This window comes from Paenibacillus sp. FSL K6-0276, from assembly GCF_037977235.1.
GTDB lineage: Bacteria > Bacillota > Bacilli > Paenibacillales > Paenibacillaceae > Paenibacillus_AQ.
Genome location: NZ_CP150276.1, coordinates 2,651,664 through 2,709,334, shown reverse-complemented (window position 1 = coordinate 2,709,334; position 57,671 = coordinate 2,651,664). Strand labels below are relative to the sequence as shown.

Here is a 57,671-nt window from a genome sequence, read left to right as displayed (position 1 = left end):
TCAAAGCTCGCATAGTTACATTCGGCAATTTGCTCTTCAAGAAAAAATCGTTTAGCACCCTGTCCATTATCTTCGATCTGTGGACTTCCAATCCTAAATTCTTCGTTCCATTTGACCTCGAAATGATCTGTGGGACGCTGCATCCAGCGGCATCTGAACTCATCAGGCCAAAACCCTGCCCGTGCAAATAATTGAACTTGATCCGGTAAAACCTCGAAGGTTTTTATAGGTTTAGTTCGATCAGACCAATATATCAAAAGCTTTTTTAGTAATTTCAACAGCACATATGTATCGTTAAACGGTGGAATAACAAATAAATGATATATCCGATTAGGTGACATCCTTACTCCACCTATTTTAGACTCACCTTTATAGATCCAGAAAGCATTTTTTTGGGCAGAATTAAACCCATCTTCTCTAAAAAAGCCAATATATTGGATATTATAATAGATGGAACAGTAAATTCCCCATTTATCAGATTCTGCCTTACGAATAGAATAATCATTACTTAACTCGTATGATATCTCATCCTCAGACCATTCTTTTAATTGCATGCACAATTCCTCCTCGCTAGTTCTATCACCTGCTATCTTCCATAGTATCACGCCTTAAAGTAAATGATTGGTAATAAACACTTATAATGATTATTTACTAAACTACACTTGGTCCGAGGAATTACACATGACAAGCGCTTTGTCCACTTGGATTCTTGCATCATCAAGATGGTTCCATTCATAGAATAGATCCGACAAAAATATAAAACCATGTCCCTGCAACGCAAAATGAAGCATGGCTCGCACGTAAACTTAACCAGAACCGAACGAGCTGATTATCTGCAATATCCAGCGATAGCCAAGCAACTTCATCAGCATGGATACGCGCCCATTCAGCCGCAAGCGTTGTTTTGCCAAAACCTGCCGAAGCCGCAATAAGCGTCACCTTAGCACGATTCTCATCCATAAGTCTGGACATTAATCTTGTGCGCTGAACATAATAAGGAGCTTGTTTCGGGATGGTGATACGTGAGGCAATGATCGATTGTTGAGAATAAGTTAACGCAATTGGGTTCTGAGAGGGAGAATTCATGGGATCCTTCTCTTGTAAGTTGTCTTTGTTATTCCCAAATAAGAGGCAGTTTTAAATTTTAACCATTGGTAAGTAATAACATGACATTCTAGGATGATGTATAGTGTGAACCTTATCCGTTCTTATATTTTAAAAATAGACTGCCCTTTGGTAGCCTTCTCATTAATATGTTCTCAAGCACAGCCAAAAGGCAGCCCCAACAGCTATAAAAGCTGCCAAAGTTACAAAGAGAACATACCCCCGCTTTGTTGTAGTAACCGTGTGATTATCATAGAAACCAGGTTTTCGTACTAGTCCAAACCATAGATCAGCAATTAAACTTACAACCACCAGAGAGAAATTCTTAATGATTCCCACTTCATCATCTCCTTCTGCATTTACATACCCTGTCTATTATTGTTCTTAATCTCACGCAATGTCTCATTCAATTCATCCATTTTCTTGATCATAGTATACTGATTGCTAATCATCATGATTAAACCAATGAAGAAGAAAATCACAAGAAGTAAACCCATACCTGCACCCTTCCTTCAACAGCTGAAATCATTCTTTTTAAAATTCCAAGCTTCGAACAACATGGCAACCTAGATTACGATAGCAAGAGAATTTATATTTATGATCCTTATGCTAATAATCCTGCCGCTATTCATTAGTGCCACAGGATACGGAATTCCACTATATTGTGAAAAAAGTATCAAAAAAATCACTTGCTCAAACTCGAATATTGTATATAATACATATATACAATATTAAAACGTGCGATCAAGGCGGTGAACGATGAATATCATAATAAGCAACTCCAGTGGACAGCCAATATATGAACAGATTGTTTCACAGATCAAATCTCTGATCATCACTGGAGAGTTGAACGAAGGCGACGCACTGCCGTCCATGCGACTTCTAGCCAAAGAGCTGCGCATCAGTGTTATTACGACAAAACGAGCCTATGAGGAACTGGAGCGTGAAGGTTTTATCTATTCCGTTACAGGTAAAGGCAGCTTCGTCGCAGCCAAGAATATGGACTTTATTCGCGAGGAACAGCTTCGGGTTATCGAGGATCATATGCAACATATCATTCAGGCAGCCACTTTATGTAAGCTGGATCTCCCAGAATTAATTCAGATGATGACCATCCTATATGAGGAGGAATAAGACATGGAATATGCCCTAACACTTCAGAACGTATCCAAGACGTACGACGACTTTACTTTAAAAGATATCTCACTTCAATTACCCACAGGTTGTATCATGGGCTTCATCGGCGAGAACGGCGCTGGCAAGAGCACCACAATTAGACTGATATTAGATCTGATCGCAAGAGATCATGGGAAGATAAACATTCTAGGCAAGGATAATAAAGAGGATCTCGACGCTGTGAAGGAACACATTGGCGTTGTGCTCGACGAAAGCAACTTTCCAGAGAATCTTTCAGCCAAAGATATTAACACCATTCTCAAGAGAATCTACCGAACATGGGACGAAGCTAAATACTCTGAACTCATTAATCGATTCTCCTTACCAAACAACAAGCCCGTGAAGGATTATTCCAAGGGGATGAAGATGAAGCTATCCATCGCCACTGCGCTCTCGCATGACAGCAAGCTCCTCATACTAGATGAGGCTACAAGTGGGCTTGATCCGATCGTTCGAGAGGAAATATTGGATATATTCCTAGAGTTCATTCAGGACGAACAGCACTCCGTGTTCATATCCTCCCACATCACTAGTGACCTTGAGAAGGTCTGCGACTATATCACATTCATACATAAGGGCAGAATTGTGTTTAGCGAGCCTAAAGATGAGCTATTGGAAACATACGGTGTGTTGAAATGCTCGGAGGATGAGTTAGCGAAGATCAACCCTTCGATCGTAAAGGGTGTTCGGAAACATCAATTTGGCGTAGAAGCATTAGTCATCAAGGATCACATTCAAAGCAATCACACCATTGACACCGCTAACTTAGAAACCATCATGTTATTCACTGTTAAGGAGGGAGTAAAATGAAAGGGCTACTATTAAAGGATCTACTCAACTTGAAGAAGCAAGGCAAGATGTATCTCATTTTGGTTGGGTTCTATCTCGTATTTAGTATCGCTATGAACAATACATCCTTCTTTGGTGGAATGGTCTGTATATTGAGTGCTATGCTCCCAGTCACCGCGCTATCTTATGATGAACGAGCCAAGTGGGACAAATTTGCGCTCACCATGCCCGTTTCGAGAAGAGATATGGTTACGAGTAAATATGTACTTGGACTATCGTTCTCCTTGCTTGGCGTCATCATTTTCTTCCTTTGCAATCTCTTAACGAAGGTTGAACTATCATTAAACTTGACAACATCACTAGTCTTTCTCGGACTTGGAATACTAGTCCTGAGCTTGACCCTGCCGATCTTATTTAAGTTTGGTGTGGAAAAAGGACGCATACTTATGATGCTCATCTTCTTCGTCCCCGCTGGAATTATCATGTTACTACCTAACTTGGGCCTGTCATTTACTCGCCCTAGCGAGAATTTGTTGAAGATGCTCACCTATGCAGCTCCTGTAGCACTTATAGCAATCGCTCTAATTTCTATCATGGTATCCATCCGGATCTATCAGAGGAAGGAGATATAGCTTGGCATGTGGGGTCATCGTTTCCATGACAAAACAATAAATCTCCAAACACCCATAGTTTATTAAAAATTGAATTCATATGAGTCCACATACACAAAAAAGACTGCACCTCATAGCGTAATGCTAGAAGGTGCAGTCTTTGAGTTGATTGTTTATAGAAAAAATGTAGTTCGATTAACAATTTAATTTTTATCGCGGTTGTAGACTTCAGCTGTCCGATCGGCTCTGTTAGCCATTGAATCCCCTAGTCTAGTGTCTTCATTATAGGTTCCTTCGTAACGCTGAGCATTCAGCGAACGATTACCACGGAATACATCATGTGCTTGATATCCGCGTCCGTTATCATCCACAAGCACAAGGATCTTACCACTTTCTACGTATCCTTCGTACTCTTTTGCCTCATCCTCAGGAATGCCAAGACCGATCAAGCCGCCAACTAAGCCGCCTGCACCTGCACCAACGGCTGCACCTGTCAGAGTTGCCACAATAGGTCCTGCAGCTAGAATAGGACCAATACCCGGTATGGCGAGCGCTCCGATACCTGCTAGAAGTCCGGTAACACCACCCAATACGCCGCCTGTAGCTGCGCCTGTTGCAACACCTTCTGGTGCCATTGTGCCTGTATTATCCGAAATATGTCTTAGTTCATCGCGATCACGTGTGATTACTGATATTTCATCATTACTAAATCCTTGATTGTGAAGTCCTTCAATTGCTCTGGTTGCTTCTTGTTCTGTGTCGAAGATCCCTACGATTTTTTTAGTCACTTGAAGCCCTCCTTAGTAATTGTCTTCACTAGTTAAATACCCTGTAAGCTGAAGACAAAACATCTAATGAACAATATCAAGTGTATAAGTAACCATAGTTACTTCTTGGGACGTGTTCGATTGGTCGGTATAGCTTGCAATGGGTCGTCTGGCCAATAGTGCTTAGGGTAACGTCCTTTTAGATCTTTTTTGACCTCAAAATAAGTACCGCGCCAAAAGCTTGCAAGATCAGAAGTCACCTGCATCGGTCTTCTTGCCGGTGACAAAAGATGAAGTAATACAGGTACCTTTCCTCCTCCAATTCTAGGCGTGTCTATCTGTCCAAACATCTCTTGCAATCGTACCGCCAGTACAGGAGCAGCTGGATTAGCATAGTCCACGGGCACACGTGAGCCACTAGGAACCGTAATATGTGTCGGCGCTTCCTGCTCAAGAACCTGTCGCTGATTCCAGTCCAGCATCCCCTCAAGCGCACGAGATAACGGAATTCGCTGAAGGTCGCGTAAGTTACGCATACCATGAATGTATGGTAATAGCCATTCATCAAGCTTCACAATTAATGCTGCATTTGAGACATCAGGCCAGTTCGAACGTAAGGCGTGCATGAACATTAACCGCTCACGAAGCTGTGTGGTTCCCTTTTCCCACGGTAAGATTTCAATCCCATTTTCAGCGATAACACTTAACAATACTTTCGCTGTTTCTTCCGCGGAGGGTCTTTCATGTGAAGTTTCTGTTAAGACGAGAGCACCAAGCATTGTTCTGCGGCGCTTCTTCACACTCCCACTTTCTTTATCCCAATATACGTCCGCGTCCTCAGTGATGCGATCCGCATGATACTTAAGCAGTTGTCCTTCTTCTATCTCTGCTGCCAGCATAATTGCTCCTTGTGTCGCTCGATCGTCAACGGAAGCGGCCACAATATAAGCGGAACGGGCCAGCAGCTGTCCTTCCCGCATGGCCGCGCCACGACCGGCGGAGAGCAGAAACGCGTCATCGCCGCGTTTCTGTCCGATACGGTCGGGATAGGCGAACGACAGAAGCAGCCCACAGAGGCTGATGTCGTTCACGGTCGCACCCGGCGCTGCTTGCAGCTGCGCCAGGAAATTGCGGCTCTCGCGCTGCACCGCGCGCAGAGCCGCTGGGTCCGCTCCGCCCGTATCGGCGGAGCGCTCGAACCGGAGTAGCGCCTCTACGCGGAGCGTGAGGTCGCAATCTAGTGCCGCGGGACCCTTGAACAGGTCCCGCTCTTGCAGCAGCGCCGCCAGCCGGCAGGCGAGCGGTGCTGCGCCAAGCTCTGCCGCGCGCAGCAACATATGCGCGGCTCGCGGGTGCGCGCCAAGCGCGGCCATGCTGCGGCCGTGCGGCGTAATGGCGCCGCCGGCGTCCAGCGCGCCGAGCTGGCTCAGCAGCGCGGTGCCCTGCGCATAAGGCGCAGCGGGCGGCGCGTCAAGCCAAGATAGCGCGGCAGGATCGCGCACGCCCCACAGCGCTAGCTCCAAAACGAGCTGCGCTAAATCAGTCTCCATAATCTCCGGCACATTGTCATCCGAAAGGCGATTATGCTCCTCCTGACTCCACAGCCTGTAGCACACGCCAGGCGCTGTCCGACCCGCACGTCCCCGCCGTTGATCGGCGGAGGCTTTCGATACCGGAACCGTCGTAAGACTTGGCATTCCCGTACGCGGCGAGAATACTTGCGTGCGGCGAAGTCCGGTATCAATTACCGTCCGTACACCTTCTATCGTCAAGCTTGTCTCAGCAATGGAGGTCGCAAGCACGACTTTACGTTCACCGTTTATGGATGGAGCCACTGCGGAATCCTGCATAGCCTGTGGTAATTGTCCATACAACGGACGAAGCACGATCCCATCCGGCAGATTTCCATGTTCCAACTCGCTTTGTGTTCTGCGGATCTCCCGTTCACCCGGTAGGAATACAAGTACATCTCCCGGTTGTTCAACAAGGGCACGTTTCACTGCGGCTGCGGCAGTTTTTTCAATCAGAAGATTCCCTGTTGTTGGTACATAGATTGTTTCCACCGGATAGGTTCGTCCCGGACAATCAACTACTGGCGCTTCACCCAACATAGCCGACACACGATCACTATCCAAGGTAGCTGACATAATCAGAATCCGAAGATCATCACGCAGCACAGCCTGTGCTTCCAGTGCAAGAGCAAGACCCAAATCCGCATGAAGACTGCGTTCGTGGAACTCATCAAAAATCACTAGACCCACATCACCCAAAGAAGGATCACTCTGCAGCATCCTTGTTAAGACACCTTCTGTTACTACAACAATACGCGTGTTCTTGCCTACCTTAGTGTCGTTACGCATACGATAACCTACCGTCTGTCCAACACTTTCTCCAAGACAGGACGCCATATAGGTTGCAGCAGATCTAGCAGCAAGTCTTCTGGGCTCTAGCATTAGAATGCTTTTACCGGCCATCCAAGGCTCATCCAAAAATGCCGGAGGCGTTCCTGTTGTTTTACCCGCACCGGGTTCAGCGATAAGAACAGCCGCCCGCGTTGAGCTAAGTATGTTTTTCAGGTCTGGAAGCACCTGTATAATTGGAAGCTGTTTCATTGTATCTCTCCATCGTTTGTAATAATATGTTATTGGTTTCCCTTGATTTCATCTAAACCATATTAATCATGTGCGAAAAGACTATAAAGATCAAGAAATACTATGCACACTATTCTATAATTTTAATGAGGAGACTTCCTACTATGCTCGTAACTAAAGCCAAAGTTTCAGATCTATCTACTCTCAGCAAGATCGACAGCATGGTCATTGGCAGCGAAATTCGCAAACCTATAATCGAACAATATATTCTAAATGAGCAATGCATTGTAGCATCGCTTAACGGTGAGCCTATCGGTTTCGCCTGTTACGACACCACTTTTTTCGAATGCTGTTTTATTCAGCTCGCTATTGTAAACCCTAATTTCAGACGGCTCGGCATTGCCAGCGCACTTATTCGTTACATTGAAGAACATTGTCCGACGTCTAAGCTCTTTACCTCCACCAATGAATCCAACACGGTCATGCAGCAAGTCTGTCTATCACTCGGCTTTGTCAGAAGCGGAATCATAGAGAATTTAGATGATGGTGATCCGGAATGGATATATTTCAAGCGAGTAAGATGAAGATACATTACTTGAGAAGTGCAACATGCAAAAAGGCAACTCTTCCGTCTGAATCGACTAAGAGATGCCTTTTTATATTACACTTTTTATCTTAATGTCCAAATTACTATGAGATTACCAAACAGGACTTTAACTGGCGTTATTCTTCTTCCCTAGTCATCTGTTCGTGTATTTGAACACTGTATTGCATAAAAGCAGGATTACTATCCAGACCGCGTTCACGCACTAGCTCTTGTAGACGCAGTCTCTTCAAAGACAACTTTGACCGGAGTGCCTTGCCCTCACTGGTCTCAGCACCTCCGCTGTTGTGGCACGCCGCAAGTAGTCCTTCGAGCGTAACACATTCAGCTCTTAGAGATATTTCCTCGGGCACCAGCCCGGAATTCTTCATAATTTTGAAAGACATCCGCAATTCTTCTGGCACACTTGATAAATCCTCAAGCTCCAGCGGCTTACCATGCCCAGGTAAATCTTGAAATTCCCCATTACGCATAGACTCCTGAATTCGCTGTTCAGCCAGCCAGGAAATCATCCCCATATACGCAGCCTCCTTCGCTAGTGCCACCCACTATTATCTACCCTGTCTAAGCAAAAATGTGTTTAGCGGAATTGCGTCTATTTTAGCATAAAAGGCATTGTAATTCATCTTAGGTGATCTCCGCCTACCGCTGTTTGTGATAACCTCGCTCACCATATGGCGACAGCTTCTCAAACCATTTACTTTCTAGATCAGGCAGCATTTTACGATATTTCTTAAGATCCGAAACGTTCTCTACAAAATCCTCTTCAGGCTTGATTCGCTCCAACACTTCAAATTGGAAACCCGCTTCTCCATGAGTATTCCAATCCGCTTGCATCTCTTTATTATCATGTAACCCTGTATCCAGCATAAATTTATGCTTATTCCATACCCCTTCAAGATTTAAACTAGTGCCGACAAAAGATTTGTCGTCCTGTACATTCACAATTCTATACGCTCCCATTTCCCTATGTGAATGCGTGTAGTTATACGCTAATTCCTTACGTTTCGCTTTATCCATTGTTCATTTTCTCCTTCAATTTATATTTTCACGCAATAGACGCTGCCGTCATCTTCTCGTTCTAGCAATCCATAATCGATCAAATATCGGCGCAAAGTTACGTAATCTGGATACACTTCGGAAAGGATCGCGTTCACTTCCTTCTCTGTATACTCACGACCGATCTCGAAACGCTTAATGAGTTGACGTAAAATCGCCGCTTTTCGTTTCTGCTTTTTCGGGAACTCAGAAATCGGGCCATCTACACCCTCTTTAAAATAAGCCTTTAGAATTTCAGCATTCTCTTCCTCAGTAATGGCAAAACGCTCATCCACCATCGACGCCGAACGTGGCACACTTACAAAAGGAGAGGAAACCTCCGGTTTCTCTTCCACAAGCTCCATAACAGCCAGAAAAAGCTTAGCCTGTTTCGCCTTTTCCCGTAACGTAAACCGGTGATTTCGCACTGTAGAGGTACTTCCAATCTCAAGCGCCTTAGCTGCTTCCCCATCACTTAAGCTTTGCCTGAACGCACGGAGCAGTCCTTTTTGCAGATCTGTAAGTCCTGTAAGTTTCTTATCTAGTCCCAGTAACCAGTTAAACATCGAACCATGAACATGATCTATATGCAGCGTGGTGAATTTCTCAGCTTCATAATACGTATCATTCTCCTTGTAAATTATGCCCTTCTCAAAAGCCTTTCCACATACCAAGCAAACATAGAATCCGTTACGATCACGCTCTTCATACACATAACCCTGCTTCAATTCATCTATTGACGCATTCCAGAATTTCTCAGAGAGACTTATAGCTTCATTACCTTCTGCCACATCTTTCACCAGCCCATCATCCGATAATTATATAGACATAATATCATTTTGTTTATTAATTTACAATCATATTATGATCCCGTTTGTTTTTCGGTTTGTGCATATAGAAAATTGTTTATATGTCCTCGAAGTTGGCGATGATGCTGGATACTGAAGAAGTTTAACTTTTTATAGACGATTCCCACTCTCTTTCTTATGATAAGAGTTACAGACTATAGACTATCCTCTCAAATAAAAAGGACTACAAAAGTAGTCCAAAGGAGAAATATAACATGTTAGCTAACATCGCAAAATCTGATGAACATTATGTCGCTCGTTTCGAACGTCAATTAAAGCATTCTGCTACAGAGATCTGGTCCTTTTTGACGGAGAATGAGAAGCTTGCTTTATGGTTCGCTGAATTACGAATCGAAGACCTGCGTGAAGGCGGATTAATAAAGTTTGATATGCAAAATGGGACTTTTGAGGAAATGACGATTACTGAACTTCAGCTTCACTCTGTTATTGAATTTACGTGGGCAGAAGATTCTGTTCGCTTTGAGCTATACCCTAATTCAGAAGGCTGCTTACTCGTCTTGAGTGAAACGATCCTAACGCTCACTCCACATACACCCCGGGATTTAGCAGGTTGGCATGTATGTCTGGACGTGATCCAACACCTTCTGGATGGTACGACACTGGAGTCGCGAGATGCCGAATGGAAAATTTGGTACGAGCAATACCGAGAAGCTCTCTCGAAATTAGGATAATAAGGACTCCGCGCCGTCTATCACAATTTGCGCACCTGTAATATGAATGGATTCATCGGATGCCAGAAAAGAGACCAGATCTGCAACGTTGTCCGGTTTGCCCGGTCCATCCGCCAGCGGCTGCGCACCATCGGGAAATTCAATCGGAAGACAATAGCCTCTACGTCCTCGTTCATTTCAGTTGTTTCATCTATATTAGTGGCAATCGCTCCAGGGCATATCACATTCACTCGAATCTTAAACTTAGCTAGCTCAAGTGCAGCCATTTTAGCAAAAGCCACCTGTCCAGCTTTGGTAGTGCTATATGTAGACCACCCAAAGCTGGCAAATCTAGTATTCCCATTGATGGAGCTGGTGATGATAATACTTCCTTTCCCTTTATCCTTCAGGTGAGGGATCGTATATTTCAAGGTCAAAAAGGTCCCCGTCAAGTTCACCGACATCGTGCGCTCCCAATCGCTCAAGCTCAGTTCTTCTATCGGTCCCACCGCACCATTGATTCCCGCGTTAGCGAATACAATATCGACACCTCCGAATTGTTCCACCGTACTGCGAACGGCTTCCTCCATCCCTTTTTCATCCGAAGTATCTACCTCTATGGCCAATGCACAATCCTTGCGAAACTTGTTTAGCTTATCCGCCAAAGATGAGGTACGTTCAAGATTCAAATCAAAAAGCGCTACATTAGCACCTTCCCTCGCCAGCTTAATAGCGGTAGCCCGACCAATTCCTGAGCCCGCTCCGGTAATAATTGCTGTCTTTCCAATAAATCTTTGTTTCTTAGCTATGTTTGGACTCATATGTAACTCTCCTTTAGGATCTCTAAGTGATGTACTATGGATCAAGATTACCCAAATACATGTACACTGGAATCATCTTCACAAAAAAACTCCCCGTTCAAAAGCTTGAACAGAGAGTTTCATCTAGGTCGATCTATTTAATTGTCCAGCCACCGCACATCCACTTTTACAGTCAAAGTACCTGCTCCACCACGATATACACCTTTTACAGGAACGATATCTTTGTAGTCCCGTCCGTGACCTAACTTAATATAACGCCAATTAACCTCAACATTATTCGTCGGATCGAAACCAAGCCAACCTGTACCCGGAATATGAGTCTCCACCCATGCATGTGAGGCTTGCTCAAAATTAGCATTACTACCTTGCAGATCACCTACAAAATGATATCCACTTACGTATCTGGATGGTAGCCCGACACTACGACAGACAGCGATCATTAGATGAGCATAATCCTGACATACACCGCGTTTGAGCTTCAGTGCTTTTATTACCGTTGTATTTACACTTGTGGCCTCAGGGTCATAGGTGAACTGATCATAAATCGTCGCAGATAATTTAAGAATCCATTCATACATATCCTCAGCTTCATTAAAAGGGTACTGTGAGGCAAACTCCACCAGTTCTGGGGTCACCTCGGTATAAAGAGTCGGCAAAATAAACTCAATATAACGATTCTGAAATCCCTCATCATTTAACAGTTTAATTTGTTCTTCAAGAGATGTTCTCGGGAGATCGGCACCTTGCGCTTTATCCAGGGTAACTACAGTAGCCTTGGTGTGGATGACCATTTCCGTGTGCGGCTTATTGACCGAATAGGCATGGACCCGGTTCCCGAAGAAATCCTCATACGTTAATAGATTGGCTGGCGGGTAAATATCCACTTCATGGTGATAACAGGATTGGCGATAATTCGTGCGCGGCGTGAGTCTGATCTCATTGACACTGTCCGTAACCGGCTCTGGATAGCTGTATGTGGTGGTATGATTGATTTGAATCTTCATACAGACACTCCTTCTCGCCGAAAAAAGGCGCCCTCCATTGTTTTTCCGAGTTTTTGACAAGATATCACTAGCGCTTTAAGCACATCTTCCACCAGCTCGCCGGACATTTCCTCTTTTTCCATGTAATCCAGCTCAGCTTTAAGCTTACCTGCTTGACGAATGACCTTCTCATGACCTGAGCCTTTTTCTGAGGAATCCAGTTCAAGCTTCGCTAGATGCTCCTCCAGCTGATGAAAAGAAAATCGTATGGAACGTGGAAATTTGGGGTTCGCAATCAAGAAATCTAAAATGCTCTCCGGAGACATAGCATCTGCATAATAACGGCGAAACGCCTGGTACCCACTAACGGATTTTAGCACAGCCTGCAACTGAGTATAAACCGCGTTAAGCTCCTTAAATCGGCATGAGGCAATGACCGCCTGCAAGATACGAGTTGTATTCTCTGCTCGCTCTAGAAAGCGTCCGCTCTCAATGAAATGCCACTCATTCCCTCTAAGCATTACCGACTGCTCTGCTCCGAGAAACATGGCTGTACGCTCCTTAACCTGCTGATAGAACTGATGTGGCCCGCTCATAATATCTGCAACAGAACGCTCACCAAGCCATAGGTTGAAGCTGTTGACAACATCCCATAATTCACTTGGAAGCTGCTGACGGAGTGTGCGAAGATTATTTCTAGCATGATGTACACAGGAGAATAATGAATTAGAATTGCCTAAATCAAGTGTGATGAAAGATAGCACATCCTGCTCGGAAAAGGTTTCGAACTGCTGCATATATTCACCTCGAACGCCTAGCGCATCGATTAACCTTGACCATTTATGTCCTTCTTCATGAAAATCCTCTTCCTGCTGGATATGATAATGAACATTGATTAGCCGCGCATGATTCTCTGCCCTTTCAATATAACGGCCGATCCAGAACAAAGCCTCAGCATTTCGATTCAGCATCTCCAGCCACTCCCTTATCCTACAAATTGATGCTGCATTTTGTTGTTCATCAATAAGGCTCACTTGGTAGTATCAAGCCATGACCCAAGTATCTTTTACGCCACCGCCTTGCGAGGAATTCACGACCAATGACCCTTCTTTCATAGCCACTCGTGTCAATCCTCCAGGTATGACATGCGGCTTCCGGTCAGCACCCATTAATACAAAAGCTCGAAGGTCGATATGTCTCGGTGCCATAGTTCCCCCTGACAATACCGGTGCTCTTGATAGGGACATAATCGGCTGTGCAATATAACGTTCCGGGTCCGCAATAATCTTCATTCGAAATTCAGCCAGTTCTTCTTTCGTAGCTTCGCTTCCGATCAACATCCCGTATCCCCCGGATAAAGAGGTCTCCTTAACAACCATTTCAGACAGGTTCTCCAGGACATATAAGCGTTCATCGGGCCTGCCTAGCAGATATGTCGGAACATTACCAAGAATCGGTTCTTCATTCAGATAATAACGAATCATATCCGGTACATAGACATATATCGCTTTATCATCTGCAACTCCGGTCCCCGGGGCATTAGCGATAGCAACATTCCCTGCCCGATAAGCATTCATCAAGCCCGCCACCCCGAGTAGTGAATCAGGCTGAAAAGCTAACGGATCGATGAAATCATCATCCAAACGGCGATACAGCACATCCACGCGGCGTAATCCGTTCATTTCTTTTAAATATATTTTGTGATCCTTTGCAACCAAATCTCGTCCTTCAACCAAATGTATACCCATCTGCTGCGCTAGAAAAGCGTGCTCATAATAAGCAGAATTGTATTCCCCTGGAGTGAGGAGTGCTATAACCGGATCTGACTTCCGTGATGGAGAAAGGCTGCGCAGAACAGATAAGAAGCGATTCAAGCTATGATCAACATCTCGTATGGAGCTAGCAAAGGACAATTCTGGAAACAATTGATTCATGAGAGTTCTGCCTTTAAAAAGATATGAAAAACCTGAAGGGGTCCGTAGATTGTCTTCAAGCACATAATATTGCCCATCATGATGGCGGATAAGATCGATTCCCGAAGTAGTAATATAGGCTCCACCAGGTACTCTTAGACCAGCCATTTCTGGTCGGAAATAACAGTTGGAGATGATCATACGCCTTGGGACTATTCCATCCTTAACGATGTACTGCTCATGATAGATATCATGAATGAACAAATTCAAAGCCGTGATACGTTGAATAATTCCAGCCTCTAGCCTCTCCCATTCATTCTTAGGAATAATGCGTGGAATCATATCAAAAGGGATCGTTCGCTCCATGGGATGATCCTGAGCCGGATTGTAAAGCGTAAAGGTAATTCCTTCCTCCATCATCCTGCGCTGCATCAAATTCTGCTTACCCTGAAGCTCTTCGGAGCTCATTCCAGAAAACATGCGATTCACATGTCTGTAGTGCGGCCGGACACTCCTCTTATCAGCATACATTTCATCGAAAAAATGATGCAGCGGATACGGAGACAGACCTGGCAGAGGATCTAATTTGGACATGAGCCCGACTCCTTTCGATAAATGTTATCTTTACTAACAACGTATACTGTAGTTTCAGAAAATATCCATGAAAATATTGGTTTGTATTCCCATAATACGTAAAATATATTACTTATGTCAATATATATAACAGAGAAATGTGATCTCTGAATATTTTCGCGTGTTTGGAATCGCTTCCTTTCTCTCTTATATAAGTTGCCGGAGCTGAAAAGTAGTTTCTTCATTGAATTGTATGCAGGAAGCATGACAAGCATTACTATTATGAATTTTTCATATGTTGTATTTTTTATATAGTTATCTGGAAGGGTGATTTCATTTTTATGGTATAATTTGGAGCGTTAGGAGAGTGAACAAATGGAACACAAATATACTATGTCAATGGAGCAAGAAGAGGCTAAGCGGAATCACATTTATCTGTTATTTGGCTTATCAGAAGCTGGTTCGATGAAGGTAGCACTTAGTCGTTTAGGTTGTCGTCATTTAATAAGAGTACTTTCATTTAATGAGACCTTCACCGCTGGACCGCTGCACAAATTACATAGAGAGGAAGGATATTATACCCGAGAGTTATGGTTTCAGGAACGATTTCCGGATCAGGGTTATCAGCTCAATCCCCAGCATAAACTGGAAGCCATGATTCGGACACTGAAAGAAATTCCTGAGGACAAAAAAATCACTATCTGGTGCGGGGACAACTCCCATGATCAGACCGGTTTACGGTTTGCACTTTTTATTCTCAGTGAGAGGAAGCAACCCATTCATGTTATAAATCCAATCGAAGCTTATGGGGAGATTCCCAAGATTGCCGAACAATTTAGTATTGGCTTATCTCCCCAGTCTCTGGGTCAGCTCCCAAACGAAGCTGTGCAAACTATTATCAAAAACACCGAAAATACGCAACCCCTTACTTTCGCGCAAAGAAAACAGTATGAACTGGAGTGGCAAGAAATCAGCAACACTGAGGATATGCTTCGAATCTGGTCCAATGGTCAGTTAACAAATGTTCCCGAAACATACTATGACGAAGAAATTCTATCCTTAATTCTGCAACTGCAAAAGAATGAAAAGGGTGATCATTACGTAAATGCTGGACTTATTGTAGGAGCAATTATAGAGCAGTGGAATTTATTTATCAGTACCTCATTTATAGAATATCGCTTCTGGAGGCTTATTAGTGAAGGAAAACTGTTATTTAAAGGGATACCTTACGCGATGTATTTGTACTTTTTAAGCGTCCCTTAGAGGTTACTACATTAACAACTAACAAGCATTTTATAAAAAAGGAATGCCCTCATAAACTAAATATAGCTTCGAGGACATTCCATGTAAATATGACTTCCTTATAATCATGCGTCGGTATTGATTACACTTGCTCTTCCGATTCTTCTGTCTCTTCCTCGGTAATTAACCCGGCAAAAAGAGCATGTACGAACTGCTGAGAATCAAATGGCTGCAAATCTTCCATCTTCTCCCCTAGACCCACAAGTTTCACAGGTAAATTCATTTCCTGACGAATCGCTACAACAATACCGCCTTTAGCCGTACCGTCCAGCTTCGTCAAGACGAGCCCTGTAACCCCACTCTTTTCACCAAATAGCTTGGCTTGAGTAAGCGCATTTTGACCTGTGGTAGCATCCAGCACCATCAGTACCTCGTGCGGAGCACTAGGGATTTCTCTTTGAATGACGCGGAAGATCTTGTTAAGCTCTTCCATCAGATTGCTCTTATTCTGAAGCCTGCCTGCGGTATCACAGATCAGGATATCCACATTCCGCTGCTTAGCCGCTTGAACAGCATCGAACATAACAGCGGCTGGGTCAGAGCCTGCTTGTTGCTTAATTACATCTACGCCTGCACGTTGGCCCCAAACTTCGAGCTGTTCAATCGCTCCGGCACGGAACGTATCCCCCGCAGCCAAAAGAACTTTTTTACCCTCTTGCTTGTAACGATGTGCTAGCTTACCGATCGTAGTCGTCTTGCCCACTCCATTAACCCCAACGAACAAGATAACTGTAATTCCATCCGGATTTTCCTTCAGGCTGTTATCATCATCTCCGCGCAGCAGTTCCATCAGCTTACGGGACAAAATCGGTTGAAGCTCCGCAGCATCTTCAATTCGCTTTTGCTTCACTTCGGCGCGCAGATCCTCGACAAGTGTCATAACTGTATTAACGCCAACGTCTGCACCAATCAAGATTTCTTCCAGTTCTTCATAGAACTCTTCATCTATTTTTTTACGGCGGATAATAAGGTCTGCTACCTTCTCGACAAAGCCTTTACGGGTTTTCTCTAATCCGTCGCGGAATTGTTTGGTTACACTTTCCGTTTTGCCGGAAATGCTTTCTTTTAACTTCCTGAAAAAGCTCATTTGTTTCCTCCTAAAAGTTTTGTGAGCAAAACTTCATTGATTTAACTTCGTACAAAACTCACTTCGGAAGCCTATGCTTAGTTTTGTATAGGATCACTACATTGATTCAGCTTCGTACAAAACTCACTTCGAAAGCATAAGCTTAAGTTTTGTGAGCATAGTTTCGTACAAAACTCATCATTTCAAGAAGCCGTTAAGCGATCTCTGCTTCCTCATCCTCTAAACGTACAGAGACAAGCTTCGATACTCCGCCTTCTTCCATCGTCACTCCGTAGAGCACGTCTGCCTCTTCCATTGTTCCTTTGCGGTGTGTAACGACGATAAATTGCGTTTGTTCCGAGAACTCACGTAAATACTGAGCAAATCGTACAACATTCGCTTCATCTAGCGCAGCCTCAACCTCATCCAGTACGCAGAACGGAACTGGCTTCACTTGCAGGATGGCAAACAATAGTGCCATCGCGGTTAAGGCGCGTTCGCCGCCGGAAAGGAGCTGCAGGTTTTGAAGCTTTTTACCCGGTGGTTGGGCCACGATATCTATACCTGTTTCCAGCATATGCTCTGGATCTAGCAACATAAGATCGGCTCGTCCGCCTCCGAACAACTTCGAGAACACCGTACCGAATTGTTTCCGGATCGCATCAAAGGTATGCTTGAAGCGTTTGGACATTTCATCTTCCATCTCACGGATGACTTGATACAGGGTAGTCTTGGCTTCGACCAGGTCATCTTTTTGTCCACTGAGGAACGTATAACGCTCATGAACACGCTGATATTCATCAATCGCGCCTAAATTGACCTCGCCCAGCGCAGAAATACTGCGTTTCAGACGCTGTACATCCGCTTGTGCGGCAGGTACATCTTCGGGCACAGGATAACGTTGCTTCGCTAGTTCATAACTTAGCTCGTAGTCATCACTCAGCTTACGAAGAATATTATCAAGTTCAACATCGAGACGACCCACAGAAACTTCAGTGGAACGCAGCTTGTCCTCCACGACTCTAAGTGCCTGTCGTTGATCCTTGGTCTTGCCCTCCTCTAGTTCAAGCTTACGAGTTAACGCTGAACGTTCCGCCCGAGCTAAATCCAAAGTACCGGCTGTCTCTTCCTTCTTCAGACGATAACTATTCAAATCTTCTTTCTGTTTCACGGTTTCCAATGCATTACTAGCCAAATCCTGTTCGATCGTATGTAACAGATTTCGATTCTGGCGTAGCTCTTTATCCTGTGAACCCACATCTTGTCTTAGACGACGTAATTGCTCCTCCAGGGAGAAGATCTCCTGATCGAGCTTGCCTTCCGAAACTTTCATACTGGTCAGCTTACCTTGCAACTCTTCTTTAGCTGATTCATTCGCTTTACGCGCCGATTCTGCATTACGGATACCCTCATGAGCTTCCTTCTCTTCCTTCTCGAGACGTTCAAGCTCAGCAGAGGCTTGTTTCCGAGTCTCCTCAAGCGTGCGGACCTCACTTTCAAAGCCACTACGTTCCGCGCCTGTGCTCTCCACTTGTTCCAGTACATGCCGAAGCTCTTGTTCAAGCTGCTTCAAATCACCAGAAACGCGTTGCTCTTCCAGTCTTTTCTCATCACCATCACGGCGCAGGTCCTCTAGCTTCACGCTAGCGTTCTCCTGCTCTTCACGTAGTTTGGCTATGCCTTGTTTCAGTTTAACGATTTGACGTTCGCTCTCTTCGATCTCACCACTTAGCTGATCAAGCTGACGTTTACGGCTAAGCAAGCTATTGTTCTTCTTATGCTGGCTACCTCCGGTCATCGAGCCCCCGGCATTTACTACATCACCTTCCAGCGTGACCACACGATAACGATACTGGCATCTAGCGGCGATACGATTCGCCTGCTCCAGGCTTTCGGCAATAACTACATTGCCAAGCAAACTGCCAACGATACTAGCATATTTATCATCATATCCTACAAGTTCGGAACCAATTCCAACAAAACCGTCAGCGTCCTCCACCATTCCACGGTCACTGCCAGAAATTTGGCGCGGCCGGATAACATCGAGTGGAAGGAAAGTAGCCCGTCCCAATTGACGTTGCTTCAGAAATGATATCGCTTGGCGTGATACAGTCTCATTATCCATGACCACGTGTTGAAGCGATGCACCCAGCGCAGTCTCGACTGCCATTTCCAGCTTCTCCGGAACTGAGATGAGTTCAGCAACCGCACCATGCACCCCGTTAAGATGTCCTTTGCGAGCACCTTTGAGTACTTCTTTAACTCCAAGCATAAAGCCGTCGAAATCATCCTGCATTTCTTTCATGGTCTCATGACGAGAGACTTGCGCTTCCCGCTTCTGTTCCCACTTCCGCAGGCCTGATTGTGTCTCTTCAATCAGCTTCTGACGTTTGCTAAGTTGTTCACTTTCAGTAATATAAGCACCACGAAGATTGCTTAGTTCCTTCCCAAGCTGGGCGATCTTGTCTTTAAGGCCTTTCTGGCTGGCAGACAATTCTTCGTGCCGAGATGTCCATTTGCCGCTTTCTTCTTCACTGCGGCTCATGCGACGTTCCAGGTTCTCCTTCTGTTGATCCGCGTAACGAATTTCGTTACGTGCATTCGCCATAAGGTTCATTAACTCCAAGAGAGCACTTTTCAGCTTCTCTTCCTGGCTCTGACTAATACCGTCAGCAACACCTTCGAGCCGTGACTCTTCTTCTTCGATCTGTCTTCGAAGTTCAACAAGCTTAAGCCGTGACTCTTCGAGCTTAAATTCCAAATCGCCGAGCTCACGCTGACGATCCGCAGAACGCTCACCTACAGAACCTAGCGTGAGCATTAGCTGTTCACGATTGTTCTCTAGGTTGCGCTTGCGTTCCTTCAGCACTTCTCCATAACCTTCGCTCTTCTCGTAAGATTCGCTATAACGGAGCAATTGTTCTTGCTGCTTCTCAATCTGTTCCTCTAGCGTGCGCAGTTCAGAACGTCCGCTTTCTAGCTTAGCATCATGGGCAGAGACAACCGTCGACAGCTCTAGTTGCTCATCCTTTAAAGTTTCAAGCTTAGCGTTACCTTCCTGCCAAGCGGTATGAATCCCTTCAATCTGGTGCACATAGACTGAAATTTCCTGATGTTTCAGTTGTTCCCGAAGTTCTTTAAAGCGAATTGCCTTCTCCGACTGATCCTTAAGGGGCCCAATCTGATCCTCAAGCTCACTAATCAAATCGTGAATACGAAGCAAGTTTTGCTCAGTATCGTCGAGCTTTCGACTTGCATCTTTTTTGCGCGATTTATATTTCACAATACCCGATGCCTCTTCAAAGATGCCTCGCCGATCCTCGGAACGAGTACTCAGAATCTCTTCAATCCGACCCTGCCCGATAATCGAATAAGCCTCACGCCCGATACCGGTATCCATGAACAGCTCTGTGATATCCTTCAGACGGCAGGATTGCTTATTAATTAAATATTCACTCTCTCCGCTACGGTGAACACGCCGAGTCACTGTTACTTCGCTGAAATCCAGTGGTAGCGTATGATCCTCATTATCGAGCGTAAGTGATACTTCACCATAATTCACAGCTTTACGCGCGTCACTACCGGCAAAAATAATATCTTCCATCTTGCCGCCACGTAGTGATTTAGCACTCTGTTCGCCGAGTACCCAGCGTATGCCGTCAGAAATATTACTCTTGCCGCTTCCGTTCGGGCCCACTACGGCCGTTATTCCGCGCACAAATTCCATTTCTGTTTTGTCGGCAAATGATTTAAAACCAGCTAATTCTATCCGTTTCAAAAACATACTTGCCTATCACCTCTGACCCATTATACCATAGCGTTTATTAGCCTAAAATAGCTCCCAAAATATCCCCACAAAGTGGCGCTTTGCTTCGATGCGTACTCAGGTACTTTGTGGGGACCCCGAGTAAAACGAGAAATATAAGACATAAGTATAGTGTGAAACTTATACTTTCTTATATTTAAAAATGAAGCATGGCCTATCCTTTCGAAAAAGAGCAGCAACGGTCTGAGCTCCGCCTAAACGCCGGTATTCAGACCTTTGCTGCTCTCCTCCGCTTGTCCTCATGATGCAAAATTCAAGCACCGTCTTCTTTCAGATGTAACAGTGCAGCTGCTGCAGCCTGCTGCTCTGCTTCCTTCTTGGAGCGGCCGCTCCCTTTACCAAGTGAACGGTTAGTCATTAACACTTCAGAGACGAATTCACGCTCATGCGCGGGTCCCCGTTCTTCAATGATCCGATATTCCAACGTACCCATATTGTGCTGCTGAATTAGCTCTTGCAGTTCCGTCTTATAATCGGTCATCTGCATTTGCAGTTTCCCATCCGTCTCCACAAGTGGAAATACGTGATTATCAAGAAAAGACCGCACAGTTTCCAGTCCTTGGTCAAGATAAAGCGCTCCCACGAAGGATTCGAATACATCAGCCAGCAGGGCCGGGCGAGTACGACCGCCCGTAAGTTCTTCCCCTTTGCCCAACAGTACAAAACGGCCAAAACCTAAACTCTCCGCAAATTTGACCAGTGAAGGCTCGCATACAATAGCGGCCCGCAGCTTGGTCAACTCTCCCTCAGGTCGGTCTGGCAACAGATTGTACAAATATTCAGAAACCGTTAACTCCAGAACTGCATCCCCAAGAAATTCGAGACGTTCATTGTCCTGATGCTGATTGAAACGGTGTTCATTCACATAGGATGCATGGGTAAAGGCCTGCTTCAGAAGCACAGAATCGTGAAATTGGATTTGAAGTTGCTGTTGTAACTGCTTCAGTTCTCCTTTCACCGCGCTGTCCCCTTACTGATTATATTTTTTTAGAATAACTGTTGCGTTATGTCCCCCGAATCCAAACGAATTCGACATTACAATATCAAGATCGGCTTTACGTGACACATTTGGTACATAATCCAAATCACATTCTGGGTCCTGATTGTCCAAATTAATGGTTGGCGCAATCATACCCGTTTGCAAGGAGAGTCCACAGATAATAGCTTCTACTCCGCCAGCGGCACCCAGAAGATGACCCGTCATGGATTTCGTTGAGCTAATAGCTACTTTATAGGCGTGATCACCCAATGCTTTCTTAACAGCAGCCGTTTCTGATCTATCTCCTACAGGCGTTGAAGTACCATGTGCATTGATGTAATCAATATCTTCAGGAGAGATACCAGCATCACGGATTGCCATCTTCATGCAGCGAGCTGCACCATCTGGATCAGGCTCAGTCATATGATGAGCATCAGCGCTCAGACCATAGCCGATAACCTCTGCATAAATCTTCGCTCCACGTTTCTGTGCATGTTCAAGAGATTCCAGAATAAGAATTCCGGCGCCCTCTCCCATAACAAAACCGTCGCGATCTACATCAAACGGTCGACTAGCCTTCTCAGGCTCATCATTACGAGTGGACATCGCTCTCATTGCACAAAAACCTGCCATTCCTGTTGGACGAATGGTCGCTTCCGAACCACCGCAGATCATTGCATCCGCGTCTCCACGTTGAATCAAGCGGAAGGATTCCCCAATGGAATGAGTTCCTGTAGCACAAGCTGTCACTGTAGTCGTATTCGGTCCCTTTGCACCGAGGTTAATGGACAGCTGTCCAGAACCCATGTTAGCGATCATCATCGGGATAAAGAACGGGCTAACCCGTTTTGGCCCTTTTTCAAGCAACAGATTATGATTGTCTTCCCAAGTACCAAGACCTCCGATACCCGAACCAACAGATACACCGATCCGTTCAGCATCGATATCTTCACCGATCTTAAGTCCACTGTCTCTCAACGCATCTTCACCGGCAGCCACTGCAAATTGTACAAAACGGTCCATTTTTCGGGCTTCCTTGCGGCCAAAAAGCGCCTCAGGATCAAAGTCTTTAACTGACGAAGCAATTTGCGTAGTATATTCACTGACATCAAAGGCTTCAACCATCGATATACCTGATTTACCGCTCATCAGATTATCCCAGAACGTCTCCAAGTCTTTACCCAGTGACGTAATTACGCCCATCCCGGTTACAACCACTCTATGACTCAAACACAATCACCCCATCTATAGGCTGTATACATTATATTCAGTACTTATATACTGCGAATTATTACTATATGAACAGCGATCACCGCATTTAAAGCTTCTGCGGTTCTGTTATAATCCCTATAAAGCTGCGTAATGCAACCCTTGATTCATCTTTAGTGCTGTATAAATGAGGAGAAGTCCCGCCCAAGTAGGAACGGGACTCTCAATCATATGACTCTAGGTATGAGATTGTATGTACTTCACAACTTCACCCACAGTCGTAATCGTCTCTGCATCTTCATCAGAGATTTCCATGTCGAATTCATCTTCCAATTCCATAACCAATTCTACTACATCAAGAGAATCAGCACCTAAATCATCTTTGAAAGACGCTTCTAATGTTACCTCAGCTTCATCGGCACCTAAGCGGTCGATGACAATGCGTTTTACACGCTCTAATACATCGGACATCCGGTTCACCTCCTCTTTTGGTATTATACGAGATATGAGGTCAAAATACCATAGACCGCAAAAAACGCTTTCCTGATCCCTCACATTTCTTCTTTAAAACAGTGTAATTTCTCCCAAGCATAAACGCCTTCGGCGTCCCTATAAGGACGGTAAGTGTTTAAGCGAGAAATATAAGGATAAAGTATAGTGTGAAACTTATACTTTCTTATATTTTTGACGGAGAGTTACATATACATCCCGCCATCCACGTGTAGTGTCTGGCCGGTCATATAAGCGGCGCCTTCAGAAGCCAGGAAAACAACTGCCATAGCTATCTCTTCCGGACGCCCAAGACGAGCTAGTGGAATGCCCTTCTCTAGCTCACTGCGAACTTCTTCAGAGAGTTCACGCGTCATATCTGTATCGATAAAACCAGGAGCGATACAGTTAACGGTGATGCCCCGCGAGGAAAGCTCACGAGCTGCTGCCTTCGTTAGACCGATGACACCAGCCTTAGCTGCAGAATAATTAGCCTGACCAGGATTACCTGTCACACCCACAACCGAAGAAATATTAATAATTCGACCGTAACGCTGTTTCATCATCGGACGTGTAGCTGCCTTAAGGCAATTAAACACACCTTTCAGATTCGTCTCAATGACTTGATCGAACTCTTCCTCTTTCATGCGCATAATCAGGTTATCCCTGGTAATGCCGGCATTATTGACAACAATGTCAATACGTCCCCAGGTGTTAAGAACCTCTTTCACAAGGCTCTCAGCCTGTTCACTATTGCCGACATCTCCACGGAGAGCAATGCCCTCCGAGCCAAGCTCGGCAATACGAGCCACAGTCTCGTGTGCCGCCGCTTCACTCCCTGCATAGTTCACGGCTACCTTTACGCCGTGTTCTGCAAGAGCAAGCGCGATACTACGACCAATGCCACGTGAGCCGCCAGTTACAAGGGCTGTCTGGCCCCGCAATGCTGAGAACATAGTTTACTCCCCTTTCAATCATTACGCTGTTGTCTAAATGTTAAACCATTTCTCACAAAACATTTTGGACACTTTCAAGTGTATTAATGTTGATTACCTTGACTGTTTTGTCTATTTTGCGAATTAGACCTGCCAGAACACTGCCAGAACCAATCTCAACAAAAGTATCCACACCATCCGCAATCAACCATTCAATACTGTCCTGCCAAAGCACAGGGGAATACACCTGACGAACAAGCAGTTCGCGAATTTCTTCGGGATCCGTTACCGGTGATGCTGTGACATTAACAATGACAGGTACATTTGGAGCGTTGAAGGTTACCTTCTTCAACTCTTCTGCCAAACGGTCCGCAGCAGCTTTCATCATAGAAGAGTGAAAAGGTCCACTTACTTCTAATGGAATCGCCCGCTTACCACCAGCTTCTTTAACGCGTTGCACAACACCGTTAACGCCTTCCTGAGATCCAGAAACAACGATCTGGCCCGGGCAATTGACGTTAGCCAGTTCCACAACACCACTCTCTTCAGTTACATTTTGGCATAATACTGCCAGTGCTTCACGTTCAGCACCAAGCACTGCCGCCATTGCACCTTGTCCACCTGGAACAGCTTCTTCCATGAAACGGCCTCGTAAGCGTACAAGCGTTACAGCATCTTCATATGACAATACACCCGCAGCTACTAGTGCGCTGTATTCTCCAAGGCTATGTCCAGCGACATAATCCGGCTTCAAACCTTGTTCACGGAGGGCTTCAAGAAAAGCTACGCTTGCTGTAAGAAGCGCTGGCTGGGTGTTTACGGTCTGCTTCAACTCACTGTCCGGTCCTTCAAAAATCAGCTTACTCAGTGAAAATCCGAGAACTTCATCACCTTTTTCAAACACTGCACGGCTTTTTGGAAGAGCATCATACACATCCTTGCCCATACCAACTGCTTGTGCTCCCTGACCGGGAAAGACAAATGCGATTTTACTCATAAGTATGAACTCCTTCCCGTATAACGGTCTCATATTACCAGATCAATACAGATGCGCCCCAAGTCAAGCCACCGCCGAAACCAACCATTAGGACGGTGTCGCCCTCTTTCATACGTCCTTCTTCCGCAGCTTCAACAAGAGCAAGTGGAATAGAAGCCGCTGAAGTATTGGCATATTTATCAACATTGATTACACATTTCTCCGGTGGCAGATCAAGACGCTGCATAGCGGATTGAATGATACGAATATTTGCTTGGTGTGGCACAAACAAATCAATATCTTCCTTACCCAGACCAGCTTTGGTAAGCACACGTTCTGTAGCTGAACCCATCACACGAACTGCAAATTTAAATACTTCACGGCCATTCATATAGATGAAATGCTTCTTATCTTCTATAGTTTGCTGAGATGCAGGCAATCGTGAACCGCCGGCTTCCAGCTTAAGCAAGTTCCCTCCAGAGCCTTCAGCACCCAGATCAAAGGATTGGAAACCACGACCTTCTGGAACCTCACCAATGATTACCGCACCTGCTCCATCACCGAACAAGACACAAGTATTTCGATCCGTATAATCTGTGATGCGGGATAAAGTATCCGCACCTATAATAAGTGCATTGTTGTACATTCCGTTCTGAATGAATCCAACTGCTGTAGCTAAGCTATATACAAAACCAGAGCAGGCTGCTGACAAGTCAAACGCCGCAGCACCTTTAGCACCCAGTTTATCCTGCAAAATGCAGGCTGTAGAAGGAAAAGAACTATCAGGTGTTACTGTTGCAATAATAATAAGATCCAAATCTTCGGCTTTCATTCCTGCGGAATCAAGTGCCTTGAGTGCTGCTTCATACGCTAGATCAGAAGTCGCCTCATGAGGCGCAGCAATATGTCTTTCACGGATGCCTGTCCGACTGACGATCCACTCATCGTTAGTCTCCACTATTTTTTCCAGATCGCTATTTGTCATTATTTTCTCAGGTACATATTTCCCTGTTCCTATAATCCCAACCGGTCGCAACTGTCTCATGTCGTCACTCACTTCCCGCTAATTTCCTTGGATATACTTGGCACAAGATCGGCTTGCAGAGCAATCCGCGCTTGTCTTACCGCATTCTTAACCGCATTTCCGTCAGAAGATCCGTGCCCCTTTACTACCAATCCGCTAAGACCGAGCAGTGGCGCACCACCGTGCTCTTTGTAATCCATCTTACCCTTTAGAGCTCTAAGCTCCGGCATCAGCATAGCCGCTCCAAGCTTAGTCTTCAAAGAACGACTAAATTGCTCTTTCAGCAAAGAAAACATTGCACCCGCCGTACCTTCTAGTGACTTCAGCAAAATATTACCGGCAAATCCATCGCAGACAAGCACATCGCAGTTCCCTGTCAGCACGTCACGTGCCTCAACATTACCGATAAAATGGATACCTGGCAAGTTCTCGAGCAGCGGATATGCTTCTTTTGTCAATTCGTTGCCCTTCCCAGGCTCCGTCCCTACATTTAGAAGTCCAACACGCGGCTTAGCTATGCCATGCACTTTGTTCCGGTAAATGCTGCCCATCAGCGCATATTGCACCAGATGTTCAGGCTTCGCATCCATGTTAGCACCAAGATCAAGAGCCAGCACACCAACATCGTCAAGCGTTGGAATCATAGGCGCCAGTGCAGGACGTTCAATCCCCTGCATACGACCAACTACGAGGAGCCCCGTAGTCATAAGCGCACCTGTGTTACCTGACGAAATCATAGCATCTGCTTCGCCTTCGCGCACCATTCGTCCAGCTACAACCATGGATGAATCTTTTTTACGACGAACTGCCTTAACTGGCTCGTCATCAGAACCAATGACATCTCCTGCATGACGTATCGTCAGGTTGGACGGCTTGTCCTTCAGCAGTGGCTCTAATCTGGCTTCGTCACCTACGAGCACAATCTGCGTATCTTTCCATTCCGCGGCCGCGGACAACGCCCCCTCGACATTACATTCAGGAGCGTTGTCCCCGCCCATGGCATCAATGGCGATCAGCACTATGGTTACCCCCTTCACTGTGTTCATCATTTGCGGACCGATACACTATAAAATGGCCCTGAAACACTAGTTCTTCTCCGACATAGGTGAATACGTCCACCTCCGCTTTGCCACCTCTACCGGCTAGCGACCGTACTTGTGCTTTGGCGATACATTTCTCACCTAACTGAACCGTGCGCACAAAACGAATATCGGCTGAAGCGGTCAGAGCAATTTCATCGTTGATTACGGCAACCGCAAGTGAGTTGGCTTGAGCAAACACATAATGACCACGGGCGATCCCATTTCTAGAGAAGACGTGGTCCTCGCGAATCTCAAATATCGATATACCACTCTTGTCCAGCTGCAAATCCACAATGTCTCCGATGACTTCATCCGCAGGCAAAGAGCGCACCTGATCATAAGAGTGCTCAGCCATTTGCTTCATTCGCTCACGCAGTTCCGGTATTCCCAGCTCCATCCGGTCTAACCGAATCGTCTGAATGCTAACTTTCAGCTGACGAGTCAACTCCCGATCCGTTACAAAAGGATTGCCTGCGATTATATGTAGCAGCTGTTGCTGACGTTCTTTCTTGGACATCCGCTCGATTGCGGCTCACCTCCTGGCACGTGCCAAGCATAAACGCCTTCGGCGTCCTTATGGACGATAAGCGTTTATGCCAGAAATATAAGATGAAAAGTATAGGTGCATAACTTATACTTTCTTATATTTTAAAGAAAGCATTCGGCCGCTTGAATGGCCGCTGTTATATTAGGTCAAATAACCACAATCATTATTTAGAACCAGGTACTAATATGTAGTATAAAGCATGCCGCACCAAAAATAAAGCATTGACTTCTGGGCGGCTTATGTTGGATAAGCATAAACGCCTTCGGCGTCCCTAATAGACGGTAAGCGTTTGTGCGAAAAATATAAGGATAATGTATAGCGTGAAACTTTTACATTCTTATATTTCAAAAAAAATAGTACCTCACCGATAGTGAAGTACTACTTATTCTGAAACTATTGTTTGATGATTTCTCTTGCTTTGTAAGTTCCGCAAACTTTACATACGTGGTGAGCCAATTTCAACTCTCCGCATTGTTCGCATTTCACCATGCCCGGCACAACCAACTTAAAGTGGGTGCGACGTTTGTCACGGCGTGTCTTAGACGTTCTACGTTGTGGTACTGCCATGTGTTCCACCTCCTTGTGATATTTCTGTCAGCCTGCTCCTCTAGAAGCAGGATGTGTTTTGTTGTAATGTTTCATTTGAAAAAGTCTTTCAACCCAGCGAGTCGAGGATCGATCACTGTGTTGTCGCAACTGCAGGTGCCTTCGTTCAAGTTCTGTCCGCATTTCTGACAAAGACCAAGACAGTCTGCCTTGCACAATACCGAATCCGGTATGTGCAGTACGAAATTTTCTTCCACATACGGGATAAGATCCACAACCTCATCCTTGACGTAAATGAGATCCTCATCTTCGTCATCTGGAAGAACTGGCTGCTTAAGCCACTTGAAAGTCTCAGCAAAAGGAATGTTCAAATCACTTTTGACCTCCGTGAGACAACGTGAACATAACATGTCCACATCTCCACTCAGTTTTCCCACCACGTTCACACAATCGGTTCCCGCGGGCAGCGCTTTAAGGTCCACTGAGAGCGGAGCAACAGTTAGAATATCCTTGCGCCCTTTGACTACCTCGCTGACATCCACAACATCGTGAATATGTAACGGTTCATCGGCATTCGCTAATTTGCGAAAGTGAATCTGCATACTTATCACTCCCAAACAAACAAAATTTATTATACCTAGTATTATATACCTTTGTCAACCATTTTCCCTTTATATTGTTTCAGAAATTGGGGAGAATTATGATATAACTATTAGTGTAAATCAAAATGACAGCTTGTGCGAACAGATTTTCTAGATATTAATCCTACTAATTCTCTACAAGCATAAACGCCTTCGGCGTCCTCAAAAGGACGATAAGCGTTTAAGCGTGAAATATAAGACATAAAGGATAGGTACATAACTTATACCTTCTTATATTTTAAATAATTGTTACATACGGAGGGAAGCAGCAGTGACAACGGTTGGAATAGTAGCAGAATACAATCCATTACATAACGGTCATGTACACCACTTCACCGAATCCAAAAGACTATCAGGCGCAGAGAGTGCCATCGTCGTCATGAGCGGACCCTTTACCCAGCGCGGTGAGCCGGCGGCGGTGAGCAAGCAGGCCCGGACAGAGATGGCGCTACGAATGGGCGCCGACCTCGTCATTGAGCTGCCGGTGGCCTATGCCGTCCAGCCGGCCGAATGGTTTGCGTTCGGAGCAGTTGCACTGCTGGAAGCGACCGGGGTCGTGGACAGCTTGTGCTTCGGCTCCGAAGCCGGCACTTTGGGTTCGCTGCTTCCTCTGGCCAGGTATCTGGCAGAGGAAAGCAGCGAACTTCAGAGCGAGATCCGCCGCCGCATGGCGCTCGGAGCGAGCTTCCCCGCCGCGTATAGCGCAGCGGCGGCTGTGGCTTGGGAAGGGACTCTCAATAGTGAGGAGAGTCCCGGCGACGCTGGCGAGTTGCTGCGCCAGCCGAATAACAGCCTTGGCTTGCATTACCTTATCGCTTTACAGAGGATGCATAGCAAGATACAGCCTCTGACCGTTCCGCGAACGGCAGCCGGCTTCCATGATCCTTTGCAGGCTAACTCTTCTATTGCAAGCGCAACTGCCATTCGCAAGCTGCTGCAAGATGGCGGATCTCCAGCAGCTTACATGCCGGATTATAGCGTGTCCATATTAGAAAGAGAGCATGCAGCCGGTAGAGGTCCTCTGGAACTAGAGAATTTCCGCGGGCCCCTCCGTCACCTGCTCTATACACGTACTGCTTCCGAGCTACGAACAATCCAAGATATGAACGAAGGCTTGGAGAATAGAATTCTTCGTCTTATGCCCGAGCTGGAGCAATTCTCTATTTCAGGCTTGCTTCAAGCCCTTAAGAGCAAGCGCTACACACATACACGGCTGCAACGTCTGCTACTACACGTGCTGTTAAACCACACAAAGGAAGAAATGACCCCTTCTGTGCTAGCAGAGGGGCCCGGTTATATTCGAATCCTTGGTTTTAGAGAACGCGGACGCGTGCTTCTAAAACAAATGAAACAAAAAGCAACCTTACCCATCGTCATACGACCGTCACTATGCTCTCATCCACAGTTAGAGCGGGATCTACAGGCAGCATCCGCTTTCGCTGGAGCCTTCCAGGAACCTCTCAGAAACGATATGTATCGCGATTTTTTGGAACCTCCGGTCATGGTTTGACCGGGAGTTCTTCCATATACTTCAGCGCCTCATCCAGCGTAGACACTGGCACCAGCTTCATAGATGTGCCAATTTTATCAGCCTTTGTTTTAGCTTCTTCGTAATTCTTGATCGGTACGAAGAAAATCTCCGCCCCTTCTCGATCCGCAGCAACAATCTTATGCTTCACCCCACCGATAGCGCCTACCACGCCCTCAGCATTTATGGTGCCCGTGCCAGCAACTCGATGACCTTTTGTCAAATCCCCAGGCGTAAGACGGTTGTAAATCTCCATAGTGAACATCAGTCCTGCCGAAGGTCCGCCAACATTCGTATCCACAAAGCTGACAGTTTTCCCTTCTTCTTTAGGCTTTACTTTTTGAACTGCGGCTATAGTGACTCCGAAGCCAGGTCGAACCGCAGTACCGTCTTTATCTTTGATCTCGACCAGTGTCACTTGCTCCTTAACTTCCTTACCATTTCTTTGCAAAACAACAGCGACCTGATCACCGATTTTTTTAGTTGAAAGTAAAGCGGAAAGTGCTTCTGGATCAGGTACTTTTTGTCCTTCTACACTTATGATTCTGTCACCCGGATGCAATTGGCCTTTATTACTTGCAACTGGAACCGAAAAAACATACAAATAATCCACTACATCTTCATATGGAATTCCCGCTGCATGATAAGCTGCCTGAACCGAGTAGGACTGCGAGCTATTCATATAAAAAACCTGTTCAGCAGCATATTCGTCCTCGGACTTATCTCCTAACCGGGTTTCTTTCCGCACAACCTCTGAATTGGAATTAAATACTGAGGTGACCAGCAAAGCCACATTAGCGTAACTAGCGGATACCGTAGTCATCATGAAGGTTCCTTCTTCAGCTGGATCAGCATTCTCCACTTTAATCATAGGAGCTACCTCAGATGCACTACCCGGCTGATATACAATGTACGGGGTGTTCATAAAGACAAATACATACACGATAACTACAAACGTAAAGAGGTAAGCTATGGCGCGGAATCCCGGCCGATGCTTCAACTGCTTCACTACTCTTCCCTTCTTTCCCACGGCACATTTAGGATATGAATGTTTGAACTTCATTACCGCTTCGACTAGTGGTTTGGCATGATGGTTGTCTACTCTGCATAAATTGATAACACATCCGCTATGCCTTAAGTTATGAAGAGGTGATTCTAGAAATGAACAATATTAAAATACGCCGGCTAGCTAGTCGCTCCACACCTTTTCTATCCGGGGCGATCGCAATCCTGTTAGCCATTGCAATCATCATCTCGCCAGAAAGCTCTTTCGAGGCTTCTCTCCAAGGGTTGAAGCTCTGGTGGACACTCGTATTCCCAGCACTTCTTCCCTTCCTGATGCTGTCTGAGATGCTAACTGCTTCGGGCTTCGTGCATGGTTTCGGAGTGCTCCTGGAACCATTGATGAAAAAGGTCTTTCGACTTCCTGGCGCGAGCGGTTGGACTTTGGCGCTTGGAATCACCGCTGGATTCCCCGGCGGGGCTGGAGGTGTAATGCAGCTTCATAAGCAGGGCAGCATTTCGGACAAGGAAGCCGCTCGTCTTGCTTCCCTTACGCATTTCGCCAGTCCAGTAACCCTACTCATTGTGATTGGTGTAGCGTTCCTACATAGTCCTACAGCAGGCTACTTTCTACTTGCTATCCACTGGATTTCAGGACTTCTGGCCAGTTATACAGATGCTCGGTTAAATGGCCGGCTAGACAATCCGCAACCTTCTATAAAGGAAAACACGAATACCAAAAGGCCTTCTTTATACAGTCGCGTCCAGCTTGCAGCCACTGAAGCCAGATCAAGAGATGGCCGAAGCTTCGGCAAACTCCTTGGAGACTCAGTAGCTACAGCGGTACAAAATTTGATGGTTGTGGGCGGTTACATGATTATATTCGCCGTAATCATCAATATCATTACTACTGTACTCCCTGCATTGCCAGTTGCTCTGCCAGCAGGCTTGTTGGAGGTTCATTTAGGAGCCGACGCCATAAGCAAAGGGCTTACGAGCATCGGCGCCGGATCAACTGGAGTATTAGGCTTAGCCTTACTCTCTGCTGCACTAGGCTGGAGTGGGCTTTGCGCCCAGCTGCAAGTGCTAACTCTGCTTAAACAAGCAGGTGTCCGATTTCTCCCCTATGCTGCGGTTCGCCTGATACATGGAGTTTATGCTTTTTTATTAACACTACTGCTATGGAAACCACTATTGGCTATAAGTGAAGCTGCTTTACCTGCCCTTGCTGATTCACAATCCACACCAAACAGAACCATTAATGTAACTGCCATATGGAGCTCTTTTCCACAGTTGCTTAGTCTGCAATCTCTTCTACTCATCATCCTACTAGCATTATCCGCAGCGATATACCTTGTTAGTGCTTTTCGCCATCGATCCGATTAAATTTAAGCTTCATGGCTTGTTCCACCTCAGGCGTCACGAAGTCGGACACATTCCCACCGAAATGGGCAATTTCTTTTACAACGCTGGAGCTTAAATAGGAATATTTCGGGTTAGTCATCATAAAAATCGTTTCCGCATCTGGATCCAGACTATGGTTGATGGATGCATTTTGCAGTTCATATTCAAAGTCAGTTACGGTACGAATACCACGAACAATGACTTGAGCATCTTTTTGACGAACATAATTGACTAGTAGATCCCGAAAGCTATCGATTTCCACATTGGGAATGTCAGCTGTTGCCTGTCTTAAAAGCTCTGTTCGCTCTTCTACAGTAAACAGCGGGTTTTTGCTCAAATTATTAAGCACCGTTACAATTAAACGGTCGAATTGCTTGGATGCGCGCCGAATAATATCCATATGTCCCATAGTCACGGGATCAAAGGTGCCTGGATAGATTGCGACACGCTCTTTTCTAATTTGCAGACTCATTCTCTACCTCCTCACCAGTCTCGCCTTCCACTGAAGGATTAGCTTCATACTGATAAATAGAAATTGTAGTTTCTCCGTATGCGGCCTGACGCAGCCTATAAAATCCTGGGATGATCTCAGGATAGGCATAACTTGATTCGTGCTCCAGTACTATGATTGCGTCTTCTTGCAGCATTCCTTTCTCTACCATAGAAAGCATCAGTTCATCTCCGTGCTTTAATCGGTACGGAGGGTCCAAAAAAACTAAATCAAAAACACGTCCCCGTTTCTCCAATGCACTGAGCGCTCTGCCAGCTTCATTTCGGTACACTTGCGCACGTTCTTCCAGATGGGTCGCTTTCAAATTGGCGCGAATCGTGTCGATACTTTTAGGTTCCATATCCACAAATACGGCACTGTCCATTCCTCTGCTTAAAGCTTCGATCCCCAGACCACCTGTACCTGCGAACAAGTCCAGCACTGCTCCGCCTTCGAAATATGGGCCTATCATGCTGAATACAGCTTCCTTCACCTTATCGGTTGTAGGTCTTGTCCCACTTCCTGGTACACTTTTTAGTGGCCTTCCTTTTGCACTTCCCGATACCACTCTCACCGTCAATCACCCGCTCTATGTCTCTGTTTGTTATACCCAAAAGGGCATAAGTCCACGCCTATCGTAACACATTTGCGCGATGAAATAAAAAGTTTGTCTAGATATGAAGAAAGGAAAGAACGAAGACTATTCAGATAAATAAGTCGTCATATGTATAAGACTGGGCTTCCAGGGACATCATGTAATTATCGACACCACAAATGTCGTAGACAACCGCGGAGCAGGCTTACGTTTCCCCATAAGCTCTTCGTCCGGTTTCTCCTCTCCCATGAAAGGGGCCCTCGAAAGAGGGCCCCGAATTTATGTTCTGAATACAATAAAAACATAAAAAGACCACCTTTCGGCAGCCTTTTGATAACTCTTGTGTTATAAGCATATTGTCAATGAAAAAAAGCCGCAGGTAGGCACGAATGCGTACCTGCGGCTTTGCAATTTAAACCTCTAGAACATGCATGCGCAGGAAATAATTACTAGCAAGATGAACAAAACTAAGATTGCGCTTGTAGAAGTAAACGCACCTCCAACATGACCACCCATGAGAATACCTCCTCCGTATTATAGAATACACCACAGGATATGTAATCAACCCCGCAAAAGATTGGGCGAACGGATAAAAAAAAAGACCTTACAAGGACGACCTACGAGGTTAAGGATATATGCCTAATCAGAAACTAAAATACCGTCAATGCTTTCTAGACCCACACTCACTGTTCTGAGAAGGCTAGAAGAAACAATAATATTTTAGTCATCTTGATATTGTGTTATAAGCATATTGTCAATGAAAAAAAGCCGCAGGTAGGCACGAATGCGTACCTGCGGCTTTGCAATTTAAACCTCTAGAATATGCATGCGCAGGAAATAATTACTAGCAAGATGAACAAAACTAAGATTGCGCTTGTAGAAGTAAACGCACCTCCAACATGACCACCCATGAGAAGACCTCCTTCGTATTATAGAATACACCACAGGATATGTAATCAACCCCGCAAAAGATTGGGCGAACGGACAAAAAAAAGACCTTACAAGGACGACCTACAAGGTTAAGGATATATGCCTAATCAGAAACTAAAATGCCGTCAATGCTTTCTGGACCCACACTCACTGTTCTGAGAAGGCTGGAAGAAACAATAATATTTTGTCATCTTGACAGTATGCATGGTCACACTACCAATGTAAAACGATTGTTTTATAAAAGTCGTAGGCAGAATCTATTTATCGTCTTTTTTCGTACCCTCTCTATTGTTAAAAGCAAGCTCGAATAACCCCGTCGCCGAAAGTCCCGCAAGCCCTCCTGCCCAGAGTCGCAGGATAAGGTTCATATCGGTAAACGGATAGGCAATTGCTCCAACCAGCAAGCCAATAGCTAATCCAACAACCGGTACAATGTTCCGCGGAAGTTGCACGCTATTCTTCACAAGTTGTACGAGTGCCATTACAAAAACAGCCAGCACGGAAGCAAAGGCAAGCACACTGTTGAGAGCATCATTATACATTGTGTTTAATCCTCCCTATTTCATTTTCCACTACCAGGAGCAAGTAAGCCTGCACGGTTCAGCACTGTTAATATGCGATAGAAGTCATAACTGCCACCTGATGGTGTAGCTAGTAGCCCTGCAGCATTCGATGCCTTTACAGCCGCTTCAGCCCATGGGGGTACATTCATCACAGCACGGCTTTCAATTAAAGTCACCCGATCTGTAAGCTTATTAATTGACTGACCTAGTTCTTGCACACCTGTTTTCAGCGTATCCTTGCTATCCGTAAGACTCGCTAAAAGAGCACGCAGTTCCTTTATTTCCGTTTCCAGACTAACCAGCTTTTGTTTATCCACTGCCGACATTTCGTCATCACCTTCCTTGGCGTCTTCATCATATAGATACAGATTATAGGTATTCATGATTTGGATCAGCTTTGCTGTATAGTTTGGGTCTGTAGCATAGCCAGCGGCGGCAATTTCTTGTGCGGCTACCTTGCCACTCGCACCAAGTACCTTGCTGTAAAGGTTACGATTCCACGAGACACCATTCACAATCAACACGGAATGATCCGCGACAGATTCTCCCCAGTTGTTATAGGCCCGAAAAGGAGCTTCTACTTTAACAGCTTCACCATTAACATATTCAGTAGTTTGCACAGTAATACTTCCGGCTGGTCCGCTGCCTTTAATCCCAAACAAATTGTTCGCTTTTACAGTCAACCCACTGCTTCCCCAACCCGATTCCAGAGCCGCCTGAGCTATCGTTAGCGATGCTGGAACCTTACTGATCTGCATGTCCTTAATAGCAAAATTTGCAATCCTCGCAATAAACTCAGTCTCCGTCATTTCATCACTTCCTCTCCATTTATTAAATGCAGAGCATAATGAAATGATTGTGCTTATCCCCTACTAATAGAGAGTTTTTGCTAGATTCAATTGAATTTTGAAACATCCAATTCAGCATGAAAACTCGAATAGGGCTATTGGTCCTGCTCACAAGGTTATTTCACTTCTGATAGATTCATAATATGTAATTATAAGTAAAATTATCTTGAAGTTTCATTAAAACTAGCGTAACATATAGTATTAATTGACTATATAGGAGGGTCTAATAGACTATGCCTTCATATTATTTTAGAGAACTATGGACACCCTTGCGCTGGGTAGGCATTAAGTTTTTCCGTGATGACGAAGGTTTTCTTTGGATTAAATGGTGGGCAAAACCCAGAAAAAGACTGCGTTAACCATTTAGAAAGTAAATATACATAAAAAAAGTTTCAAACATTGTGCATATGTGTCGCTAGATAACAAACTAAAGGGCATCAACCGCTATTACACTAGCAGCTGATGCCCCTTTTATTCTTAGTTCCCTACCTTAGCCCCAAAAGAGCGTGCCAACAGTACAGCCTGATCTATATCCATGCGAACGCCCTGTAGATCCAAGCTCTTTAAATCAATACCCTCTACAATGGCGTCCCGCACATCTGCCCCCTTAAGCTTGCATTGAGACAACTGTACACGGCTCAGATCAGCCCCTCGAAGATCACTTTTTTGCAAATTACAGCCCATTAAATCCGCTTCTGTAAAGCGAATCCCGCGCAGGTCCTGTCTGCTAAGATTAGTATGTCTTAGGTTCGTGTAGGACCAGTCCCCTCCAATAAGTGAAATCCCGTCCAAATAAGCATTTGAGAAATCAGACCCTACCATTTTACAATCTTCAAATTTCGATACAAACAGATTCGCTCCCGTGAACTTACAGTTAGTAAAAGCCGAGCCTTTATGGTGTGATGCATTGAGCATGGCTCCAGTAAAATCGCAATCAATAAATCGGCAACCGATGGAAGTCATCTCTTCCATAGAGCTTCCCTTGAAGGAACACTGCTCAAATGTACAGTTATTTAGTTCCCCGTCCTGCAGACTTCCTTGGTCAAAATTGTGTTTTTGGAACGTTTCATTAAGGTATTGGTACATGTTGAGTCTCATCACCTTCATTAGAATTAAATAAATTTATTCTTATTAAAAATAGCACTTTAGTAGATTGTTCTCAACAATCCCTTTCGATATAATAGCAAATAAACGATAGGGAGGGAAATTATGGATGTGCTCAGCAGGAAAGAACCATTCCGCTATGTAATGAACCAGCCGCTTGAATGCTGGATTGAAGTTCCAATAAGTAGTAGTGGTCCGGGTGCCGGAAAACTAACAGAAGCTGTGTTGCTTGATCTTAGCCGATCTGGCTGCAAAGTGCGCACCCCTCTAAATCTTCGATTCACAGCGGGCGATACAAAGCTAGTGATTCATCTTCAATTAAATGAAGAAAGGCTTCAACTCGTGGGTAGCGTTCGTTGGGGCTGGATGTTCGGACTCGGCCAGTACCAATATGGAGTTAAACTTAAATTGAACGAGGACGAAGAAGAACGGCTACATAGAGAACTCGATATATGGACAGCCTCTCTAAATGTAGAGGGCTTGTAGAATTCAACATAACAGATGCCCTTCTCATGGAAAGGCGTCTTTTTTTTGCATAAAAACGAAGACAAAGCTAATTAGCTCTGCCTCCGTACTATTTGGAGTTATGTGGTTATAGCTCTACTCTTCTCGTAATAAGTTTGATAATCACAAATAATAGAATTACATCAATGGTTGCTTCAAACAGTATGGGAAGTAAACCAAGAAAATACTGAGAGATTTCAATTTCATTTAAATTAGCCGCACCATCAGTCACTTCAAACCGGAATGCACTTTCCAAAGGGATATTTTTATGATCGAACATCCAAGTCTCTAAAAATGAAATTATATACTGAATTACAAAAAAAGCTGCTAAACCTATCCATACTCTTCCTTTAACCCTCACACTCCGTGCAACGGTTATGGAAAACATCACGAGTAGCATGGTGAAGGCGGATGTCCAAAAGATAATTAGCACTGCATACGTAGAAACCGACCAGAAATTAACCGGTAAAAACGAGGTTGAAAACATCATTATATATACGCCTAACTGAATATAAGCGACTATAAATAATCCGAGCAACAAACCTAGAAATAGCAGCAACGGTGATAGAGCCATATACAGGACTGGTATAGGTACGAGTCTCCGATTGTATAAACTCAAGTTCTGATTAAAGGTACGTAAAGTAAGAAAAAGAAGCACTACTCCTGCTACGACATAGGTAATGATGTTCATCATAAACATGTCCTGATCTGAATTAATTGTAAATCCTATCACAAACTGCAAAATGACGGTAATTACAAAAACAGCAAGAAACTTATCCCTATCTCGTCTAAAATCATACTTCACTAGCTTTAGCATTCCGCGTACACCTCTCTGAACAGTTCATCTATGCTTTTGCCTTGGCGCAGCCGGATATCCTCTACCGCCGTATGCATCACCATTTCTCCCTCTTTTATAAAAATCACATCATCAAAGATCCGCTCAATATCCGATACTAAATGGGTTGATAAGAGAATGGTGCTGTCCTCTTCATAAAACTCTACTAACGCGTTAAGAATTTTAGTTCTAGCTACTGGATCTACACCACCGATTGGCTCATCAAGTAAATAAAGACTCGCTCGGCGTGATAAGGAAAGTGTAAGTTGTAAACGTTCATTCATCCCTTTGGACAGATCCTTTACCTTATCTTGTGCTCTTAGCTTCATAAACTCCAACATTCGCGAAGCCTTAGTCTGATCAAAATCCGGATAGAAATCACTTTGAAATTTTAGAGCATCCGTAACATTCATCCAGGATTCTGTAATCGGCTTATCAGGCATAAATGACACCACTGCTTTACTATCTAGGCCTACGGAACCTCCAATAATAGATACACGACCGGAGGTAGGCTGAGTCAGCCCGGCGATGATTTTCATAAGTGTACTTTTACCACTGCCGTTACTACCTAAAAGTCCTGTGATCTTACCCGCACTCAGATTAAAGGATACCCCACGGAGAGCATGCTTGGATCTATATTTTTTTGTAACGTCATGAACCTCAAGTATATTTTCCAACTTGCTAATCCCCCTATTCTCCATCCTTAGTTCGGATATTCTCCGCCACCGCTGCTAAAATATCTTCATCTTGAAAACCAAGATCCTGCATGCCACGAATGAAACGATCCAGTACATCTTTTGCCATTTCTTTTTTGATGGTCAAAATAGTTCCTTCATTACTAGTGACGTATCTTCCCATTCCACGCCGGGTCTCCACGATTTCTTCACGCTCCAGTTCCTGAAAAGTTCTTTGCACCGTATTCGGATTAATCTGCAGTTCACTAGCAAGCTCACGTACCGAGAGAATTTTATCTCCTGGTTTTAGCTTACCAGTGACGATTTCACCTTTAATGTAATTCATGATCTGGATATAAATCGGCAGGTTGTTATCGAATTCGATTGTCATGATTAAGCAACATCCCTTCGTCTAAAGACGGAGAAGCCTATGAGTAGAAAGACAACTGTGTACAAGGCAAGCATTACGATGGAAAAGGTCAGCGTCATTCCAGGCATAGGTGCTCCTCCACCTTCATAAGCAGCTAAATTTAGGTTCGGGAATAATACATATTTATAGAATTCACGGAAAATGATCAGTTTGTCTATCATTAGCATAAACATAGTGACTCCGATCGTCACCCCCGTCGAAGTCGTCAATATCCCAATCATAAACGCAAGAGTTGCATATACAACGGTACTAACAGAGTTATACATTAAACTGGTTAATATCTCACTTAAACCAGCCTCACCACCATTTAAGCCAAACCATAAAGCTCCTGATGCAAAAACCGCCAACATGCCGATAACTGCCACTGTGAACGCATAAATCAGCACAACGGCATATTTGGACGCAAGTATTGCTGTACGACTTCTTGCACGGATTAGAAGAAATTTGATGGTGCCCTGACTATACTCTTTTGAGACAATACCCGCTGTTCCGATGATTGCAAGAATGGTAATAACTTGCCCAATTCCTTGCGAAAGCAACATTACCGATGAAAACTCATACGCTGATCCAAACATATCAGGTGACACGGAATGCACAATGTAACCTATCAGTAGGGATAATAGAATTAACAATAAATACGGAACGAAAAACGTACGTTTCTTCGAGAGCTTGAGCCATTCATTAACAATTAGATTATTAAAGCTACGCAATGCGGTTCCCTCCTGTCCATTTCAAGAAATCTTCTTCCAAGCTTTGTCTATTCTCTGTAATCCGGAAGATGCCTACCCCTTTATCACTAAAAGCCGACACTAGCTCTGGCACTCTACTATCATGCAGACTGACCGTCACTTCAGAACGAGTACTATCCATAGTCATTAACTCTGCGTATTCTAACCCTTCCAAGATGTTTATTGCTGATTCAACTGAGCCTACACGAATCGTCAGCTTCACTTCTGCAGCTGCTTCCTGCTCCCCACCAATCGCTGTAACGGTCACCAGCTTGCCGTTCTGAATCACAATGGCGCGGTGACAAATTTGTTCGATTTCAGTCAGTAAGTGGCTGGAAATTAGAATAGAAATCCCTTCAACTTCTGCAATCCTACGCATATAATCACGCATTTCTCGTATTCCGGCCGGGTCAAGACCGTTCGTAGGTTCATCTAGAATTAATAACTTGGGTCGGTTCAGTAGCGCCTGAGCAATCCCTAGACGTTGACGCATGCCCAGCGAATAGGCCTTCACTTTCTTATTCATTGCTTCCTGAAGCCCTACCAGTTCCACAACCTCTTCAATTCTACCGGTCTCAATATTATCCGTCATTCTTTGGTATTGCTTTAGATTATCAAGCCCTGTCATATACGGATAGAACTCTGGATTCTCAATAATCGCTCCGATATGTCCAATTGCTTTGTTAAAATCATTCTTTACACTGTGACCTTGAACAATTACATCCCCTTCGCTCATCCGTATTAGACCCGTCATCATCCGAATCGTTGTTGTCTTTCCTGCACCATTTGGTCCTAACAGCCCAACAATTTCTCCCTTACGGATATCAAATGTCAGCTTATCCACAATGGATTTCCCTTTAATGATCTTACTTACCCCGTTCATTTGCAGCACGATTGAATCTTGCATGTGTGCGTTACTCCCCTGCTTCATAATAATCCTCCCTGCTATCTAATTTATTATTAATTAGTTTGTTTTATTGTGTCGGTGTTATAGTTGAATAGTACACTAATATAATATTGATGTAAAGCCCGAAAATGAGAAATCACTTAAATAAGGGTTTTCTATTAAACTATCAACCAAACCAAAAATGTAAATGAACATAGACTAGCTAACAAAGGAGGAATGACAAATGAAAAAAGAAGTTCATGTATCTCAGACTTTCCCACGCTTGACCGTTTACGATGAAGAAAACTTAAGGGGGACATCAGAACCTTTACTGGCAACCTGGGCATTCGCAATACAGACTCCATTCTCGATGGTATTGAAAGTCTTCGTTTCTTCTCCACAAGCAGCAATGCAACACTGATACTGTTCACAAAAACCCGGTTTAGAGGAACTTCCACGTGCTCCGTTGAAACCGCAGCATCCGTGATTTGGACGATTTCATTTCCGGCAATGATGTAGAATCAATTATTTCAAACAACCAGCGCTTAACCCTCGAACAAATTCGCAATATCCGCAGCAGCGGCACCTTACCTTCGGGATATCGTTTGATCTAATAGCTTAGGACGCATTTTAAGCCATAAGCTTAAGGTGCGTCCTCTATTATTTTCCGTTATAATGACTCCATACATATCAATAGAAAGAAGGTATCTTTATGGAACCGATCGTTTCTACCCGATGGCTGCTTGCTCGGTTATACGAGCCTGAACTTGTTATAGTGGATTGCCGTTTTTTACTCTCTGACCCCGAAGCTGGACGTAAAGCATACACGAAAGATCATATTCCCGGCGCAATCTATTTGCATCTGGAAGAACAACTCTCCGCTCCAGTAAGCTCCCACGGGGGTCGCCACCCACTGCCTGAGATCTCGAAGCTAACCACCGTCCTTAGTAAGGTTGGCATTAACAGAGATCGTATTGTCGTTGTTTATGATGATCAAGGTGGAGCCTATGCTTCCCACCTCTGGTGGATGCTCCGCTATCTGGGTCATGAACGTGTTCATGTAATGGATGAAGGCTACTCTGCTTGGAAAAAAGCCTCCTTCCCTGTCAGTGATCATCAAGCCGTGCGGATTCCGAGCCGATACGACGCGAATGTTCAGCATAACCTGCTTGTTAGCGTGGAGGATGTGCAAAACGTGGTTAACGACGGTGGCGCATTGTTGATCGATTCACGGGAAACCCGCCGCTATGAAGGGCTGGAAGAACCGATTGATCCGAAGGCAGGTCATATTCCTGGGGCGATCAATAAGTTCTGGAAAGAAGTGCTGGATGATCAAGGGCGCTGGAAATCAACTGAGGTGCTGAAAGAGCATTATGAGGGGATTGATCCTGAGCAAGAGATTATCGTGTACTGCGGTTCAGGTGTAAGTGCCTGCCCGAATGTGCTCGCGCTCGGAAAAGCTGGGTATAGGAATGTGAAGTTGTATGCGGGTAGTTGGAGTGATTGGATTAGTTATGAGGGGAATGCGGTGACTACGGGGAAAGAGTAAGGACTACAAGACCGCGTGGGACGGGTGTATTGGCGTGTATTCCACTTGGCTCATTGTTCACTTTTTAAGGTTCTCTGGTGGTTCAAAATCAACACAGAGTCAACAAAGAGCGCATGAAGATGGTTACAATGGGGTTCTGACACCCATGCTCTCGCGCAACTATCACCAAGAAATGCAAACGCGCGTTCTAGTCTCTCTCTAGTGGGTGTAAAAGTTCAGTGGCCCCCTGAGATGGGGCATCCAGATTATGGGGGTATGCTGGATCTACTCGTGTATCGTTCACTTGTTTGTTCTTTATAAAGCTACCTAAGCTCAAAAAGTCCAAAGATAAAAAAGGGCGTAAGTGAGTTACACTCTACGCCCATACATAGCAGAAGGGAGCCTCTCGGCCCCCTTCTCACTCTTTTTCGCTTTAAAGTGGCTTAATCAACAACTTCAACCAAGAAGATCAACTTTAAATCAACTCTGCATTCCGGCGAGGTCCAGCAGCGTTGGCAGGCTTTAAACCCGTTTCCCAATAAATTCTTGCCATAAAGAGGTCTTGAACGCGGAACATAACCCTTCTTTTTGGAAAAGAAAGATATCTCCTGTCAGCCGCTGCGGGTTACAATCAATTCCTTTTTCGGTCATTTCATTGATTACGGTCATAGTCTTTTCAACCGCATTGGCTTTGACAAAACAATACAGGGAATCCCAGATCAGCTCTCGTCGCTCTCGTTCTTCCTTTGACGCCTTCTCTAAATGGGTTCCCCATTCATACCAGCCGTCTTCGTCTAAATCGGTCAGGTTTTCAATGGGAGGATAGGATGAAAAGGAAGCATATTTGTTTTCCTGCTTGAATCCGATTCCCTCGGCAATAGCTTTGGATCCGGCATTGGTTGAGACGCACAACCACTCAACCTTGCTATACCCTTTGTCAAAACATTGTTGGACAACCGCAGATGCAACCTTCTTGGCAAACCCCATTTTTCTGTACTCGGGGTCTGTATGAATCCCCACAGCAATCCTGTCACTTGCGTAGCAGTCACTTATTGACCAGCTGACAATTTTATCATCCTTGCGGATATAACAACCGCATCCTGATTCTTCAAACCGCTCCTCGCTTTCCCAAGCCTTTACCCAGTCGTAGACACGGTCAGCATTAATGTAGTTTTTTTGCCTCATCTCCTTAAGGTTAACGAACTCCAAGACATAGCCTTCCGGAAGTGAGAGATCCGCCTTTATGAAATCCCTGCTAGTCAGGGTGTATTTATATCTTGTATACTCCTTAATAAACTGATTGGGATGAATGGCTGGTATCTTCACTCTCCACTCATCCCAATCAGGGGTTACGCTATCCCAAAAATCCAGCATTCCGGAGATTTCCCTGTTAAAATCCTCATGGGTGGCACTTCCGGCAATCAATGTTGTCTCACTGGTCTTAATGAGTACTACAACCGGGTTTTCTGCTGAATTCACCTTTACCTCACCAGGCATTTCCCCGTCCAAAACTGAAAATACAGATAGCTCGTTTTGACTTTTCACAAGATGTCTTACCTTGCCATACTCCTCTTTTTTTAAAACAATCATAGTTCAATCCTCCTGTTTATTTCATAATGCGTTAAAACTGCAATAGCACAGATTATTGTATTCGATGTAAGTACACATATCTTAAAATGAATATCCAATTATTCCAAGGTATAGTTTAGATAAAACTGATTTATCCGATGCATGTCTGCAAACAATAATTGCAGACTTCTTATTTCATCATAATACGAAACTATTTATGAATTTTTCGCAGAAGAAGAACATTTAGTTCATAGGCCGCTTAATAGACCACCCCATACGTATTCAAGCACTTTTCCAGTGTAATTTCCACCGACGAATGCCCTAGTCGCAGATTGAGAGAGACATTCCGCCTACGCCCTTTGTTCTGTACATCCCTTTTACACACAAAAGGGATATATATATATTTATTTATTTATTTATTTATTTTTTTATGAGCTTTCTGGGCGAAACTGGGCGGTTTGGGCAGATGAACTGGTGGTTTTAGTTCATTCAGGTTGTTGGGTTCACTGTTGAACGGGTAGCTTGCTTATCTTGATGCTGTGTATTCCACGTTGATGTAAGTGTTGCTTAGTTCTGTTGGGCGATGTGCTATGGTCTGGCCTCTACTTCGGGAGCTTTATGGTTGTGGTAGCTGATTAATGGTGCTCGTTGGTGTACCGGATGGGTCGGTGATATCGTGTAGTTGGCTCTCTTTCTGGACTGCAGAGGTTGATTAATGAAAACACTTTCCTCTAATAAATGACAGCTGGAGTGACTGGATTTCGTATGAGGGGAATCCGATAGCCATTGGGGAAAAAGCGAGGAGTTTGGATAAGTAGTTTTGTGGACTGAACTGGGTGATTAGTAAGATCCCAGTTCAGTCCTTTTTGGGTTCTTTTGCAAACAATCTGCAAACAAGAACTCGAAGATGATAATACTTGCAGAGTACATAAAATTATCCACCTAATAGCATCCGAAATAAGTTGGCGTTGAATGCTTAGAGTTTTAAGATTTACGTTTTGATAGTCACTTTGATTTGTCCAAATTGCATTTAATAGAATATTTTGGTAGATTGAATCCAAGGACATATTAACCGACTGATCAGCGCAAGTATTGTTCAAAACTAAGCGTATTTCTACCGAGGGGAGATCAAATTTCTATGAATATAGCCGTCAAATTGATGCAAAAATTCAAAGACCGCGATACCCAGAATAAGCTGAAAGTTTATCAGGACAAAGTGGAGCTCATCAGAAAACGGAATTTGGAAGCATGGGATGATGGGCAGCTTCAAGCTGAATCCCTCCGGCTACAAGAAGAAGCAAAATCGGGTACACCTTTGGATGAGCTGCTTGTCGATGCTTATGCGTTAGTTTGCGAGGCAGCGAAGAGAAAGCTCGGATTAAATCCTTACGATGTCCAGATCATGGCTGCCATCGCTCTGCACGAGAGATTTTTGATCGAGCAGCATACCGGTGAAGGAAAAACACTTTCTGCTGTTATGCCTGCATATCTAAATGCACTGACCGGCAAAGGCATTCATGTGCTGACTTTTAACGATTATTTAGCCAAGCGGGATGCGGAGTGGATGGGTCCGATCTATCGTTTCCTCGGGTTAACGGTAAACTCGGTTCAAGCGGGCATGAGCCTGTCCGAGAAACAGGAAGCATACGCCAAGGATATAACCTATGTTACGGCCAAAGAAGCGGGATTCGATTACTTGCGCGACACAATCGCACTAAGCGAAGCCGATACCGTGCATCGTCCTTTCCACTACGTCATCGTCGACGAAGCGGATTCGCTGCTTCTCGACGAAGCACGTGTGCCGCTAGTCATCAGCGGCGATTCGCCCTCTTCCAGGGGCGACGGCTTTCGTTTCGCAGAAGTGGCTCGGCAGCTCAAGCAAGCAGAGCATTACGACTTCGACGAGTTCCAGCGGAACGTTTACTTAAATGAAGCAGGCGCTGCGCAAGCGGAATCGATGCTGGGATGCGGCAATTTGTACGATAGCCATAACAGTCACTTGCTGACGTCATTAAATTGCGCGCTGCATGCGGAATCGTTATTAAAGAAAGACGTCGATTACATCGTCCGGGACGGCAAAATCGAGCTGATCGAAGAATATACCGGCCGAGTGGCGGAGAACCGGTATTTGCCGGACGGGCTACAAGCCGCGCTTACAGCAAAAGAAGGGCTGTACTCCATAGCCGGCGGGAAAATTCTCGGGACGATCACTATTCAACACTTCATCAGCCTGTATCCGCAGATTTGCGGAATGACGGCTACCGCTCATGCTTCCGCAATGGACTTCGAAGATATTTATGCGCTGCAGGTGCTGCAAATTTCGCCGAACCGGCCAAACATCCGGATCGACCATCTGCACCGGATTTTTACCCATAAAGAAGCCAAGCTTAAGGCACTCGTACAAGAAATCTCATCCGTCCATAGGACGGGACGTCCAATTCTCATTGGTACGTCAAGCGTCGAGGAGTCTGCCATGCTGGCAGAGGCGCTAGCGGCTGCCGACGTACCTTGCCATGTTCTAAATGCGAAAAACGATGCGGAAGAAGCCGACATCATCGCCAAAGCGGGAGAAACCGGTGCAGTGACTGTGTCTACAAATATGGCGGGACGCGGGGTCGACATCCGGCTCGGCGGCGTCGACCCCGCGCAAGCAGAAGTAGTCGCCAAGCTGGGCGGGTTGTACGTAATTGCCACCCATGTGAACGAAAGCGTGCGGATCGACGACCAGTTGCGCGGGCGTTCCGGTCGCCAAGGCGACCCGGGAGCTTCCGTTTTTTATGTAAGCTTGGAGGACGAATTGCTGCTTCGCTTCGGCATCCATAAAGCGGTTCGCGCTCCCAGGCAGGATGAGGCTCTTGAAGAGACGGTGCTCAGCAGCAAGATCACAAGTATTCAGCGTATTGTTATGGGCCAAAACTTCGATATCCACAAGGAACTGAACTGTTATTCGGATATGGTGGAGGATCAGAGGCGAATTCTATACACGGAGCGGCTCCGAATTTTGAAAGGCGAGCAGCCGTTGAGCCCAGCGGAGCAGCGGGTACGGCTTTTTTATATCGACGAGTTCTGGGCTGACCATCTTGCATACGTTTCTTACCTTCGCGAAGGCATTCACTTGGAGAGCCTTGCCAGCCGCAATCCGATCGACGAATTTCATGCGCAAATCACCGAAGCCTACGAGCAAATTCCTTCTAAAATAAATAACGCGTCGGAGAATATGCTTGAAAGGCTCGGAGGTTCGAATGATCCGGCAGAGTGGGAAAAGTTCGGTCTGAAAAGCCCTGCTTCCACCCGGACTTATATTATTAACGATCAATACCTACAGAATAAGCGAACCTCATGGACCGGAACGACCGTATTTGCTTATTGGCTTCGCACGGTTGCGAGGCCGATATTCAAGCTGTCAAAATATTGATGCAACGAAGGGGCGGCTAGCCCCTACTCCTCTAGCTCATCCAGCTTCGCTTCCAATTCAGCCAGCTTGCGATTCGCTTGATCCAATATCTCCTGTTGTTCTGCGGTCTTTGCTCGTTTTATTTCTTTTTTGATGGCCACAATCTGCTGTTCCAAATAGAGAATTTCGGCTTCATTTTCTGCGTTGTTCCAGATCTGTGAATAAGTCATAACGGCCTCCTTTTTTCTAATTAAGAAAAGCTTTCCACAAAGTTCAATTGAACTTCAGGAGAGCTTCTTTTTTTCTCTAACAGAGTTTCAAGTCATAGCCCTTACCCCGCATTCGCCTTGTTCTCGCAGGTACAGCGTATCTCTCACTGCTACTCTTGTGATGACTCCTTTATTAACGGCATCCCGGCTTCAACCAAACGTTTATTACGAATGAAGAAAATGGACAGAATTACAATAAACAACCCTGTTCCAACAAGGAGCCATTCAATCTCAATTACATCCGCAAGCGGACCGAATATCAGCATACCAATTGGCATCATGGAAGTCGATATCATACCGAATACTCCAAATATGCGTCCCAAGTAATCCGGATCTACCTTCTCTTGTAGCATTACGGTTGTAGGTGTATTAAAGACGGGCATAGCTATGCCGAATATAGCCATCATAGCCAAGTAGATCCAAAATACAGGTACAATACCCAAAGCTAACGTACATACGCCCATAATTAAACTAGCGAAAGTCATCGTATATACCTTGTTGCGGAAGCCGCCCCATGATGCAATAATTGCTCCGCCAGCCATCATACCGATAGAGAAAGCAATTTCAATGGCTGTCAATCGCCAATAATCATCTCCAAAGCTGCGTGTCACTTGTAGCGGTGTTAAAAATGCCGCCGGCGCCATCAATACAAAGAAAAAAGCGAAAAAAATGAAAAAGGTTTTGAGAAAGCTGTGGTTTTTAATATAGCTTAAACCCAGTTTAAAATCATCCAAATAGCTTGTCGTTTGTTTATCAGTCGCTTTTTTATGCAAAGATATTTTCAAAAAGAAAGATAATGTAAAGATCGCTATCACCGCTGTGACAACATCGATAAAGAAAATAACCTCGATTGTTGCCATTGTAAGCAATGACGCACTCACGATAGGTGCAACAAACATCATAAGCGCTTGAAGACTTCCGTTAATTCCATTTACCTTTGTCAGCTTATCCTCTGGTACGATTTGAGGTAATATTGCTCCAACTGCAGGTGTTTGAATCCCAGCTCCGAGCGCGCGAACTGCAGCAATGGCGAACAACAACCATATCTCGTCATAACCTAACAAAAAAGTAATGGCTAAAATCAGTGTGACAAAGGCAATCATGGCATCTGCTATGATGATAAGATATTTTCGGTTGAAACGGTCAGCCCATACACCTGCAAATGGAGATAATAGAAAGGTAGGAATAAATCCACAAATAATAAATAATGTCATCATCATACCTGATTTTGTTGTGAGTGTTACGTACCACATAATTGCATATTGAACTAATGCAGAGCCGAATAACGAGAATGTTTGACTACTTAGAAAGATAATAATATCCCTTTTCCAATGTTTTTTGTTTGGTGCTTCGGTTGGTATCACTATAACTTACTCCCCCATTTTCCAAAAAATAATATCATTCATTTCCCACTCGCTTATAAAAATTAATTACCAAATCAGGTATTTCTAATTCTATGTACAAAAATTTTGTATAAATCACATTTCTAGAATAGCACAGAAATATTCAAAAAATAGACCTTTTTCTTTTGCCATTCCAAAAAGTATTGTCTCTTCTCTATATACCGTGAATACTCACACGAAGCGTGGAATTAAGGTGCGCTTGTTAATCTGTGCACAAAAAAAGCCGGTATGTCCTCTTTCGAGGAGCTACCGGCGGCTCTTTGTGTAACACTAATTCATTTCTCACCAACAATTCTCCTATTTATGCAGACAAATGGACCATACTCGATTAGAAGTGTTAACGAGCCGATTGCCGGTCTTTTTTTCACGTTTATTTCATCCTCCGTTTATACACCCGCATGGCGGAAGCCCAGAAGAACCCGAGTATTGCCAAACTCCATAATACCGCCGCAAGCGTAGTTTTATCCGCCGTTCCTCCGAGTAAAAGAGAACGAATGCTCTCGATAAGCGGCGTCATGGGCTGATATTCCGCGAATACGCGGATAGCCGCGGGCATGCTGTCAGTCGGGGCAAAGGCTGAGCTAACGAATAAAAGCAACATCAGAATGTAAGAAAACACTCCGGCTCCCTCGAAAGATTTGGCAAGCAAGCCGAAGGTGACGGCAATCCAAGTGAACGCAAGAACGCTAAGCAACAAAATGACAATGGCTAATACCCAACCGAGCACATCCGCTTTCGGCCGAAATCCCATACCGAAGGCAACAAGGAAAATGGCAAGCAAGGAAATGACATTAAAAACTAATGATGCTACCACATGACCGCCTAGAATGGAGGCTTTTGCGATCGGCATGGAGTGAAATCGCTCGAAAATGCCTTTCGTGAGATCGTTATTGATACGTAGAGAAGAATAGGCCACGCCACTAGCAATACAAAAAAGCAATATTCCGGGAACAATATAATTGATATAGCTTACATCGCCGGTGTTCATCGCTCCACCAAAAATGTAGACGAAGAGCAGCATGATCATGATCGGCATGGCAATGACAGTAATAATCGTGTCGATGCTACGAGTGGAGTGACGAATGACGCGCCCACTCATGACGGCAGTATCGCCTAGAAAATGAATGAATTTCATTGGAAGTCCTCCTTTTTACTGGTGACGATTGCGAGAAAAACATCCTCAAGCGTGGGCAGTTTTTGGGCAAACTCGGCAATTTCTATGTCGGATTCCGCTGCTTTCGTTAGCAATCGCATCATCTGTCTTGTACTTCCATCTGTAATGACGGAGAGCGTGAGATTCTTCGAATCTGCGGTCGCGTTGAATTCCTTTAACAAGTCGCGTGCTTGATTTAAGGTTGTTTCATTGTCAAATCGAAGTTCGATATGACCCCGAGGCAACCTATTCTTAAGCTCCGCCGGACTGCCGTTTGCCACGATATGACCTTCGTGTAAGATCGCGATTTGATCGGCTAGATGGTCCGCTTCCTCTAAATACTGCGTGGTTAAAAAGACAGTGACACCCGATCTCGCTAAATCCTTGATCATATCCCACATAGCAATACGGGCTTGTGGGTCAAGGCCGGTGGTTGGCTCATCGAGAAAGATGACCGCCGGGTTGCCTAATAAGCTCATGGCCAAATCCAAGCGCCTACACATACCACCGGAATATGTGGAGATTCGGCGATCAGCGGCATCGAGCAAATCAAAGCGGCGCAACAACTCCTCGGCTTGTTTATCAGGATCGGGCAAATGACGTAGTTTGGCCATCATACGCAGGTTCTCGCGCCCGGTCAGGATATAGTCTGCGGTTACATTTTGTCCTGTCAGGCTAATTTCCTTACGTACTTGCCCCGGTTGCTTGGTTACGTCACCTCCATTAATCTTCGCACTTCCGTTGTCGGGCTGGAGCAGGGTGGCAAGAATTTTGATCATAGTGGTTTTACCCGCACCGTTGGATCCGAGAAGGGCAAAGGTTGAACCCTTCTGCACGGTGAAGTCCACCCCTCGCAACACTTCCACGTTCTTATAGGATTTTTTGAGGCCAATTACCTCAATGGCCCAATTATTCGATGTCATCCTAATCTCCCCCTATCTTCCAAGTTTTTTATGAATGGACTCGTTCATTTTGGTGCGCATTTTCCCAGTCCAAGTCTGAGCTGAAACGCCTTCGAGCAAGCCGTCGCAGAACGCCATAACGTCATTTCCTACGATCTCCAGAACATCTCGACCTTCAGCAGCTCCCATCTCAAACATGTCGAGCATTTCGGGGAACAGGTTGATGACGCTAGAATCGGAAGACGAGAAATTGAGCATGTATCGAGATGCTAAATTGTAAACTTCGCGGTAATCGTTCGGGAGTGCCTTTGAACGTTTTACGCATTCTTTGTACTTCTTTTTTTGATGACGCAAATCTTTTAGCCAAGCGGAAAAGTTCTTATACACGGCTATCCTCCTTCAGTTGAGCAAGTCTGGACGAAACATATCCCCATTTCTCCCAAAATTGGGACAGTTCGCTCTGCCCGGATTCATTCAGGCTATAAAATTTTCTTGGCGGCCCTATTTCGGACGGTTTTTTCTCGATATCGACGAGTTTATTTTTTTCTAGCCGTATCAAGATGGTGTAGACTGTTCCTTCGACAACATCTTCGAAACCGAGCGCATTTAGCGTTTTTACGATTTCATACCCATAGGTTTCTTTCCGGCTGATGATTTCAAGTACGCAGCCTTCCAAAACTCCTTTCAGCATTTCTGTAAGGTTTTCCATTAAAGTCCTCCAATGCTACTCTGTATTGCTTAGTACTGCTACATAGTATCACCGAGTAGTTGTTTTGTAAATAGGCGGATGGATTTGGTGATGGTACATATAACCCTGCAAGCAAGGTGACCAAAGAGCAATTAGCCACATTTTTAGTTCGAATATTGGACAAGGATGCTGATGCAAAAGCAAAGGCAAAGGCTGCCCTAAGTGTTGGCGATCCCACTGTTACCGATTGGGCTAAAGGTTACGTCGAGTTGGCTCTCAAGCTTAAATTACTAAATAACGCTCCGAACGGTACGTTCGGCGGAAATGTGCCAGCAGATCGAGAACTACTTGTTAAAGGATCCTTCCAATCCGCCAAAACGCTCGAAGAGTCTAAACCTCTGTTTGTAACAGGAGGATTCTTTGAGACAGGCGACAAGTTGAATCTGAAATTGACGGTACAGATCGACCCCAAGTCCATCGACCTATCCAAGATTAAAATCAACGACGTACCGCTAGATCCGAAGCTAGACAACTTCGAGTTGTCCAAGGACGGGAAGACGATCATTATCAAGTTACATAAATCTTTACAATTCGATGATCCGTCCAAAATGCCGAAAATCGATATAAGCGGCCTGACAACGCTATACGGAAACTCAGTGAAAAACGATGAGAGGAACCCGATCCCGGTTACGGCAACCGAATTACTAGTCACCAAACCTAGGAGCACTACACCATCGACGACATCGGAGCCTGCGACGAATCAAAGCCCGAGCCCAGAACCTACTCCGAGCCCAAGCCCGAATCCGAGCCAGAATCCAAATCCGGACGATTGATGTCGTGAAAGTGGGCAAATAATAGCTGGAACTATTGGATTAGTTATGAGGAGAATCCGGTGGCTACTGGGGAAGAGGAAGAGCCGAAAGGCTAATAGCAATATTTTATTTTACTTACAGAGCATGGCGGGAAGGATAGGATGACCGCTTCGCTCTGTATTTTTTAATCTCGAAGTCAAAACGAAGTCAACATATGGTTGCTGAAAAATCCACATGAAGTTTGACAGATGTTAGATTTTACTAATCTTTTAATCTCATAAAAGGAGTGCTGGCTCTTCGTGGCTATCATTCTTTCACTCAATTATGAATCTGTTTACAAGAATCCCTCCGGATCCTCCCTCTTAATTTACTCCATGTTCTTACCGATGATAAGAATATACATATTTACAGAACTTTAGGAGGAAACTATGTCGCTAAATCGTAGAAAAGAACCCTTTCGCTATGTGCTAAAAGAGCCTATCTCATTTGAATTTCATATACTTAGTATTAATGGACACCCAACTCCCTCGAAACCCGTCAGTGCATTGCTGTATGACATCAGCCGTTCAGGTTGCCGTCTAGCGGTACCGCTTCAGCTCCATGTGGAAACCAATCATATTAGAGTCGGGATGAATATTGTGCTTAACGAAGAACCATTATACATAGAAGGTACCCTACTTTGGGGTAAAGAAGATTCTGACAAGAACTATTATGGCGTTCGGTTAGACATCGCTGAAGCTGATCGTGATCTGCTCCCTAGAGAACTAAGAATGCTTGCAGGCGAACAAAAGATCATGGTCTTGTAAGTCCACCATATATCGTAGAAACAAAAAAGTAGGTGAGCAGAAATAACTGCTTATCACCGGACTTTGGACATTTTCGAATTAAACGAATCATCAGCCACTAATCCTCTAAGTAGCTAACACAATAAAAAGGTCGCAAGTATATGCAATATATGCTTGCGGCCTTTTTGCATGACCACCAGCCACTGCTGACGCTCAAGCGTAATTGCCTATCCAACCTTGCGCGAATATAAGACCTTCGAACAGTGAAGCTCCTTACAACACTCGATATATGGACAATGTACAGGGGGAATCGTGGTTACGTACATTATTAGCAATAATACGTCTTTATTAGTCAAAACTGCTCTCCAAAGAGGTGGAACGTGTGCCTATTAAAACGGGTAATCAATACATCGAACGAATCGACCGGCAAAATATCAATATCTGGTATAAAGGAACGCGTATCGAAGGGCCTTTATCCAAACATCCTGCATTTCAAAGTCTCATACAAACACAAGCCGAAATGTATAATATGCAGTGTGATGAGCGTTATTTAACGCATAGACCTATCCTTCACCTGATACTGGAGAGCCAGTTGGTCTATCTTTTCTTCCTCCCAAAAATGCTGAAGATTTACAACGCCGGAGAAGAATGATTGAACTCTGGTCCAATAGACATCATGGGTTTTTAGGACGTTCTCCTGATTATATGAATACGGCCATCATGTCTCTATTCACAGCTGCCGATATCCTTGAGGACCTTAATCCGAAATATGCTGAGAACCTCAGGAATTACTACGCTTACTGTCGAGATCATGACATAACATTATCCCATGCATTCATCCAGCCTCAAGCAAGTAATATATCCGGTCAGATTGATGCTACAGAAGATTCTATTGCTGCTAAAGTCGTAGAAATCAATGATGAAGGGATGATTGTAACCGGTGCTTTTATGATGGCAAAACAAGGGGCTACATGCGATGAAATGCTTGTTTTCCCTACTCCTTCACCATCACTTGTGGATGATGATAATCCCTTTGCGTTTGCTTTTGCAGTACCCAATGATCTGCCTGGGATGACTTTTTTTTGCCGCGAAAGCTACGGAGATGAGATCTACTTACGACCATCCCTTAAGTTCAAGATATGAAGAAATGGATACGCTTGTTATATTTGACCGCGTACTTATCCCCCATGATCGTATATTTTATTACGGAGATGAAATCTACTGTGGCCGATTATTCGGCGAGAGCCACTTCCATACTCATATGGCCCACCAAATTATCACCCGCTATATTGCAAAGACCAAGTTCTTTCTCGGTGTACTAGAGTCTTTGGCGGAAGAACAAAACGCTGTACTTGAACCCTACACTGTTCTACCTATCTCCAGAATAATAACATTTTTAGAAATATTCAAAGCCTTAAGATTGGCATCAGAAATAGGAGCAACCTGGAGATCAGCGTCCCAGATTGCTCCTTTTTTGCATAATTTCACACATGTAGCTCTTAGGTTAGAGGGATCAACAGACTCAAGCCAGTAACAAGCATATTAGAAAGATCATATTCGTACAAACTGAGCGCGGCCTCAGTCCCATGGACCAAGGCCGCTTAGCCGTCTTTTATGATTGGTACTGACTACTTGACGGAGTGCACTTCAAACACTAGTCGACGATCTGCATACCTTCAATACTTCGTTCTTTAATGCGAACCGATTGTCCAACCTGTCGTATTCGCCAAGATGTGATAAGCACAAGTTTCGTTGCGGCGTTTAACGTCCACATCCAGCATCCCGCTACCGAGACGAAGACTGCGAACGGAGAGCAAATCCATTCCTACCGGCAACACGGGATGAAGCGATATTTGCCGTATCGTATAATCAAGCCGCATGCCGAGCATCACTTCAATAAACACGAACGGTGTAGCAGCCGCCCACGCCTGAGGGGAGCATGCGACCGGATAACGAAGTGGCGCGCCCTTATCCGCGGTATAACCGCAGAACAGTTCTGGCAGACGATGATTTTCAAAGCTATCACCGGCGGCAAGCAAGCCTTCCATAACGGTTAACGCTTCCTTGTGGAAGCCTTCGTGATTCAGTCCCATAAGACACAGCGAGTTATCGTGCGGCCAAACGCTTCCGTTATGATAGCTGATCGGATTGTAGCCTTTCTCCCCCTCTGCCATCGTCCGAATCCCGTAACCGCTGAACAATTCCTTGGATACCAACTTGTCGGCGACTGCTTCAGCCCTATGCGGTTTCAGAATGCCTGACATGAGGAGGTGTCCGGGATTCGAAGTAACAGTTTCAACTTGTTTTCTGTCGCCATCGAGCGCCAGAGCATAAAATTGGTCGCTTTCTACCCAGAATCCCTTCTCAAACAACTTCGCCAGTTCTTCGGCTTCAGCGATAAGATTACTGGACCAAGCGATCATTTTGTAATCGTTCGAATACGGCTTCATCGTGCGGAGGAGCTCTGCAATCGTTGTCTTGGCTTGATAGACATAACCTTGCACTTCGGCGAGGGCGATCGGGGCTTTCGCATATTCTCCGTTACGATGTATAACGGAATTGGACGAGTCCTTCCACCCTTGATTTGTAATACCTTTGGCGGATTTTGTGTTATATGTCACAAAGCCGCTTTCATCCAAATCGCCGCAAGCATCGATCCATTCCAGCGCCCGCTTGATGTTGGGTATCATCTCTTCAAACAACACCATATCGTCGGTCCATTTGACATATTCACCGATCAGGATCAGAAACAGCGGCGTTGCGTCAACCGTACCATAATACGGTTTAAACGGCACCTGGTTTGTATTCGCTAGCTCGCCATCGCGCAGCTCGTGCATTATTTTTCCCGGCTGCTCGTCGCGCCAGCTATCCGACTTTTCCCCTTGATATCGTGCCATCGTCATAATCGTGCCCTTGGCGATTTCGGGATGAACGGGCAGCAGCTGCAAGGCTGTGATCAGGCTGTCACGTCCGAACGGTACGGCATACCACGGCAAGCCAGCCACGGGAAACAAGCCGAAACCGAGATCCGTGAGCAGTGCCCTAATATCCGACAAACCGCGCCGATAGAGGCGATCGAAAAACGGATGATTGCTGCTCACCCATGTCGAAGTTTGCTCCCAATTCGCATACGAGCGCTGCAGTTCTTGAATGGCGGCAGCATGCGTATGGCGCTCGGGGTAGACATCGTCGATGACAGGGACAAAGAACAGATTTATCGACGTCGATTGCCCCGCTTCTAAATCCAATTGATAGGTAATCCCCGCTCCGTCATTCGAAACGACAACATGGGCAGGCGCCTCTATCCACTCGACGAGCAGCGACCGCTTCACATCGTCCACCCCGCCGTAATCGATCGAAAACCCCGACGCCAGCTGCCGGGCCCTTGTCTTCTGTCCGACCTGGCCGTCTTGAAATCCGCGAATAACAAACATATCTTGGAAATCGGCATCGATCTCCAGATCGATGCTGACACGTTGGCTTTGCGGGTTGAAGTTGGTCGCGCCAATCGTTTCATAGAGAATGCCCTTATAGAT

60 protein-coding genes and 3 pseudogenes (2 of these 63 cut by a window edge) are annotated in these 57,671 nt (G+C 45.0%); 17 read left to right on the top strand and 46 right to left on the bottom strand.

The window, feature by feature from the left end:
• The 4 genes from MHH52_RS12565 to MHH52_RS12550 all read right to left on the bottom strand — a co-directional run.
• Positions 1-554, bottom strand: the 5' portion of a protein-coding gene (locus MHH52_RS12565) for a GNAT family N-acetyltransferase (RefSeq protein WP_313639668.1). 385 nt of this gene lie to the left of the window's left edge; the window shows 554 of its 939 coding nt (coding positions 1-554); it begins with the start codon at positions 552-554; its stop codon lies off the left edge, out of view.
• Positions 555-732: 178 nt separating this feature from the next.
• Positions 733-1,086 (bottom strand): hypothetical protein, encoded by a 354-nt coding sequence (locus MHH52_RS12560; RefSeq protein ID WP_340008942.1) that lies wholly within the window; start codon positions 1,084-1,086, stop codon positions 733-735.
• Between the two features lie 162 nt (positions 1,087-1,248).
• Positions 1,249-1,443 carry a hypothetical protein gene (locus MHH52_RS12555; protein ID WP_313639670.1) on the bottom strand — a complete coding sequence of 65 codons (195 nt, stop codon included), beginning with the start codon at positions 1,441-1,443 and terminating at the stop codon, positions 1,249-1,251.
• A gap of 20 nt (positions 1,444-1,463) precedes the next feature.
• Entirely contained in the window at positions 1,464-1,601 is a 138-nt protein-coding gene (locus MHH52_RS12550) for a hypothetical protein (protein WP_313639671.1), read from the bottom strand.
• Between the two features lie 262 nt (positions 1,602-1,863).
• Here MHH52_RS12550 and MHH52_RS12545 point away from each other — a divergent pair, with 262 nt between their 5' ends.
• From MHH52_RS12545 to MHH52_RS12535, 3 genes are read left to right on the top strand one after another with little or no spacing between them, the layout of a single operon-like run.
• Positions 1,864-2,238 (top strand): GntR family transcriptional regulator, encoded by a 375-nt coding sequence (locus MHH52_RS12545; protein WP_340008940.1) that lies wholly within the window; start codon positions 1,864-1,866, stop codon positions 2,236-2,238.
• 3 nt (positions 2,239-2,241) lie between these two features.
• Positions 2,242-3,090, top strand: coding sequence for an ABC transporter ATP-binding protein (locus MHH52_RS12540; RefSeq protein WP_340008938.1), 849 nt, complete (start codon positions 2,242-2,244; stop codon positions 3,088-3,090).
• Positions 3,087-3,701, top strand: a complete 615-nt coding sequence (locus tag MHH52_RS12535; RefSeq protein ID WP_340008936.1) for an ABC-2 transporter permease — start codon at positions 3,087-3,089, stop codon at positions 3,699-3,701. Before MHH52_RS12540 ends, MHH52_RS12535 begins: the two co-directional genes overlap by 4 nt.
• A gap of 182 nt (positions 3,702-3,883) precedes the next feature.
• Here the strand turns inward: MHH52_RS12535 and MHH52_RS12530 are convergent, their stop codons facing one another.
• Together MHH52_RS12530 and hrpB are read right to left on the bottom strand one after the other, a co-directional pair.
• A complete protein-coding gene (locus MHH52_RS12530) occupies positions 3,884-4,468 on the bottom strand; it encodes a general stress protein (RefSeq protein WP_340008934.1) in 585 nt (194 codons plus the stop codon).
• Between the two features lie 98 nt (positions 4,469-4,566).
• Entirely contained in the window at positions 4,567-7,059 is a 2,493-nt protein-coding gene (gene hrpB, locus MHH52_RS12525; RefSeq protein ID WP_340008932.1) for an ATP-dependent helicase HrpB, read from the bottom strand.
• A 143-nt stretch (positions 7,060-7,202) separates the two neighbouring features.
• Here hrpB and MHH52_RS12520 point away from each other — a divergent pair, with 143 nt between their 5' ends.
• Entirely contained in the window at positions 7,203-7,622 is a 420-nt protein-coding gene (locus tag MHH52_RS12520; RefSeq protein WP_340008930.1) for a GNAT family N-acetyltransferase, read from the top strand.
• 139 nt (positions 7,623-7,761) lie between these two features.
• On the opposite strand, the gene MHH52_RS12515 is transcribed toward MHH52_RS12520, so the two are convergent.
• The 3 genes from MHH52_RS12515 to MHH52_RS12505 all read right to left on the bottom strand — a co-directional run bounded on the left by MHH52_RS12515 (position 7,762) and on the right by MHH52_RS12505 (position 9,450).
• A complete protein-coding gene (locus MHH52_RS12515; RefSeq protein ID WP_340008928.1) occupies positions 7,762-8,160 on the bottom strand; it encodes a DUF1992 domain-containing protein in 399 nt (132 codons plus the stop codon).
• Positions 8,161-8,284: 124 nt separating this feature from the next.
• On the bottom strand, positions 8,285-8,662 hold the full coding sequence (locus MHH52_RS12510) for a GIY-YIG nuclease family protein (RefSeq protein WP_340008926.1): 378 nt from the start codon (positions 8,660-8,662) through the stop codon (positions 8,285-8,287).
• A 20-nt stretch (positions 8,663-8,682) separates the two neighbouring features.
• Positions 8,683-9,450 carry a DUF2087 domain-containing protein gene (locus MHH52_RS12505; RefSeq protein WP_340009615.1) on the bottom strand — a complete coding sequence of 256 codons (768 nt, stop codon included), beginning with the start codon at positions 9,448-9,450 and terminating at the stop codon, positions 8,683-8,685.
• A gap of 293 nt (positions 9,451-9,743) precedes the next feature.
• Between MHH52_RS12505 and MHH52_RS12500 the strand changes: the two genes are divergently transcribed.
• On the top strand, positions 9,744-10,220 hold the full coding sequence (locus tag MHH52_RS12500) for an SRPBCC family protein (protein WP_340008924.1): 477 nt from the start codon (positions 9,744-9,746) through the stop codon (positions 10,218-10,220).
• Here the strand turns inward: MHH52_RS12500 and MHH52_RS12495 are convergent.
• From MHH52_RS12495 to MHH52_RS12480, 4 genes and pseudogenes are all read right to left on the bottom strand, one after another.
• A pseudogene (locus MHH52_RS12495) lies at positions 10,212-11,020 on the bottom strand (SDR family NAD(P)-dependent oxidoreductase). The gene MHH52_RS12500 and the pseudogene MHH52_RS12495 sit on opposite strands and share 9 nt — an antisense overlap.
• A 137-nt stretch (positions 11,021-11,157) precedes the next feature.
• A complete protein-coding gene (locus MHH52_RS12490; RefSeq protein WP_340008922.1) occupies positions 11,158-12,024 on the bottom strand; it encodes a transglutaminase family protein in 867 nt (288 codons plus the stop codon).
• Positions 12,021-12,974: an alpha-E domain-containing protein gene (locus MHH52_RS12485; protein ID WP_340008921.1), complete on the bottom strand. Its 954-nt coding sequence runs from the start codon at positions 12,972-12,974 to the stop codon at positions 12,021-12,023. The genes MHH52_RS12490 and MHH52_RS12485 overlap by 4 nt, the downstream gene beginning before the upstream one ends.
• Before the next feature lie 72 nt (positions 12,975-13,046).
• Entirely contained in the window at positions 13,047-14,510 is a 1,464-nt protein-coding gene (locus MHH52_RS12480; protein WP_313641510.1) for a circularly permuted type 2 ATP-grasp protein, read from the bottom strand.
• Positions 14,511-14,864: 354 nt separating this feature from the next.
• On the opposite strand from MHH52_RS12480, the gene MHH52_RS12475 reads away from it, so the two are divergent.
• Positions 14,865-15,752 carry a DUF1835 domain-containing protein gene (locus MHH52_RS12475; protein WP_340008920.1) on the top strand — a complete coding sequence of 296 codons (888 nt, stop codon included), beginning with the start codon at positions 14,865-14,867 and terminating at the stop codon, positions 15,750-15,752.
• A gap of 121 nt (positions 15,753-15,873) precedes the next feature.
• On the opposite strand, the gene ftsY is transcribed toward MHH52_RS12475, so the two are convergent.
• The 12 genes from ftsY to MHH52_RS12415 form a co-directional block, all read right to left on the bottom strand.
• Complete coding sequence (gene ftsY, locus MHH52_RS12470; RefSeq protein ID WP_340008919.1) at positions 15,874-16,878, bottom strand: signal recognition particle-docking protein FtsY; 1,005 nt, start codon at positions 16,876-16,878, stop codon at positions 15,874-15,876.
• 193 nt (positions 16,879-17,071) lie between these two features.
• Positions 17,072-20,641: a chromosome segregation protein SMC gene (smc, locus tag MHH52_RS12465; RefSeq protein WP_340008917.1), complete on the bottom strand. Its 3,570-nt coding sequence runs from the start codon at positions 20,639-20,641 to the stop codon at positions 17,072-17,074.
• Positions 20,642-20,936: 295 nt separating this feature from the next.
• Positions 20,937-21,641: a ribonuclease III gene (gene rnc, locus MHH52_RS12460; RefSeq protein ID WP_340008915.1), complete on the bottom strand. Its 705-nt coding sequence runs from the start codon at positions 21,639-21,641 to the stop codon at positions 20,937-20,939.
• Positions 21,642-21,653: 12 nt separating this feature from the next.
• Positions 21,654-22,892 (bottom strand): beta-ketoacyl-ACP synthase II, encoded by a 1,239-nt coding sequence (gene fabF / locus MHH52_RS12455; protein ID WP_340008914.1) that lies wholly within the window; start codon positions 22,890-22,892, stop codon positions 21,654-21,656.
• 216 nt (positions 22,893-23,108) lie between these two features.
• The gene (locus tag MHH52_RS12450; protein ID WP_036686493.1) at positions 23,109-23,342 is read right to left on the bottom strand and encodes an acyl carrier protein; all 234 of its coding nucleotides are present in this window, start codon (positions 23,340-23,342) and stop codon (positions 23,109-23,111) included.
• A gap of 224 nt (positions 23,343-23,566) precedes the next feature.
• Positions 23,567-24,316: a 3-oxoacyl-[acyl-carrier-protein] reductase gene (fabG, locus tag MHH52_RS12445; protein ID WP_060624077.1), complete on the bottom strand. Its 750-nt coding sequence runs from the start codon at positions 24,314-24,316 to the stop codon at positions 23,567-23,569.
• A 52-nt stretch (positions 24,317-24,368) separates the two neighbouring features.
• Positions 24,369-25,292 carry an ACP S-malonyltransferase gene (fabD, locus tag MHH52_RS12440; RefSeq protein WP_340008911.1) on the bottom strand — a complete coding sequence of 308 codons (924 nt, stop codon included), beginning with the start codon at positions 25,290-25,292 and terminating at the stop codon, positions 24,369-24,371.
• A 34-nt stretch (positions 25,293-25,326) separates the two neighbouring features.
• Positions 25,327-26,316, bottom strand: a complete 990-nt coding sequence (locus MHH52_RS12435; protein ID WP_340008909.1) for a beta-ketoacyl-ACP synthase III — start codon at positions 26,314-26,316, stop codon at positions 25,327-25,329.
• An 8-nt stretch (positions 26,317-26,324) separates the two neighbouring features.
• A complete protein-coding gene (plsX, locus tag MHH52_RS12430; protein WP_313641545.1) occupies positions 26,325-27,314 on the bottom strand; it encodes a phosphate acyltransferase PlsX in 990 nt (329 codons plus the stop codon).
• On the bottom strand, positions 27,298-27,894 hold the full coding sequence (gene fapR / locus MHH52_RS12425; protein WP_042127208.1) for a transcription factor FapR: 597 nt from the start codon (positions 27,892-27,894) through the stop codon (positions 27,298-27,300). The genes plsX and fapR overlap by 17 nt, the downstream gene beginning before the upstream one ends.
• Positions 27,895-28,317: 423 nt before the next feature.
• A complete protein-coding gene (gene rpmF, locus MHH52_RS12420; protein WP_019911234.1) occupies positions 28,318-28,491 on the bottom strand; it encodes a 50S ribosomal protein L32 in 174 nt (57 codons plus the stop codon).
• A 71-nt stretch (positions 28,492-28,562) separates the two neighbouring features.
• On the bottom strand, positions 28,563-29,072 hold the full coding sequence (locus MHH52_RS12415; RefSeq protein ID WP_313641547.1) for a DUF177 domain-containing protein: 510 nt from the start codon (positions 29,070-29,072) through the stop codon (positions 28,563-28,565).
• A gap of 310 nt (positions 29,073-29,382) precedes the next feature.
• Here MHH52_RS12415 and MHH52_RS12410 point away from each other — a divergent pair, with 310 nt between their 5' ends.
• A complete protein-coding gene (locus MHH52_RS12410) occupies positions 29,383-30,621 on the top strand; it encodes a nucleotidyltransferase (protein WP_340008907.1) in 1,239 nt (412 codons plus the stop codon).
• Here MHH52_RS12410 and MHH52_RS12405 read toward each other — a convergent pair.
• Complete coding sequence (locus tag MHH52_RS12405) at positions 30,611-31,648, bottom strand: SepM family pheromone-processing serine protease (RefSeq protein WP_340008906.1); 1,038 nt, start codon at positions 31,646-31,648, stop codon at positions 30,611-30,613. The genes MHH52_RS12410 and MHH52_RS12405 overlap by 11 nt on opposite strands.
• Positions 31,649-31,800: 152 nt before the next feature.
• Between MHH52_RS12405 and MHH52_RS12400 the strand changes: the two genes are divergently transcribed.
• Positions 31,801-33,027, top strand: coding sequence for a nucleoside recognition domain-containing protein (locus MHH52_RS12400; protein ID WP_340008904.1), 1,227 nt, complete (start codon positions 31,801-31,803; stop codon positions 33,025-33,027).
• On the opposite strand, the gene coaD is transcribed toward MHH52_RS12400, so the two are convergent.
• The 7 genes from coaD to MHH52_RS12365 all read right to left on the bottom strand — a co-directional run bounded on the left by coaD (position 32,999) and on the right by MHH52_RS12365 (position 37,557).
• Positions 32,999-33,517 carry a pantetheine-phosphate adenylyltransferase gene (coaD, locus tag MHH52_RS12395; RefSeq protein ID WP_313641552.1) on the bottom strand — a complete coding sequence of 173 codons (519 nt, stop codon included), beginning with the start codon at positions 33,515-33,517 and terminating at the stop codon, positions 32,999-33,001. The two genes, MHH52_RS12400 and coaD, sit on opposite strands and share 29 nt — an antisense overlap.
• Entirely contained in the window at positions 33,501-34,109 is a 609-nt protein-coding gene (rsmD, locus tag MHH52_RS12390) for a 16S rRNA (guanine(966)-N(2))-methyltransferase RsmD (RefSeq protein ID WP_313641553.1), read from the bottom strand. Before rsmD ends, coaD begins: the two co-directional genes overlap by 17 nt.
• 441 nt (positions 34,110-34,550) lie before the next feature.
• Positions 34,551-34,646: a sporulation protein YjcZ gene (gene yjcZ, locus MHH52_RS12385; RefSeq protein ID WP_340008902.1), complete on the bottom strand. Its 96-nt coding sequence runs from the start codon at positions 34,644-34,646 to the stop codon at positions 34,551-34,553.
• A gap of 299 nt (positions 34,647-34,945) precedes the next feature.
• Positions 34,946-35,041, bottom strand: coding sequence for a YjcZ family sporulation protein (locus MHH52_RS12380; protein ID WP_313641970.1), 96 nt, complete (start codon positions 35,039-35,041; stop codon positions 34,946-34,948).
• A 276-nt stretch (positions 35,042-35,317) separates the two neighbouring features.
• Positions 35,318-35,602: a holin gene (locus MHH52_RS12375; RefSeq protein ID WP_313641971.1), complete on the bottom strand. Its 285-nt coding sequence runs from the start codon at positions 35,600-35,602 to the stop codon at positions 35,318-35,320.
• Between the two features lie 20 nt (positions 35,603-35,622).
• Positions 35,623-36,432, bottom strand: a complete 810-nt coding sequence (locus MHH52_RS12370) for a glycoside hydrolase family 73 protein (protein WP_340008898.1) — start codon at positions 36,430-36,432, stop codon at positions 35,623-35,625.
• 516 nt (positions 36,433-36,948) lie between these two features.
• The gene (locus MHH52_RS12365; protein ID WP_340009613.1) at positions 36,949-37,557 is read right to left on the bottom strand and encodes a pentapeptide repeat-containing protein; all 609 of its coding nucleotides are present in this window, start codon (positions 37,555-37,557) and stop codon (positions 36,949-36,951) included.
• A gap of 123 nt (positions 37,558-37,680) precedes the next feature.
• Between MHH52_RS12365 and MHH52_RS12360 the strand changes: the two genes are divergently transcribed.
• On the top strand, positions 37,681-38,061 hold the full coding sequence (locus tag MHH52_RS12360) for a PilZ domain-containing protein (RefSeq protein WP_340008896.1): 381 nt from the start codon (positions 37,681-37,683) through the stop codon (positions 38,059-38,061).
• Positions 38,062-38,167: 106 nt separating this feature from the next.
• Here the strand turns inward: MHH52_RS12360 and MHH52_RS12355 are convergent, their stop codons facing one another.
• From MHH52_RS12355 to MHH52_RS12335, 5 genes are read right to left on the bottom strand one after another with little or no spacing between them, the layout of a single operon-like run.
• Positions 38,168-38,896, bottom strand: a complete 729-nt coding sequence (locus MHH52_RS12355) for a hypothetical protein (RefSeq protein WP_313641975.1) — start codon at positions 38,894-38,896, stop codon at positions 38,168-38,170.
• Positions 38,890-39,591: an ABC transporter ATP-binding protein gene (locus MHH52_RS12350; RefSeq protein ID WP_313641976.1), complete on the bottom strand. Its 702-nt coding sequence runs from the start codon at positions 39,589-39,591 to the stop codon at positions 38,890-38,892. The genes MHH52_RS12355 and MHH52_RS12350 overlap by 7 nt, the downstream gene beginning before the upstream one ends.
• A gap of 13 nt (positions 39,592-39,604) precedes the next feature.
• A complete protein-coding gene (locus MHH52_RS12345) occupies positions 39,605-39,979 on the bottom strand; it encodes a GntR family transcriptional regulator (protein ID WP_313641977.1) in 375 nt (124 codons plus the stop codon).
• Positions 39,980-39,981: 2 nt separating this feature from the next.
• Positions 39,982-40,728, bottom strand: coding sequence for an ABC transporter permease (locus MHH52_RS12340; protein WP_340008894.1), 747 nt, complete (start codon positions 40,726-40,728; stop codon positions 39,982-39,984).
• Positions 40,721-41,653 (bottom strand): ABC transporter ATP-binding protein, encoded by a 933-nt coding sequence (locus tag MHH52_RS12335; RefSeq protein ID WP_340008892.1) that lies wholly within the window; start codon positions 41,651-41,653, stop codon positions 40,721-40,723. The genes MHH52_RS12340 and MHH52_RS12335 overlap by 8 nt, the downstream gene beginning before the upstream one ends.
• 223 nt (positions 41,654-41,876) lie before the next feature.
• On the opposite strand from MHH52_RS12335, the pseudogene MHH52_RS12330 reads away from it, so the two are divergent.
• Together MHH52_RS12330 and MHH52_RS12325 are read left to right on the top strand one after the other, a co-directional pair.
• Positions 41,877-42,246, top strand: a pseudogene (locus MHH52_RS12330) (hypothetical protein).
• 98 nt (positions 42,247-42,344) lie between these two features.
• On the top strand, positions 42,345-43,181 hold the full coding sequence (locus MHH52_RS12325; RefSeq protein WP_340008891.1) for a sulfurtransferase: 837 nt from the start codon (positions 42,345-42,347) through the stop codon (positions 43,179-43,181).
• 501 nt (positions 43,182-43,682) lie between these two features.
• On the opposite strand, the gene MHH52_RS12320 is transcribed toward MHH52_RS12325, so the two are convergent.
• Entirely contained in the window at positions 43,683-44,750 is a 1,068-nt protein-coding gene (locus tag MHH52_RS12320; protein WP_340008889.1) for a GNAT family N-acetyltransferase, read from the bottom strand.
• Between the two features lie 1,117 nt (positions 44,751-45,867).
• Here MHH52_RS12320 and MHH52_RS12315 point away from each other — a divergent pair.
• Positions 45,868-48,144: a DEAD/DEAH box helicase gene (locus tag MHH52_RS12315; protein WP_340008887.1), complete on the top strand. Its 2,277-nt coding sequence runs from the start codon at positions 45,868-45,870 to the stop codon at positions 48,142-48,144.
• A gap of 23 nt (positions 48,145-48,167) precedes the next feature.
• Here the strand turns inward: MHH52_RS12315 and MHH52_RS12310 are convergent, their stop codons facing one another.
• From MHH52_RS12310 to MHH52_RS12285, 6 genes are all read right to left on the bottom strand, one after another.
• Positions 48,168-48,353: a hypothetical protein gene (locus tag MHH52_RS12310; RefSeq protein WP_340008885.1), complete on the bottom strand. Its 186-nt coding sequence runs from the start codon at positions 48,351-48,353 to the stop codon at positions 48,168-48,170.
• A gap of 149 nt (positions 48,354-48,502) precedes the next feature.
• Positions 48,503-49,753 (bottom strand): MFS transporter, encoded by a 1,251-nt coding sequence (locus tag MHH52_RS12305; RefSeq protein WP_340009611.1) that lies wholly within the window; start codon positions 49,751-49,753, stop codon positions 48,503-48,505.
• A gap of 412 nt (positions 49,754-50,165) precedes the next feature.
• Entirely contained in the window at positions 50,166-50,930 is a 765-nt protein-coding gene (locus MHH52_RS12300; RefSeq protein ID WP_340008883.1) for an ABC transporter permease, read from the bottom strand.
• On the bottom strand, positions 50,927-51,871 hold the full coding sequence (locus MHH52_RS12295; RefSeq protein WP_340008881.1) for an ATP-binding cassette domain-containing protein: 945 nt from the start codon (positions 51,869-51,871) through the stop codon (positions 50,927-50,929). The genes MHH52_RS12300 and MHH52_RS12295 overlap by 4 nt, the downstream gene beginning before the upstream one ends.
• Before the next feature lie 12 nt (positions 51,872-51,883).
• Positions 51,884-52,237, bottom strand: a complete 354-nt coding sequence (locus tag MHH52_RS12290) for a DUF1048 domain-containing protein (protein WP_313641486.1) — start codon at positions 52,235-52,237, stop codon at positions 51,884-51,886.
• Positions 52,230-52,559 (bottom strand): PadR family transcriptional regulator, encoded by a 330-nt coding sequence (locus MHH52_RS12285; RefSeq protein ID WP_313641485.1) that lies wholly within the window; start codon positions 52,557-52,559, stop codon positions 52,230-52,232. The genes MHH52_RS12290 and MHH52_RS12285 overlap by 8 nt, the downstream gene beginning before the upstream one ends.
• 116 nt (positions 52,560-52,675) lie before the next feature.
• Between MHH52_RS12285 and MHH52_RS12280 the strand changes: the two genes are divergently transcribed.
• The 5 genes and pseudogenes from MHH52_RS12280 to MHH52_RS12260 all read left to right on the top strand — a co-directional run bounded on the left by MHH52_RS12280 (position 52,676) and on the right by MHH52_RS12260 (position 55,669).
• The gene (locus tag MHH52_RS12280; protein ID WP_340008877.1) at positions 52,676-53,371 is read left to right on the top strand and encodes an S-layer homology domain-containing protein; all 696 of its coding nucleotides are present in this window, start codon (positions 52,676-52,678) and stop codon (positions 53,369-53,371) included.
• Between the two features lie 407 nt (positions 53,372-53,778).
• A complete protein-coding gene (locus tag MHH52_RS12275) occupies positions 53,779-54,156 on the top strand; it encodes a PilZ domain-containing protein (protein WP_313641483.1) in 378 nt (125 codons plus the stop codon).
• Positions 54,157-54,508: 352 nt separating this feature from the next.
• The gene (locus MHH52_RS12270; protein ID WP_340008874.1) at positions 54,509-54,787 is read left to right on the top strand and encodes a 4-hydroxyphenylacetate 3-hydroxylase N-terminal domain-containing protein; all 279 of its coding nucleotides are present in this window, start codon (positions 54,509-54,511) and stop codon (positions 54,785-54,787) included.
• Positions 54,757-55,276: pseudogene (locus tag MHH52_RS12265) on the top strand (4-hydroxyphenylacetate 3-hydroxylase N-terminal domain-containing protein); the annotation flags it as partial. The gene MHH52_RS12270 and the pseudogene MHH52_RS12265, both read left to right, overlap by 31 nt.
• 6 nt (positions 55,277-55,282) lie before the next feature.
• Positions 55,283-55,669, top strand: coding sequence for a 4-hydroxyphenylacetate 3-hydroxylase C-terminal domain-containing protein (locus MHH52_RS12260; RefSeq protein ID WP_340009609.1), 387 nt, complete (start codon positions 55,283-55,285; stop codon positions 55,667-55,669).
• Between the two features lie 157 nt (positions 55,670-55,826).
• On the opposite strand, the gene MHH52_RS12255 is transcribed toward MHH52_RS12260, so the two are convergent.
• Positions 55,827-57,671, bottom strand: partial view of an amylo-alpha-1,6-glucosidase gene (locus MHH52_RS12255; RefSeq protein WP_340008872.1) — the 3' portion only. The gene runs 273 nt beyond the window's last position; the window shows 1,845 of its 2,118 coding nt (coding positions 274-2,118); its start codon lies beyond the right edge, outside the window — the gene reads right to left on this strand; it ends in the stop codon at positions 55,827-55,829.

Coding starts and splice junctions, on each gene's coding strand:
- fabG (WP_060624077.1), bottom strand. CDS start 24,316: ATGTTCTCAGCATTGCGGGGCCAGACAGCCCTTGTAACTGGCGGCTCA.
- MHH52_RS12260 (WP_340009609.1), top strand. CDS start 55,283: ATGGATACGCTTGTTATATTTGACCGCGTACTTATCCCCCATGATCGT.
- MHH52_RS12310 (WP_340008885.1), bottom strand. CDS start 48,353: ATGACTTATTCACAGATCTGGAACAACGCAGAAAATGAAGCCGAAATT.
- MHH52_RS12315 (WP_340008887.1), top strand. CDS start 45,868: ATGAATATAGCCGTCAAATTGATGCAAAAATTCAAAGACCGCGATACC.
- MHH52_RS12275 (WP_313641483.1), top strand. CDS start 53,779: ATGTCGCTAAATCGTAGAAAAGAACCCTTTCGCTATGTGCTAAAAGAG.
- MHH52_RS12360 (WP_340008896.1), top strand. CDS start 37,681: ATGGATGTGCTCAGCAGGAAAGAACCATTCCGCTATGTAATGAACCAG.
- MHH52_RS12480 (WP_313641510.1), bottom strand. CDS start 14,510: ATGTCCAAATTAGATCCTCTGCCAGGTCTGTCTCCGTATCCGCTGCAT.
- MHH52_RS12515 (WP_340008928.1), bottom strand. CDS start 8,160: ATGGGGATGATTTCCTGGCTGGCTGAACAGCGAATTCAGGAGTCTATG.
- MHH52_RS12380 (WP_313641970.1), bottom strand. CDS start 35,041: ATGGGTGGTCATGTTGGAGGTGCGTTTACTTCTACAAGCGCAATCTTA.
- MHH52_RS12545 (WP_340008940.1), top strand. CDS start 1,864: ATGAATATCATAATAAGCAACTCCAGTGGACAGCCAATATATGAACAG.
- ftsY (WP_340008919.1), bottom strand. CDS start 16,878: ATGAGCTTTTTCAGGAAGTTAAAAGAAAGCATTTCCGGCAAAACGGAA.
- MHH52_RS12320 (WP_340008889.1), bottom strand. CDS start 44,750: ATGATTGTTTTAAAAAAAGAGGAGTATGGCAAGGTAAGACATCTTGTG.
- MHH52_RS12485 (WP_340008921.1), bottom strand. CDS start 12,974: ATGCTGAATCGAAATGCTGAGGCTTTGTTCTGGATCGGCCGTTATATT.
- hrpB (WP_340008932.1), bottom strand. CDS start 7,059: ATGAAACAGCTTCCAATTATACAGGTGCTTCCAGACCTGAAAAACATA.
- rpmF (WP_019911234.1), bottom strand. CDS start 28,491: ATGGCAGTACCACAACGTAGAACGTCTAAGACACGCCGTGACAAACGT.
- MHH52_RS12400 (WP_340008904.1), top strand. CDS start 31,801: ATGAACAATATTAAAATACGCCGGCTAGCTAGTCGCTCCACACCTTTT.
- MHH52_RS12365 (WP_340009613.1), bottom strand. CDS start 37,557: ATGTACCAATACCTTAATGAAACGTTCCAAAAACACAATTTTGACCAA.
- MHH52_RS12490 (WP_340008922.1), bottom strand. CDS start 12,024: ATGAAGATTCAAATCAATCATACCACCACATACAGCTATCCAGAGCCG.
- coaD (WP_313641552.1), bottom strand. CDS start 33,517: ATGAGTCTGCAAATTAGAAAAGAGCGTGTCGCAATCTATCCAGGCACC.
- MHH52_RS12285 (WP_313641485.1), bottom strand. CDS start 52,559: ATGGAAAACCTTACAGAAATGCTGAAAGGAGTTTTGGAAGGCTGCGTA.
- MHH52_RS12540 (WP_340008938.1), top strand. CDS start 2,242: ATGGAATATGCCCTAACACTTCAGAACGTATCCAAGACGTACGACGAC.
- MHH52_RS12500 (WP_340008924.1), top strand. CDS start 9,744: ATGTTAGCTAACATCGCAAAATCTGATGAACATTATGTCGCTCGTTTC.
- smc (WP_340008917.1), bottom strand. CDS start 20,641: ATGTTTTTGAAACGGATAGAATTAGCTGGTTTTAAATCATTTGCCGAC.
- MHH52_RS12415 (WP_313641547.1), bottom strand. CDS start 29,072: ATGCAGATTCACTTTCGCAAATTAGCGAATGCCGATGAACCGTTACAT.
- MHH52_RS12550 (WP_313639671.1), bottom strand. CDS start 1,601: ATGGGTTTACTTCTTGTGATTTTCTTCTTCATTGGTTTAATCATGATG.
- MHH52_RS12450 (WP_036686493.1), bottom strand. CDS start 23,342: ATGTCCGATGTATTAGAGCGTGTAAAACGCATTGTCATCGACCGCTTA.
- fapR (WP_042127208.1), bottom strand. CDS start 27,894: ATGTCCAAGAAAGAACGTCAGCAACAGCTGCTACATATAATCGCAGGC.
- MHH52_RS12295 (WP_340008881.1), bottom strand. CDS start 51,871: ATGACATCGAATAATTGGGCCATTGAGGTAATTGGCCTCAAAAAATCC.
- yjcZ (WP_340008902.1), bottom strand. CDS start 34,646: ATGGGTGGTCATGTTGGAGGTGCGTTTACTTCTACAAGCGCAATCTTA.
- fabD (WP_340008911.1), bottom strand. CDS start 25,292: ATGAGTAAAATCGCATTTGTCTTTCCCGGTCAGGGAGCACAAGCAGTT.
- MHH52_RS12375 (WP_313641971.1), bottom strand. CDS start 35,602: ATGTATAATGATGCTCTCAACAGTGTGCTTGCCTTTGCTTCCGTGCTG.
- MHH52_RS12370 (WP_340008898.1), bottom strand. CDS start 36,432: ATGACGGAGACTGAGTTTATTGCGAGGATTGCAAATTTTGCTATTAAG.
- MHH52_RS12355 (WP_313641975.1), bottom strand. CDS start 38,896: ATGCTAAAGCTAGTGAAGTATGATTTTAGACGAGATAGGGATAAGTTT.
- MHH52_RS12520 (WP_340008930.1), top strand. CDS start 7,203: ATGCTCGTAACTAAAGCCAAAGTTTCAGATCTATCTACTCTCAGCAAG.
- MHH52_RS12535 (WP_340008936.1), top strand. CDS start 3,087: ATGAAAGGGCTACTATTAAAGGATCTACTCAACTTGAAGAAGCAAGGC.
- MHH52_RS12560 (WP_340008942.1), bottom strand. CDS start 1,086: ATGAATTCTCCCTCTCAGAACCCAATTGCGTTAACTTATTCTCAACAA.
- MHH52_RS12325 (WP_340008891.1), top strand. CDS start 42,345: ATGGAACCGATCGTTTCTACCCGATGGCTGCTTGCTCGGTTATACGAG.
- MHH52_RS12435 (WP_340008909.1), bottom strand. CDS start 26,316: ATGAGACAGTTGCGACCGGTTGGGATTATAGGAACAGGGAAATATGTA.
- MHH52_RS12300 (WP_340008883.1), bottom strand. CDS start 50,930: ATGAAATTCATTCATTTTCTAGGCGATACTGCCGTCATGAGTGGGCGC.
- MHH52_RS12475 (WP_340008920.1), top strand. CDS start 14,865: ATGGAACACAAATATACTATGTCAATGGAGCAAGAAGAGGCTAAGCGG.
- MHH52_RS12345 (WP_313641977.1), bottom strand. CDS start 39,979: ATGACAATCGAATTCGATAACAACCTGCCGATTTATATCCAGATCATG.
- MHH52_RS12510 (WP_340008926.1), bottom strand. CDS start 8,662: ATGGATAAAGCGAAACGTAAGGAATTAGCGTATAACTACACGCATTCA.
- MHH52_RS12335 (WP_340008892.1), bottom strand. CDS start 41,653: ATGCAAGATTCAATCGTGCTGCAAATGAACGGGGTAAGTAAGATCATT.